54 protein-coding genes and 1 pseudogene (1 of these 55 cut by a window edge) are annotated in these 51146 nt (G+C 71.7%); 25 read left to right on the plus strand and 30 right to left on the minus strand.

Annotation, left to right across the window (positions count from 1 at the left end; all coding sequences use genetic code 11):
- The 4 genes in view from Raf01_RS28965 to Raf01_RS28980 are tightly spaced (at most 15 nt apart) and all read left to right on the plus strand, a layout consistent with a single transcriptional unit that may run on beyond the window.
- On the plus strand, positions 1–1388 hold the 3' portion of the coding sequence (locus Raf01_RS28965; protein ID WP_203921202.1) for a hypothetical protein. The gene continues 1294 nt to the left of window position 1, outside the view; only the last 1388 of its 2682 coding nucleotides appear in the window; its start codon lies beyond the left edge, outside the window; it ends in the stop codon at positions 1386–1388.
- A gap of 15 nt (positions 1389–1403) precedes the next feature.
- The gene (gene eccCa / locus Raf01_RS28970) at positions 1404–5453 is read left to right on the plus strand and encodes a type VII secretion protein EccCa (RefSeq protein WP_239134004.1); all 4050 of its coding nucleotides are present in this window, start codon (positions 1404–1406) and stop codon (positions 5451–5453) included.
- Complete coding sequence (locus Raf01_RS28975) at positions 5450–5866, plus strand: hypothetical protein (protein WP_203921204.1); 417 nt, start codon at positions 5450–5452, stop codon at positions 5864–5866. The genes eccCa and Raf01_RS28975 overlap by 4 nt, the downstream gene beginning before the upstream one ends.
- A 15-nt stretch (positions 5867–5881) precedes the next feature.
- Positions 5882–6559 (plus strand): hypothetical protein, encoded by a 678-nt coding sequence (locus Raf01_RS28980; RefSeq protein WP_203921205.1) that lies wholly within the window; start codon positions 5882–5884, stop codon positions 6557–6559.
- 29 nt (positions 6560–6588) lie between these two features.
- On the opposite strand, the gene Raf01_RS28985 is transcribed toward Raf01_RS28980, so the two are convergent.
- Both Raf01_RS28985 and Raf01_RS28990 read right to left on the minus strand, forming a co-directional pair.
- Positions 6589–7260: a response regulator gene (locus tag Raf01_RS28985; protein WP_203921206.1), complete on the minus strand. Its 672-nt coding sequence runs from the start codon at positions 7258–7260 to the stop codon at positions 6589–6591.
- Entirely contained in the window at positions 7257–8648 is a 1392-nt protein-coding gene (locus Raf01_RS28990) for a sensor histidine kinase (RefSeq protein WP_203921207.1), read from the minus strand. The genes Raf01_RS28985 and Raf01_RS28990 overlap by 4 nt, the downstream gene beginning before the upstream one ends.
- Before the next feature lie 179 nt (positions 8649–8827).
- On the opposite strand from Raf01_RS28990, the gene Raf01_RS28995 reads away from it, so the two are divergent.
- Positions 8828–9787, plus strand: a complete 960-nt coding sequence (locus Raf01_RS28995) for a DUF4349 domain-containing protein (RefSeq protein ID WP_203921208.1) — start codon at positions 8828–8830, stop codon at positions 9785–9787.
- 7 nt (positions 9788–9794) lie between these two features.
- Here Raf01_RS28995 and Raf01_RS29000 read toward each other — a convergent pair whose 3' ends face one another.
- From Raf01_RS29000 to Raf01_RS29020, 5 genes are all read right to left on the minus strand, one after another.
- Positions 9795–11147: an outer membrane protein assembly factor BamB family protein gene (locus tag Raf01_RS29000; RefSeq protein WP_203921209.1), complete on the minus strand. Its 1353-nt coding sequence runs from the start codon at positions 11145–11147 to the stop codon at positions 9795–9797.
- Between the two features lie 236 nt (positions 11148–11383).
- On the minus strand, positions 11384–12133 hold the full coding sequence (locus Raf01_RS29005) for an SDR family NAD(P)-dependent oxidoreductase (protein ID WP_203921210.1): 750 nt from the start codon (positions 12131–12133) through the stop codon (positions 11384–11386).
- 31 nt (positions 12134–12164) lie between these two features.
- Complete coding sequence (locus tag Raf01_RS29010; RefSeq protein WP_203921211.1) at positions 12165–12647, minus strand: SRPBCC family protein; 483 nt, start codon at positions 12645–12647, stop codon at positions 12165–12167.
- Between the two features lie 30 nt (positions 12648–12677).
- Entirely contained in the window at positions 12678–13013 is a 336-nt protein-coding gene (locus tag Raf01_RS29015) for an ArsR/SmtB family transcription factor (protein WP_203921212.1), read from the minus strand.
- A 196-nt stretch (positions 13014–13209) separates the two neighbouring features.
- Positions 13210–14007 carry a class I SAM-dependent methyltransferase gene (locus Raf01_RS29020; RefSeq protein ID WP_203921213.1) on the minus strand — a complete coding sequence of 266 codons (798 nt, stop codon included), beginning with the start codon at positions 14005–14007 and terminating at the stop codon, positions 13210–13212.
- A 55-nt stretch (positions 14008–14062) separates the two neighbouring features.
- Here Raf01_RS29020 and Raf01_RS29025 point away from each other — a divergent pair, with 55 nt between their 5' ends.
- The gene (locus tag Raf01_RS29025) at positions 14063–14401 is read left to right on the plus strand and encodes a DUF952 domain-containing protein (protein WP_203921214.1); all 339 of its coding nucleotides are present in this window, start codon (positions 14063–14065) and stop codon (positions 14399–14401) included.
- Between the two features lie 57 nt (positions 14402–14458).
- Here the strand turns inward: Raf01_RS29025 and Raf01_RS29030 are convergent, their stop codons facing one another.
- The 7 genes from Raf01_RS29030 to Raf01_RS29060 all read right to left on the minus strand — a co-directional run bounded on the left by Raf01_RS29030 (position 14459) and on the right by Raf01_RS29060 (position 22151).
- Entirely contained in the window at positions 14459–14899 is a 441-nt protein-coding gene (locus Raf01_RS29030; protein ID WP_203921215.1) for a nitroreductase family deazaflavin-dependent oxidoreductase, read from the minus strand.
- 43 nt (positions 14900–14942) lie between these two features.
- On the minus strand, positions 14943–17036 hold the full coding sequence (locus tag Raf01_RS29035) for a xanthine dehydrogenase family protein molybdopterin-binding subunit (protein ID WP_203921216.1): 2094 nt from the start codon (positions 17034–17036) through the stop codon (positions 14943–14945).
- Positions 17033–18400, minus strand: a complete 1368-nt coding sequence (locus Raf01_RS29040; RefSeq protein ID WP_239134005.1) for an FAD binding domain-containing protein — start codon at positions 18398–18400, stop codon at positions 17033–17035. Before Raf01_RS29040 ends, Raf01_RS29035 begins: the two co-directional genes overlap by 4 nt.
- Entirely contained in the window at positions 18397–18930 is a 534-nt protein-coding gene (locus Raf01_RS29045; RefSeq protein ID WP_203921217.1) for a 2Fe-2S iron-sulfur cluster-binding protein, read from the minus strand. Before Raf01_RS29045 ends, Raf01_RS29040 begins: the two co-directional genes overlap by 4 nt.
- 118 nt (positions 18931–19048) lie before the next feature.
- On the minus strand, positions 19049–20197 hold the full coding sequence (locus Raf01_RS29050) for a nucleotide disphospho-sugar-binding domain-containing protein (RefSeq protein WP_203921218.1): 1149 nt from the start codon (positions 20195–20197) through the stop codon (positions 19049–19051).
- Between the two features lie 89 nt (positions 20198–20286).
- Positions 20287–21402: a helix-turn-helix domain-containing protein gene (locus Raf01_RS29055; protein ID WP_203921219.1), complete on the minus strand. Its 1116-nt coding sequence runs from the start codon at positions 21400–21402 to the stop codon at positions 20287–20289.
- Positions 21399–22151: a hypothetical protein gene (locus Raf01_RS29060; protein WP_203921220.1), complete on the minus strand. Its 753-nt coding sequence runs from the start codon at positions 22149–22151 to the stop codon at positions 21399–21401. Before Raf01_RS29060 ends, Raf01_RS29055 begins: the two co-directional genes overlap by 4 nt.
- 129 nt (positions 22152–22280) lie before the next feature.
- Between Raf01_RS29060 and Raf01_RS29065 the strand changes: the two genes are divergently transcribed.
- The 6 genes from Raf01_RS29065 (at position 22281) to Raf01_RS29090 (ending at position 30644) form a co-directional block, all read left to right on the plus strand.
- On the plus strand, positions 22281–22670 hold the full coding sequence (locus Raf01_RS29065; RefSeq protein ID WP_239134006.1) for a hypothetical protein: 390 nt from the start codon (positions 22281–22283) through the stop codon (positions 22668–22670).
- 331 nt (positions 22671–23001) lie between these two features.
- Positions 23002–25692: a valine--tRNA ligase gene (valS, locus tag Raf01_RS29070; protein WP_203921221.1), complete on the plus strand. Its 2691-nt coding sequence runs from the start codon at positions 23002–23004 to the stop codon at positions 25690–25692.
- A 220-nt stretch (positions 25693–25912) separates the two neighbouring features.
- Positions 25913–26809 carry an ADP-ribosylglycohydrolase family protein gene (locus Raf01_RS29075; protein WP_203921222.1) on the plus strand — a complete coding sequence of 299 codons (897 nt, stop codon included), beginning with the start codon at positions 25913–25915 and terminating at the stop codon, positions 26807–26809.
- Positions 26810–26988: 179 nt separating this feature from the next.
- Entirely contained in the window at positions 26989–29283 is a 2295-nt protein-coding gene (locus Raf01_RS29080; protein WP_203921223.1) for a xanthine dehydrogenase family protein molybdopterin-binding subunit, read from the plus strand.
- Entirely contained in the window at positions 29280–30158 is an 879-nt protein-coding gene (locus tag Raf01_RS29085; protein ID WP_203921224.1) for an FAD binding domain-containing protein, read from the plus strand. Before Raf01_RS29080 ends, Raf01_RS29085 begins: the two co-directional genes overlap by 4 nt.
- A 3-nt stretch (positions 30159–30161) precedes the next feature.
- The gene (locus Raf01_RS29090) at positions 30162–30644 is read left to right on the plus strand and encodes a (2Fe-2S)-binding protein (protein ID WP_203921225.1); all 483 of its coding nucleotides are present in this window, start codon (positions 30162–30164) and stop codon (positions 30642–30644) included.
- A gap of 26 nt (positions 30645–30670) precedes the next feature.
- Here the strand turns inward: Raf01_RS29090 and Raf01_RS29095 are convergent, their stop codons facing one another.
- The 3 genes from Raf01_RS29095 to macS all read right to left on the minus strand — a co-directional run bounded on the left by Raf01_RS29095 (position 30671) and on the right by macS (position 33728).
- Positions 30671–31801: an SMI1/KNR4 family protein gene (locus Raf01_RS29095; protein WP_203921226.1), complete on the minus strand. Its 1131-nt coding sequence runs from the start codon at positions 31799–31801 to the stop codon at positions 30671–30673.
- A 105-nt stretch (positions 31802–31906) separates the two neighbouring features.
- Positions 31907–32542, minus strand: a complete 636-nt coding sequence (locus tag Raf01_RS29100; protein WP_203921264.1) for a response regulator — start codon at positions 32540–32542, stop codon at positions 31907–31909.
- A gap of 40 nt (positions 32543–32582) precedes the next feature.
- Positions 32583–33728 (minus strand): MacS family sensor histidine kinase, encoded by a 1146-nt coding sequence (gene macS / locus Raf01_RS29105; protein WP_239134007.1) that lies wholly within the window; start codon positions 33726–33728, stop codon positions 32583–32585.
- A 122-nt stretch (positions 33729–33850) separates the two neighbouring features.
- Here macS and Raf01_RS29110 point away from each other — a divergent pair, with 122 nt between their 5' ends.
- On the plus strand, positions 33851–34471 hold the full coding sequence (locus Raf01_RS29110; RefSeq protein WP_239134008.1) for a hemerythrin domain-containing protein: 621 nt from the start codon (positions 33851–33853) through the stop codon (positions 34469–34471).
- A gap of 4 nt (positions 34472–34475) precedes the next feature.
- Here the strand turns inward: Raf01_RS29110 and Raf01_RS29115 are convergent, their stop codons facing one another.
- On the minus strand, positions 34476–34937 hold the full coding sequence (locus tag Raf01_RS29115) for an ATP-binding protein (protein WP_203921228.1): 462 nt from the start codon (positions 34935–34937) through the stop codon (positions 34476–34478).
- A gap of 65 nt (positions 34938–35002) precedes the next feature.
- Between Raf01_RS29115 and Raf01_RS50950 the strand changes: the two genes are divergently transcribed.
- The 3 genes from Raf01_RS50950 to Raf01_RS29130 are packed head-to-tail and all read left to right on the plus strand — an operon-like array spanning position 35003 to position 36179.
- On the plus strand, positions 35003–35326 hold the full coding sequence (locus Raf01_RS50950) for a DNA alkylation repair protein (protein WP_373319601.1): 324 nt from the start codon (positions 35003–35005) through the stop codon (positions 35324–35326).
- Positions 35327–35370: 44 nt separating this feature from the next.
- Positions 35371–35721, plus strand: a complete 351-nt coding sequence (locus tag Raf01_RS29125) for an ArsR/SmtB family transcription factor (protein ID WP_239134009.1) — start codon at positions 35371–35373, stop codon at positions 35719–35721.
- The gene (locus tag Raf01_RS29130; protein WP_203921229.1) at positions 35718–36179 is read left to right on the plus strand and encodes an SRPBCC family protein; all 462 of its coding nucleotides are present in this window, start codon (positions 35718–35720) and stop codon (positions 36177–36179) included. The genes Raf01_RS29125 and Raf01_RS29130 overlap by 4 nt, the downstream gene beginning before the upstream one ends.
- A 120-nt stretch (positions 36180–36299) precedes the next feature.
- Here the strand turns inward: Raf01_RS29130 and Raf01_RS29135 are convergent, their stop codons facing one another.
- Positions 36300–37448, minus strand: a complete 1149-nt coding sequence (locus Raf01_RS29135) for a sensor histidine kinase (RefSeq protein WP_203921230.1) — start codon at positions 37446–37448, stop codon at positions 36300–36302.
- Positions 37449–37827: 379 nt separating this feature from the next.
- On the opposite strand from Raf01_RS29135, the gene Raf01_RS29140 reads away from it, so the two are divergent.
- The 5 genes from Raf01_RS29140 (at position 37828) to Raf01_RS29160 (ending at position 41443) form a co-directional block, all read left to right on the plus strand.
- Positions 37828–38250 carry a ChaB family protein gene (locus Raf01_RS29140; RefSeq protein ID WP_203921268.1) on the plus strand — a complete coding sequence of 141 codons (423 nt, stop codon included), beginning with the start codon at positions 37828–37830 and terminating at the stop codon, positions 38248–38250.
- Between the two features lie 248 nt (positions 38251–38498).
- Positions 38499–39164 (plus strand): hypothetical protein, encoded by a 666-nt coding sequence (locus Raf01_RS29145; protein WP_203921231.1) that lies wholly within the window; start codon positions 38499–38501, stop codon positions 39162–39164.
- A 181-nt stretch (positions 39165–39345) separates the two neighbouring features.
- Complete coding sequence (locus Raf01_RS29150; protein ID WP_239134010.1) at positions 39346–39975, plus strand: RNA polymerase sigma factor; 630 nt, start codon at positions 39346–39348, stop codon at positions 39973–39975.
- Positions 39975–40679: a hypothetical protein gene (locus Raf01_RS29155; protein ID WP_203921233.1), complete on the plus strand. Its 705-nt coding sequence runs from the start codon at positions 39975–39977 to the stop codon at positions 40677–40679. Before Raf01_RS29150 ends, Raf01_RS29155 begins: the two co-directional genes overlap by 1 nt.
- Positions 40680–40744: 65 nt before the next feature.
- The gene (locus Raf01_RS29160) at positions 40745–41443 is read left to right on the plus strand and encodes a hypothetical protein (RefSeq protein ID WP_203921234.1); all 699 of its coding nucleotides are present in this window, start codon (positions 40745–40747) and stop codon (positions 41441–41443) included.
- A 2-nt stretch (positions 41444–41445) separates the two neighbouring features.
- Here the strand turns inward: Raf01_RS29160 and Raf01_RS29165 are convergent, their stop codons facing one another.
- The 6 genes from Raf01_RS29165 to Raf01_RS29190 all read right to left on the minus strand — a co-directional run bounded on the left by Raf01_RS29165 (position 41446) and on the right by Raf01_RS29190 (position 45240).
- Complete coding sequence (locus Raf01_RS29165; RefSeq protein ID WP_203921235.1) at positions 41446–41772, minus strand: winged helix-turn-helix domain-containing protein; 327 nt, start codon at positions 41770–41772, stop codon at positions 41446–41448.
- A 3-nt stretch (positions 41773–41775) separates the two neighbouring features.
- Positions 41776–42243 carry a hypothetical protein gene (locus tag Raf01_RS29170; protein WP_203921236.1) on the minus strand — a complete coding sequence of 156 codons (468 nt, stop codon included), beginning with the start codon at positions 42241–42243 and terminating at the stop codon, positions 41776–41778.
- Complete coding sequence (locus Raf01_RS29175; protein ID WP_203921237.1) at positions 42240–42704, minus strand: hypothetical protein; 465 nt, start codon at positions 42702–42704, stop codon at positions 42240–42242. The genes Raf01_RS29170 and Raf01_RS29175 overlap by 4 nt, the downstream gene beginning before the upstream one ends.
- A gap of 122 nt (positions 42705–42826) precedes the next feature.
- Positions 42827–44044 carry an RNA polymerase sigma factor gene (locus Raf01_RS29180; protein WP_239134013.1) on the minus strand — a complete coding sequence of 406 codons (1218 nt, stop codon included), beginning with the start codon at positions 44042–44044 and terminating at the stop codon, positions 42827–42829.
- A gap of 164 nt (positions 44045–44208) precedes the next feature.
- Positions 44209–44577 carry a YciI family protein gene (locus tag Raf01_RS29185; protein WP_203921239.1) on the minus strand — a complete coding sequence of 123 codons (369 nt, stop codon included), beginning with the start codon at positions 44575–44577 and terminating at the stop codon, positions 44209–44211.
- Between the two features lie 111 nt (positions 44578–44688).
- On the minus strand, positions 44689–45240 hold the full coding sequence (locus Raf01_RS29190) for an AAA family ATPase (protein WP_203921240.1): 552 nt from the start codon (positions 45238–45240) through the stop codon (positions 44689–44691).
- Between the two features lie 77 nt (positions 45241–45317).
- On the opposite strand from Raf01_RS29190, the gene Raf01_RS29195 reads away from it, so the two are divergent.
- Complete coding sequence (locus Raf01_RS29195) at positions 45318–45896, plus strand: TetR/AcrR family transcriptional regulator (protein WP_203921241.1); 579 nt, start codon at positions 45318–45320, stop codon at positions 45894–45896.
- 140 nt (positions 45897–46036) lie between these two features.
- On the opposite strand, the gene Raf01_RS29200 is transcribed toward Raf01_RS29195, so the two are convergent.
- Complete coding sequence (locus Raf01_RS29200) at positions 46037–46711, minus strand: uracil-DNA glycosylase (RefSeq protein WP_203921242.1); 675 nt, start codon at positions 46709–46711, stop codon at positions 46037–46039.
- A gap of 35 nt (positions 46712–46746) precedes the next feature.
- The gene (locus Raf01_RS29205; protein ID WP_203921243.1) at positions 46747–47844 is read right to left on the minus strand and encodes a chitinase; all 1098 of its coding nucleotides are present in this window, start codon (positions 47842–47844) and stop codon (positions 46747–46749) included.
- Between the two features lie 276 nt (positions 47845–48120).
- Here Raf01_RS29205 and Raf01_RS29210 point away from each other — a divergent pair, with 276 nt between their 5' ends.
- Entirely contained in the window at positions 48121–48468 is a 348-nt protein-coding gene (locus Raf01_RS29210; RefSeq protein WP_203921244.1) for a hypothetical protein, read from the plus strand.
- Between the two features lie 9 nt (positions 48469–48477).
- Here Raf01_RS29210 and Raf01_RS29215 read toward each other — a convergent pair whose 3' ends face one another.
- The 3 genes from Raf01_RS29215 to Raf01_RS29225 form a co-directional block, all read right to left on the minus strand.
- Positions 48478–49209, minus strand: a complete 732-nt coding sequence (locus Raf01_RS29215) for a hypothetical protein (protein WP_203921245.1) — start codon at positions 49207–49209, stop codon at positions 48478–48480.
- A 154-nt stretch (positions 49210–49363) separates the two neighbouring features.
- Positions 49364–49624 (minus strand): hypothetical protein, encoded by a 261-nt coding sequence (locus Raf01_RS29220; RefSeq protein ID WP_203921246.1) that lies wholly within the window; start codon positions 49622–49624, stop codon positions 49364–49366.
- Positions 49624–49977 carry an ArsR/SmtB family transcription factor gene (locus Raf01_RS29225; RefSeq protein ID WP_203921247.1) on the minus strand — a complete coding sequence of 118 codons (354 nt, stop codon included), beginning with the start codon at positions 49975–49977 and terminating at the stop codon, positions 49624–49626. Before Raf01_RS29225 ends, Raf01_RS29220 begins: the two co-directional genes overlap by 1 nt.
- A gap of 264 nt (positions 49978–50241) precedes the next feature.
- On the opposite strand from Raf01_RS29225, the gene Raf01_RS29230 reads away from it, so the two are divergent.
- Together Raf01_RS29230 and Raf01_RS29235 are read left to right on the plus strand one after the other, a co-directional pair.
- The gene (locus tag Raf01_RS29230; protein ID WP_203921248.1) at positions 50242–50712 is read left to right on the plus strand and encodes a nuclear transport factor 2 family protein; all 471 of its coding nucleotides are present in this window, start codon (positions 50242–50244) and stop codon (positions 50710–50712) included.
- 144 nt (positions 50713–50856) lie between these two features.
- Positions 50857–51146: pseudogene (locus tag Raf01_RS29235) on the plus strand (NADH dehydrogenase subunit D); the annotation flags it as partial.

The raw sequence follows: 51146 nt of genomic DNA on the forward strand, positions 1-51146 counted from the left end.
ATCGGGCCATGCCGCACGTCCCGGGCCTGGACCGGCAACCGGAGCGGGATTTCGACGCCGACCTGAGCCGGGTCACCGCCGCCCACGCCAGCGCGGCCGACGCCGCGCACGATGCGGCCAGCGCGAAGCTGACCGCGCACGGCCAGGACGCGGCTCGCCAACGCGACCTGATCTGGGAGAAAGCCAAAGCCGACGCCGCCGGCAAACCGGCCGCGGAACAGACGCGGATCTTCAAGGACGCCACCCAGCAGATCAAACAGCTGTCGGACCACACGTCACGGATCACCTCGGCCCTCGGTAGGGACAGCGACAACCGCTTCTCGGCCCTCGACAACCGGTTCTACGACGACCTCGACGCGTTGCGCGGCAACGCGGGCCTGCCGCCGGTCCCGGGTCACCACCCGATCGCGCTGCCGGACGCCGAGCAGAGCATCCGCGACCGGCTGATGGCCGCGGGCCTGAACGAGCACGCGGCCACCGCGGGTGCGCACGAGCTTCAGGACCTCTCCCGAGCCCAGAAGCCGCTCGCCGACTGGACCGCGGACCAGAAGGCGCTGCTGGCCAGCTACCTGCGAGACGGTCCACAGGTCACCCCGGACACCGAGCTGTCCAAGGTGCTGGGCCCCAAGGAGGTGCAGGACTTCCTCGCCAACCACAAGGGCACCGTGGGCGGGTTCGTGACCCAGGATCCGTTCGTGCGGGACGCGGTACGGCCGGTCGACCGGGTCGACGCGTTGGCCCTGGACTACCACTTCCGGCAGGAGTGGGCCCGGCAGGAATCACTGCGGCAGAAGGCATACTGGCTGACCCACCGCGGGCACGCGCAGCCGTTCGGGCCGCCGCTGCACGGGTACGGCGAGGTGGTCTTCCGTACCCACCCCGACGACCTGGACCGCTACGTCATCCCGGTCAGCGGCCACACCGAGAGCGCGCTCAAGGACTCCGGTGCCGACCTCACCGGCGCTCACCTCAAGGTGCACGACGCACCCGCCCCGTACACCGGTGTCGGCCTGACCGGCGGCGGGGTGCCGGAGTACATCGCTACCGGCGCGCGCATCAGCGACGGCACGATGTACTGGTACCAGCCGACCCGAGACGGCGGCGTCACCCGGTTCGCCCTCGGCACGTTCCACGACGGCAAGTGGTACGCCAACCCCGGTGTCGCCGAGGAACACCTGAAGGTCGGCGTAAACGGCCAGCCGGCGTCCGGGCGGTACCCGTGGTCGACCACGACCCGCGACGCCTGGTCACAGCTGCCAGAGGGCCTGCGGGAGTGGGTCAGCGGCGACTTCGCCTGGGACCTGGGCACCTCGCAACCCGCGCCCCCCAACCCGCCACAGCACCACAACGATCCCTTGTCCGACTACACCGAAGTGCCGACCGGCTGACGTATGGCGACAAGTGTGGTCCATCGGCCGGCGCGCGCGATCCGCCCGCCGGCCGATCCGTCGCCTCGCGCGGTCGAGGCGCCGCCGACCCTGCCCGAGGGCAAGGCGGCGTCGAGCCTCATGATGATGCTGCCGGCGGTCGGCGTCACCGGGTCCATGTCGATGATGCTGTTCACCCGCGGCAGCGGGTTCGTGCTCATCGGCGCGCTGGTCCTGGTGCTCGCGCTCGCCGCCGGCGCCATGCTGATGCTGTCCCAGCGCGGGCAGGCGCTGCGCAAGCGGCGCCAGCAGCGCGAGCGATACCTCGACTATCTTCAGGAACTGCGCGAGGAACTGGCCGAGCGGGAGAAGACCGAGCGGGCGCAGGCGCGGCTGCTCAACCCGTCCGCCGAGGCGCTGGTGGAACTGGTCCGCGATCCGGCGCGGCTGTGGGAGCGGCGCCGCCTCGACCGGGATTTCCTGGCGGTACGGGTCGGTGTGGGTACGATGCCGGCGCAGGCGCTCGACCTGCCCGATCAGGGTACGGCGCTGAACCCGACCGACCCGTTCATGCTCGCCGAGGCGCGTGCCGTGCTGCGCCGGTTCCGCCACGCACCGGGCATGCCGCTGGTCGTACCGCTGGACCGTGCCGGCGACGTGAGCATCGTCGGCCCCCGCGACGCGGTGCTGGCCACCGCGCAGGCCATCATCACGCAGGCCGCGGCCTGCCACGCCCCGGAGGATCTGGCGCTGGCCGTGGCGCACTCCGCCGACCGCGAGCCCGACTGGCGCTGGGTCAAGTGGCTGCCTCACGTGCTGGACGCGGATACCCGGGACAGGCCGGCACCGGTACGGCGGATCGCGTCGAGCGTGGACTCGCTGCGCATGCTGCTGCACGGCGAGCTGAGCAACCGGGCCGCGTACGCCACCGAACTGCGCCGCGGAGTCTCCGACCGGCGCGGCATCGCCCTGCTGCACCGGCTGCTCGTCGTGCACGACACGTACGGCGGGGTGGCCAGCGGGTTGAACCTGGCCGACCTGGACGTATCCGCCGCCGACCTCGGCGTCTCCGTGCTCCACCTGGTGGCCGACCGCCTCCAGGAGCCGGACGACGTGGCGGTGCGCATCACGGTCGGCGGCCGGGACATCACGGTCGAGGACCTGCGCGGGGCTGCGACTGTCTACTCGGGACAGATCGATCCGGTCAGCCCCGGCCTGGCCGAGGGGCTGGCCCGGACGCTCTCGCCGCTGCGCCTGTCCCCGGAGTCGATCGAGGAGACGCCGCACGCCGGTGCGGTCGACGTGCCGACGCTGCTCGGCATCGACGAGCCGACCGCGTTGGACACCCGGCGGCTGTGGGCCGATCGCGGCGCACGGGCGTTCCTGCGCACGCCGATCGGGCTGGACGACGCCGGGGCCCCGCTGTATCTCGACCTCAAGGAGTCGGCCGACCTCGGGATGGGGCCGCACGGGCTGTGCGTGGGAGCGACCGGTTCGGGGAAGAGCGAGCTGCTGCGTACCCTCGTGCTCTCACTCGCCGCGACGCACCCGCCGGAGCAGTTGGCGATGGCGCTCATCGACTACAAGGGTGGCGCCACCTTCGCGCCGTTCGAGGATCTGCCGCATGTGGCCGGCGTCATCACCAACCTGGAAGATGACGCCGGGCTCATCGAGCGCGCGTACGCCAGCCTCGACGGCGAGGTGAAGCGGCGGCAGCAGGTGCTGCGTGAGGCCGGCCACGTCGCGAAGATCGCGGACTACGCGGTGCTGCGCGAGCAGCGGCCGGAGCTGGCGCCTCTGCCGTACCTGTTGGTCATCATCGACGAGTTCGGTGAGCTGCTCACCGCCCGGCCAGACTTCATCGAGCTGTTCCTGACGATCGGCCGGATCGGACGCAGCATCGGGGTCCATCTGCTGCTGTCCAGCCAGCGCATCGAGGGCGGCAAGCTCAAGGGCCTGGACGCGTACCTGTCGTACCGGCTGGGCCTGCGCACGTTCTCCGAGGCGGAAAGCCGTACCGTGCTGGAGACGCCGGACGCGTTCCACCTGCCGCCGTTGCCCGGCTTCGGCTACCTCAAGGTGGACACCACCATCTACCAGCGGTTCAAGGCGGCGTACGTGTCCGGACGGCTGCGCGCTCCGGAGGACCGGGCGTCCGCGGCCGAGGCGGACAATCAGCCCCTGGTGGCGCCGTACGAGCAGTACAACGCGCCGGCCACCGCGCCGGAGGACACCTCGGTGATGGCGGAGCGGGTGGTCGGCGAGACGCTGCTCAGCGTCATGGTGGGTCAGCTGGCCGCGGCCGCGTCCCGGGTACACCAGATCTGGCTGCCCCCGATCCCGGTGGCGTTGACCCTCGACCAGGTCGCCGGGCCGGCCGACCTGCGTGCCGGCGGGTACCGCCTGCAGCTCGCGCCGGGCGCCATGCGGGTACCCCTCGGGCTCATCGACGACCCGGCCCGGCAGCGCCAGGGACCGTGGGTGCTCGACCTCACCGAGGCCGGCGGGCACCTGGCAATCATCGGTGGCCCGCAGTCCGGCAAGACGACCCTGCTGCGTACCCTCGTCGCCTCGCTCGCTCTCACCCACACGCCGCACGACGTCGCGGTGTACGGCATCGACCTGGTCGGTTCGGGGCTGACCGCGCTGGCCGGCTTCCCGCACGTTGGCGGGGTGGCCGGACGGACCGACCGGGAACGGATCCGCCGCACCATCGAAGAGGTGCGGATGATGCTCGAACACCGTGAGCACCTGTGCCGGCAGGCCGGTGTCGACTCGGTCGAGCAACTGCGCGCCGCGCACCGCGAAGGGGAGCTGTCCGGCCTGGCCAGCGCCGACGTGGTTCTGGTCATCGACGGGTTCGGCGCGGTACGCAGCGACTTCGAGGACCTCGAGCCGTTGCTGGCGGACATCCTCCAGCGTGGCGGCGGGTTCGGCGTACACGTGGTCGCGTCGATGCTGCGCTGGAACGACGTACGGATCGCGTTGCAGGCGACCTTCGGCAGCCGGGTGGAACTGCGGCTCGGTGACCCGACCGACTCGTCGATCGGGCGACGGCTGGCCGAGACCATCCGCGCCGACCGACCCGGCCGGGCGCTGACCACGGCCCAGCTCTTCGCCCAGGTGGCGCTGCCCCGTACCGACGGGCAGGCTACGCCGGCCGATTCCGGCGAGGCGCTGGTGAAGCTCGCCGCGTCGGTGCGCAACGCCTGGCCCGGAGAGCCCGCCCCGCCGATCCGCGTGCTGCCGCACCAGATTCCGGCGACGTCGCTGTTCAACCAGTTCAACCAGCCGGGCGTGCTGCCGATCGCGGTGGACGAGATCGCACTCCGGCCGGTGCTGCTCGACCTGTTCCGCGTCGACCAGCACCTGATCGTGCTCGGCGACACCGGCTGCGGCAAGTCGAACCTGCTGCGGATGATCGCCCGGGGGCTGTCCGAGCGGCACTCCGCCGAGGAGGTCGTCTTCGCGGTGATGGACCCGCGCGGCATTCTCAAACAGCTGGCGCCGCAGGAGTTCGTCGGCGGCTACGCGAGCAACGTCAAGGCGTGCACGGCGCTCGCCGCAGGTGTGGCCAAGGAACTGGTCCGGAGGATTCCCGAGGAGCCGAGCGCGGCGATCGGCGCGACACCGGCGGGTACGGTCGCGACGGGCTCGGATCCGGTCGACTCCGGCCCAGTGCCGGCAGCGGACGCGGTACCCGCGCCGGGTGGCAACCCGCCGCACGTAGTCGTGCTCATCGACGACTACGACATGATGACGGCCGGCGGGTCGCATCCGCTGGAGCCGCTGCTGCCGTTCGTGCCGTCGGCCCGCGACATCGGCCTGCACATCGTGGTGACCCGCCGGGTGGCCGGAGCCTCGCGCGGCCTCTACGAGCCGTTCCTGCTGGCGCTGCGGGAGAGCGGAGCGTCGGGTCTGGTGCTGACCGGCGACCGCGAGGAGGGCCAGCTGTTCCCCGGCGTGTACGCCCAGCCGCTGCCGCCGGGCCGGGGCCGGTGGGTGCGCCGGGGCGAACCGGTACGCCTGGTGCAGACGGGCCTGGACCCGGCGACGCCGGGCGATCGGAGCGAGGCGGGCCGATGAGCCAGGATCTGGTGGTGCTGACACCGGGGCAGCCGGACGTGTCCGCGTTGCTGGCCGGGATGGCCGCGGCTGGCGAGGAACTGTTGGTGCTGGAGGTCGCAGACGGTCCGGTGATCCAGCTCTGCGACGCACCCGACGGTGAGACGCTCCGGCCGTTGCTGACCATCGAGGTACCGGTGATGGTCGCTGTGCCCGGCGAAGTCCGGCGGCTGCTCGGCGACGAGGTCGCCGACCGGGTACCGACGCCGGTGTGGTGGGTGGAAGTGCGGGCCGCGGGGGAGCCCGATTCCGCCATCCACTTCGGGTGGCGCTTCGCGGACGCGGTCGTCGGCAGGCTCGGCGGCCTCGTCTGGTCGGCGTCCGCGCGGCCGGCCGGCTCGACCGGGGTCGCCCGGGACGGTGCGTCGAGCTGATGGTGGGTTGAGGCGATGAACGACGACAATCCGCCGGTACCGGCAGGTGCGGTGAGCCAGGCCGACCTGACCGGGCGGCTGCGCGCACTCTGGACGTGGGCCGGCCAACCGTCCGAGGCGGCGCTGCGCTCACTGATCCGGATGCGCCGCACGGCGAGCGGATTCGTGGTGGAGGGTGTGCCGTCCGGCACGATGGAACGATTACTGGCCGGGGACGAGTCCGCCTGGGAATCGGTGGAGCCGTTCGTGGCCAGCTGCCTGCGGGTGGGCAGCCAGTCGCGGGAGCGCATCGACCAGGATCTGGCGGCCTGGCGCGAGGCGTGGCAGAGGATCGTGCCGCCCCGGCCGGCCGGCTCCTTCGCCGATCCGGTACCGGCGGGCACGGTACGGCGCCTGCTGTCGCGGGTACGGTCGCTGGCCGGCACCTCGCCGTCGGGTACCCCGGCGGGCGACCCGTACCTCGACCCGAGAACGCGGCGCACCACCGGCCGTCCGCCGTCGATGCCGGCGCTCCGGCCCGCGCTGGTCGCCGCGACCGCGGTGGCCGTGCTGTTCACGGCGGGAGCGTGGGCCATCGTCGACTCCGCCGACCCACGTGTCGGTCCGCACCCGGTTCCGTCGGTCAGCCGGTCCGGCGTGCCGGTGAGCGCGTCCCCGACCTCGTCGCCGAGCCCGCGACCGTCCGCGAAGTAAGGCACCCGGCGGGGTGGGGGAGCAGCCGGTCAGCGGTCGACCCGGCCCGGCGTGACCAGCCCGGTCTCGTAGGCGACCACCACCGCCTGCGCCCGGCTGGCCAGGTTGAGCTTGGTCATCGCGCGGTTGACGTGGGTCTTCACCGTGGCCTCGCTGAGCACGAGCCGGCCAGCGATCTCAAGGTTCGACAACCCCTCGGCGACCAGGCGCATGACCTCGACCTCGCGGGCGGTCAGGCTCCGCAGGTCCGGCGGCGGGCCGGGGGTGTTGTCGCGCCGGTCGGAGTATGCCTCGATCAGGCGCCGGGTGACCGTCGGCGCGAACAGCGTCTCGCCCGACGCGACCGTGTGGATGGCCGCGAGCAGCCGGTGCGGTGGGGTGTCCTTGAGCAGGAAGCCGCAGGCCCCGGCGCGCAACGCGGAGAACACGTACTCGTCCAGGTCGAACGTGGTCAGGATGAGGACCCGGGGACGGTGCGGACGGCTGTCGGCGAGGATCTGCTGGGTCGCCTCGACCCCGTTGAGGCCGGGCATCCGGATGTCCATCAGTACGACGTCGGGTCGGTGCGTCGCGGCCAGCGTGACCGCTTCCAGCCCGTCGGCGGCCTCGGCGACCACCTCCAGCCCGGGCGCGGCGTGAATCAGGGCGGACAGGCCGGCCCGGATCAAGACCTGATCGTCCACCACGAGCACGCTCGTCATCGCCGTACGACCTCCCGATCGTCCTCCCGCTCGGCCACGATCGCGGACGGCGGTGCCGGTTTCGCCGCGGCCGGCAGCGGCAGCATCAGCTCGACCGTCCACCCGCCGCCGACGCGTGGCCCGGCCTCCACCGCCCCTCTGTACAGCTTCGCCCGTTCGCGCATGCCGGCGAGCCCCAACCCCTGCCTGCCCGCCGGGGTGAGCTTGCCCGCCGGTGTGAGCCCGGCCGTCGGTGTGAGCTTGCCCGTCGGTGTGAGCCCGCCCGACGGCGCCCCACCCGCCGGCAGCCCGCGCCCGTCGTCGCGGATCCGGACGGTCAGCGCGCCGGCAGCGTAGTGCAGGTCGACGAACGCGCTCGCCCCGGCCGCGTGTTTGAGAACGTTCGTCAGGCACTCCTGGATCACCCGGTAGGCGCACAGGTCGGCGCCCGGCGGCAGCGCCCGGGGAGTACCGGTCACCCGCACCTCGACCGGTACGCCGGCGGCCTTCATCCGCCCGATCAGCTCGCTGAGCTGCCCGAGGCCGGGTGCCGGACGGTATGCCTCGCTCCTGTCCTCCGCCAGCTGCGTTCCGGTGCGCAGGACGGCCAGCAGCCGGCGCAACTCCTCCAGCGCCTCGCCGGTGGTGTCCAGCACGGTGCCCAGCGCCTCACCGGCGGTCACCGGGTCGGACTCCAGCACGTACCGCGCCAGGCCGGCCTGGATCGACACCACCGAGAGGTGGTGAGCGACGACGTCGTGCAGTTCCCGGGCGATGCGCAACTGTTCGTCGATGACCGCGCGGCGGGCCAGCTCCTCCTGGTCCCGGCGCAACTGCGCGGCGGACACGGCCAGTTGGGTGCCGCGGTCGGCCAGCTCCCGGGCGCAGTCGCCGACCTTCCACACGATGGCGGAGAGCACGATGCTCTGCACGACGACAAACGGCGTCGAACTGTTCGGATCGAGCAGCCCGCCGTACAGCCAGATGCCGGCTCCCGCCGCCGCCCCGGCCATCGCGACCAGGCGCGGCCGGCTGGCGGCGACCGTGTACCCGACGAGCATGGCGCCGAAGCTGTTCACCACCGGCGAGTAGCCGGCCCTGATGTAGAGGAACCAGAGGACGCAGTAGAGCGCCAGTGCGGTGACCGGGACCCGCCGGCGCACGAAGGTCAGCAGGTTGACCGTGGCGGTCAGGACGTAGCCGGTCGCGTCGAACGGCCGCCAGGGTGCGGAGCTGTCGTGACCCCACAACAGGCAGACGACGGTGATCGAGAGGGCGAGCGCCGCGTCGATCGACGCGGAACCCTCCATCCACGGCTGCCACTGCGGCCCGGAGAAGCTCGACGCGACGCGCGCCCGGAGGCCGGCGACGGACGCGCGGTTGGGTTCGAGGCGTGCGGTGTGTCGCACTCGGTGACTCCCTCCGGTCGTCCGGGCGGGCCGAGGCCGAGGCTACCAAACCACCGCAGAGGCATCCGGCCGTCGTGGACGGCTTTCCGGTGTACGCGGTGGCCGTTCGTCAATCCAATCGTGACGTGTCCGTGGCCGGACGCCAGGAACCGCTCCCGGTACCGGGGCGTCGGATCGGCATGAGATCGGTTACCCGCCGGTGGCGCAGAGCCACCGTACTCATCACCGTCGGGCTGGCGCTGGCCGCCGGCTCGGCCGCGTGTTCCGCGGATTCCCACAGTTCGGCACGGTCGCTCTCGGGCGGCACCGCTGCCAAGGCCCCGGCTGCCCCCGACGGCGGCGGCAACGCGAACTCGAAGGTGCAGGTCGGTGGCAACGCGCAGGCGGTCGTCCCGGCCGGCAAGCCCGGTTCGCTGCCGACCCTGAGCCGCGACATCATCTACACCGGCTCGATAACGGTGCGGGTCAACAACGTCGACGCCGCCGCCGGCCAACTGGAAGGGCTGGCAGCCGCGGCCGGTGGGTTCGTCGGCGGGGACACCCGCGACCTGAACGCGGGCCAGTCGACCGCGACGCTGGTGCTGCGGATCCCCGCGGAGAAGTTCGGCGGCATCCTGGACGCGATCGGCAAACAGCTCGGCGGCCACGAGATCGCCCGCAAAGTGTCCACGGAGGACGTCACCGACAAGGCGATCGACCTGGACGCCCGGATCCGCAGCCAGCAGGCGAGTGTGGACCGGGTGCGGGCGCTGCTGGCCAAGGCGGAGTCGCTGACCGACATCACCACCATCGAGAGCCAGCTCACCCAGCGCGAAGCCGACCTGGAGTCGATGCAGGCGCAGAAGCGCAACCTGAACGACCTGACCACACTGTCGACCATCACGGTGTCCCTGCTCGGCCCGGAGGCGGCGGTGGCCAAGCCGAAGCCGAAGCCGGCGAGCGGCTTCTGGCCCGGGCTGAAGCACGGCTGGCACGCGTTCCTCGGCGCGTTGCAGGTACTGCTGCTGATCCTCGGCGCGGTGCTGCCGTTCGCCGTGGTCATCGGGGTGCCCGTACTCGCGGTGCTGTGGCTGCGCCGCCGCCGGCGGGCGACGCGGGCGGCCGTACCGGCTCCGGCGCCGGAGACCCCGGCGGTGTGACCGGCGTTCACCCGTCCGAGGCGGGCCGGCCGACCCAGATGTCGACCGGCCCGTCATAGTCCGAGCAGGCCAGGTACAGCCGTCCGGTGCGGTCTATCTCGCACGTGCCCCGCATGGCGTCGGGCAGGAACGCCACCGGTCGCACCGCCGTGCCGGCCCGATCGAGCGCGCCGACCCAGGTGCCGAGCGGGCCGCGCCGGCCGGTGGTGAGCAGCGCCGGCTGCCCCCGGATGATGGGTTCCAGCGGCGACCAGTCGCCCAGGTCGAGCGTGAGCCGACCGGTCTCGGGGTCGAGCAGGACGACCCGGCCATCCGGGTCCTGCTCGCCCGGGACGTTGGTCGCCTGAACGAGGCCGCCGAGCCCACCACCCATAATCCACCGCAGGGTGGCCCACCGGCGTTCGCCGGTCGCCGGGTCGACCGCGATCATGTTGTCGTCGCTGCTGACGCACAGCACGGCCAGACAGTCGGCGACGTTGAGGACCCGCTCACCGACCTCGGTGCTCCACAGTTTGTCCAAAGTGGACATCTGGTACGCGGAAACGCCGGTCACGTCGTGGGGCAGCAGGTAGGTCACGATCAGCCGGTCGCCGGCAGAGAGGGCGCCGAATCCGGGGGAGTCGTCCAGCGGGCTCTGGTACGAATCGGTGTCCAGCCGTCCGGACACGAGCGTGCGGGCGGTGTCCTCGTCGAGGATCTGTGCCGACCCGTCCGCTGACCGGAGCACCAGCCGCCGGGAGGCGAGAACCTTCGCCCGGGTACCGGCGGGAAGCGGGCGTGACCACACCGTGGCGCCGGACCGGGTGTCGAGGAGGCGCAACTCTCTCGGTCCCCCGGACGGCGCGACAAACACCAGCATGCGCGGGCCGACGCTGGTCGTGTCGTCGAACACCATCGCGTCGGCCAGCCGCCACAGCACGCTCCCGGTCGCCGCGTCCAGGGCCATGACCTGCCGCGGCTGTTGAGGATTCGTGCCCTCGGCGAGGATCACGCCGACCGTGGCGGCGGCCGGGTACGCGTACAGCTGGGCGGGCAACAGGGCCCGCCACTGGTGCCGGCCGCCCGGCAGGCTGTAGGCGTCGATCCTGCTGCGCCTCGCCGGAGGCGTCGACCGCACCACGAACACCTGGTCGCCGGACAGCGAGTAGAAGTCGCCCGGCGACGCCGGTACCGACTCGACCAACCGGAACGCCGGGACGGGCGCGACCGGGCGGGCCGAGACCGCCACCAGCAGCAGGCAGGTCAACATGCCGATCGCGAGCCTGGTACGACGCCCGACGCGCCAGACGGATCCGACCGGCGGGTCGCGCGGCTCCCAATCGGTGTCCAGCTCGATGACCAATCCGGCCTCCCCATCCACCCGCGCCGATCCCACCATAGATCCCCGGTGAGTCGCCGCGGGCGGACCAGATCACGCGGACTGGAAGGCGTCAGGCCACGTCTCGAAGTACCTGGCCGGCCTGCGGCGGATCCAGACGACGACCGGCCGCGTTGTCGTCTCGTCCGGATACAACACCGGTATCCGGACGAAACTCCGCCTTGCCGGATCGCCGCCTGGACCTCGCCTCGGCTCGACCGAGCACGTCGAGACCCGGCCTAGTTGACCTCGGAGCCACAGGTGATGTTCAGCGACGTCGCGGTCATCGCGCGGGCCAGATCCGAGGCGGCGAACGCGGCCACGTTGCCGACATCGTCGAGCGTCGCGGCCCGGCCGAGCATCGTCTTTCCCTCGATGGCGGCGACGATGGCGTCGCGCCCCTCGAAGTCCTCCGGCATCACCTCGACGATCCCGCCGGTCTGGATGGTCAGTACCCGGATGCCGTGCGGTCCGAGTTCACGCGCCAGCGCACGGCGCAGCGCCTCGACGCCACCGAACGCGACCTGGAGCCCGCCGACGCCGGGTACCGGGTCGCCGTACCCGCCGAACGTGAGGATGACCCCGGAGCCCTGCCGGATCATGTGCCGGGCGGCCGCCCGGGCGGTCAGGAACATGGTCCGTACCGCCGTCACGACAGGCTGCTCGAAGTCCGCCAGCGTCATCTCGACCAGCGGCGTGCCCTGCACGTCACGCATGGAGATGAGGTTGAACGAGATGTCCAGGCTCCCCGCGCCGGCCACCACGGCGTCGGCGTGTTCGTCGACCGCCGTCCCGTCGAGCGCGTCGACCTCCGCCGTCTCGGCTTTCCCGCCGCCCGCCCGGATGTCCCGCGCCACCGCCTCCAGCGTGGCCCGGGTGCGGCCGGCCAGATGTACCGTCGCGCCCTCGCGGGCGAAGGCTCGTGCCACGGCACCGCCGATCGCGCCGCCCCCGCCGTAGATGACCGCGTTCCTGCCGTCGAGCAACACGTGCGTCCTCCTGATCGTCTCTGGGCGGCGCTCAGCGCGCCGCGGTGAGCTGTGCGACGAGTTCGTCGAGCCGGGCCATCGAGTCCTCGACGCCGGTCTCCATGCCGGACTCGACATACCCGTCGCGGTCCTCGACGGACTGGAACACCGAGTTCTGCCGCAGCACGGTCGTACCGTCGCGTTCGTCGAATGTGATCGTGTTCAGGAATACGTGCCCGGGCACGTTCTCGTATTCATAGGTCTGCACGATGCCGTCCGGTGACGGTGTCCCGTGGTAGTAACCGCGGAACGCGTGCGGGTTCCCGTCCGTGTCGTACTGGGTGTAGCGCCAGGCGCCGCCGTCGCGGACGTCCAGCCGGTCGACGGTCATGCGTACCCCGCGCGGGCCGAGCCAGCGCACCAGAAGTGCCGGGTCGGTGTGCGCGCGGAACAGCACCTCGCGCCGAGCGGAGAACTGTCTGCTGATGAGAATCTGGGGTACTCCCGGCAGCGCGACGATGTCCGTCCGCCCCATGCCGTGCTCCTTTTCGGTAGGCGCGAGCGGTCAGTCCGCCTGCTCGCCGTCGAGCGCGGCGAGAAGTTCGTCGAGCCGGTCGTAGCTCTCGTCCCAGTACTCCCGGTATCGGGCGAGCCACGCGGTCGCCTCGCGCAGCGGCCGCGCCTGAAGGTGGCTCAACCGTGCGGTCGCGCGGCGGCTGCGGGAGATGAGCCCGGCCTGCTCCAGGACCCTCAGGTGCCGGGAGATGGCCGGCTGGGACATGCTGAACGGCTCGGCGAGCGTCGCGACGGTCGCCTCGCCCTTGGTCAGTCGCGCGAGGATGGCCCGACGGGTCGGGTCGGCGAGCGCACCGAACACCGCGCTGAGCTGGTCTACAGGCATCGATAACCACTCTGTTTAGAAACGAATCGGTTATAGAGTGCCGCGGCCGGCGGCCGCTGTCAAGCCGACCGGCTTCACGCCGGGCCGGTGTCGGGTCGGGCGGGTGTCGGATCGGGCGGTGTCGGGTCGGGCTGCTGTGAAGCCGAGCGGGTGTCGGGTCGAGCCGGTGCCGGTCGAGGCGGTGCCGGTCCGAGCGTCAGGCTCGCCGGGCGATGGCGAGCAGGTGGCTGCTCGCGCCCAGCAGGCTCGGCTCGTCCTCGATCTGCCGCACCATGTCCAGAACGAGCTCCGGGCCGCCGGGCTCGTCGAGGAGGTCGTTCAGCGCCTCCCCGCTAATCCACAGTGGACTCTCGGTGGCGACGACGCGCTCCAGGACCAGCCCCGCATCGGCCACCTCGTCCGGAAGCTCCTCGGGACGGTGGAAGTACGCCGTGGTGAACCACCGCTCGTCGCCGTCGGTGTTGTGGTGCTCCCCGCTCTCCAGTACCCGGTCGATGATGGGCCGGAAGCGCGCCTCGCGGACGAAGCCCCGGACGAACCCGTCGAAGAAGCTGGCGAACCGGCTGATGGTCGCGGCCACCGCCACTCCGCCCGGCCGCAGCACGCGAGCCGCCTCGCGCCAGGCGGACACCCGGTCGTCCCGGTCCGGAAGGTGGTACAGCGGCCCGAGCAGCAGCACGGCGTCGGCGCTGCCGTCCCGCGCCGGCAGCGTCCGGGCGTCGCCCAGCGTCGCGGTCACTCCGGGCAGCGCGCTGGCGTCGGCGACGTGCTCCGGCACCGGATCCACCAGGTGCACCCGGTAGCCGGCCCGGGCCAGCGGCGCGGCATATACACCGGTGGCGCCGCCGACGTCCAGGACCAGGGCCGGGGCCGGTGGCAGCACTCGGGTCAGCACGTCCCAGGTGCGCAGGAATTCAAGCCGGCCGTGCCCTTCGGCGAGCCGGCTGCGTTCGCCGCCGGCACGGTAGTAGTCCAGGATTTCGGTGGGCAGCATGCCGACCATCCTCGGCGCCGCCGGAAGGCGCCGGCAACCCATTAGTGTTGATGGAATGATCTACAAGCTGCTGGCGTCCGGCGAGTGGGCGCGGGCTCAGCCGTGCGGCCGGTACGACGGCTCGGCGGTGGACCTGCAGGACGGGTTCATCCACTTCTCCGGCAGGGACCAGGTGGTGGAGACGGCGGCCCGGCACTTCGCCGGGCAGACCGGGCTCGTCATGCTCAGCGTCGACGAGGCGCGGCTGGGTGAACAGTTGCGCTGGGAGACGTCCCGGGGCGGTGCGCTGTTCCCGCACCTGTACGGTCCGCTGCCGGTCGACGCCGTGGTGGCCGTGGCGCGGGTACCGGAAAATGTGCCGGTCGCGGACGCGGTCGCGGCGTTGCTGGAGTAGTCCCGCGGGGCCGGCCGGGTTCGCCGACCGGCCCGCTCGGCCTTCTGCCGATCGCGCTCAGCCCTCGGCCGGCTCGGCGATGAAGACCGGGATTTGGCGCGTGGTCTTCTTCTGGTAGTCGGCGTAGTCGGGGTAGGCGGCGACCGCGCGCTCCCACCAGGCGTCCCGCTCCGGCCCGGACAGCTCGCGGGTGACCATCCTGGCCCTTGTGGGCCCGTCCTGCACCTCGACGTTCGGGTCGGCGATCAGGTTGTAGTACCAGCGCGGGTGCTCCGGCGACCCACCCTGCGACGCGACCAGCCCGTACCGGCCCTCGTGCTCGACACGCATCAGCGGCGTCTTGCGGATCTTGCCAGTCTTCGCGCCCCGGTTGGTGACCACGATCACCGGCGTTCCCCGCAGGTCGGTACCCCGGGTGCCGCCCGAGCTCTCGTACTCCTCGACCTGGTCGCGGACCCATCGCCGGGGACTCGGCTCGTACTCATCTGCCACGGTCATGATCCTTAGTAAACTCCCCGGACCGGACGCCGTACACGGCCGGCTACCAGGCCACGAGCTTGTCGAGAGTGATGGGCAGGTCGCGGATCCGCACGCCCGTGGCGTGGTAGACCGCGTTGGCGATGGCCGCCGCGGTACCCACGATGCCCAGCTCGCCGACGCCCTTGGTGCCCATCGGGTTGACGTACGGGTCGTCCTCATCCAGGCAGTGCACCTCGACGTCGCCGACGTCGGCGTTGGAGCTGACGTGGTACGTCGCGAGGTCCTGGTTGACCACGTGACCGAAGCGAGGGTCGAGCACCCCCTCCTCGTGCAGCGCCATAGACAGGCCCATCGTCATGCCACCGAGCAGCTGCGAGCGCGCCGTCTTCGGGTTGACGATGCGGCCGGCGGCGAACACGCCGAGCAGCCGGGGTACCCGCACCTCGCCGGTCTCCGCGTTCACCCGTACCTCGGCGAACTGGGCGCCGAAGCTGTGCAGGGCGTATTGGCTGGCGTACCGGTTCTCCGGCATCCGTGCGGTCACTTCCAGCCCCTGGCGCGGGATGGAGCCGCCCCGGCCCAGCCGGTCGCGCAGTTGGCCCGCCGCCTCGCAGATGACCGCTCCCCAGCTGGCGATGCCCGACGAGCCACCGGCCGAGCTCGCGTTCGGGTACGCGGTGTCGCCGATGCGCAGGTCGACGCTGCCCACCGGTACGCCGAGGGCGTCGGCGGCCACCTGGGTCAGCGCGGTCCAGGTGCCGGTGCCCATGTCCGCGGCCGCGATCAGCACCGTGTACCGGCCGTCCGGGTCCGCCCGGATCGTCGCCATCGAGCCCGACTGCTGCAACGCGTGGTACGTGGAGGCGGCCACCCCGGTGCCGACCAGCCAGCCGAGCTCGTTGCGCGCCCTCGGCTTCGGGTCGCGGTGCTCCCAGTCGAAGCGCTGCGCGCCCTCCTGCAGGCAGCCGATCAGGTTGCGACTGCTGAACGGCAGCCCGCTGGCCGGATGGATCTCGGGCTCGTTGCGGATGCGCAGCTCGATCGGGTCGATCCCGCACTCCACCGCCAACTCATCCATGGCGCACTCGATGGCGAACATCCCCGGGCAGTCGCCGGGCGCCCGCATGATGCAGGGTGTCGGGACATCCAGGGACGTGACGAGCTGGCGGGTGCGCAGGTTCGGTGCGGCGTAGATGGTCGCCGTGGGCCGGGTGCAGTGTTCCGCGTACTCCACGAGTTTCGAGGTGGCCGACGTGCTGCTGTGCGAGAACGCCATGATGCGGCCGTCGCGTTCGGCGCCGATCTGCAGCCGCTGGACGGTCGGCGGCCGGTACCCGGCCTGGGAGAACATCTGTTGCCGGGTGAGCGCGAACTTCACCGGCCGGTTGGGCACCATCCGGGCGGCCAGCAGGGTGAGCACCACGTCGGGATTCGCGTGGACCTTCGACCCGAACGCGCCGCCGACGTTGGATGACACCACCCGTACCCGCCCGGGATCCAGCCCGAACAGTGCGGTGACGACGTCCCGGATGCCGGACACGCCCTGCGTGGACACGTAGAGCGTGAGGCCGTCCTCGGACCACAGCGCGGCCGTGGTGTGCGGTTCCAGCGGATTGTGGTACTGCCGGGCGGTGGTGTAGACGCGGTCCAACCGAACCGGGGCGGACGTCAGCACGGCGTCGACGTCGCCCTTGTCCAGCTCCATCGGGAACTGGGCCGAGGCCGCCGACGGTACCCAGAAGTCGTCGCGGTCCCCGTGCAGCTCGACGTCGTGCGGCTCCTCCTGGTATTCGAGCCGGACCAGCGATGCGGCGTGCCGGGCGATCTCCGAGGTCTCCGCGATCACCCCGGCGACGAACTGGTTGCGGAACGCGACCCGGTCGGACTGCAGGATGTTCAGCTCGCCCTGGCCGGCCGGAATGTTGGTGCGCGGCGCGTTGTACTGGTTGAGAACCATGAGCACGCCTGGAGTGGAGCTGGCCGAACGGCAGTCGATGCCGATAATCCGCCCGCGGGCGATGGTGGACTGCACCGGGTACAGGTAGGCCGGATGGTCGAGCGGTTGTTCGAAGGCGTACCGGGCCACGCCGCGTACCTTGTCCGGGCCGTCGATCCGGTCGATTACCTCGCCCATTGCCCGGGCCGTGACGGTCATGCCGGCGGTCCGCTCGGTTCCGGTCCGGATTCCATCTCGGGATCCATGATGGCGGGGTCGATCGCCGGGCCGCCCTGAGGTTGCGCGCCGGGGTTGTTGGGCGGCTGCGCGGCGCCGGGGTCTTGCGGCTGCGCGGCATGTCGCGGCTGGGCGCGGTCCTGTGGTGGCGTGGCCTCTTGCGGCCGCGTGGCCTCTTGTGGCTGCTCGGCCTCTTCTGGCGGCGCGGCATGTCGCGGCTGGGTGCGGTCTTGTGGCGGCGCTGCCCCGGCGGCGGCCGCCGGCGGTGCATTCGGGTCCAGGCCGCGCTCGGCCGCGTTCGGGTCCGGCCCGCTGGGGTCCGGGGCGTCCGGACTCGCCGGCGGCGGCGCCATGCCGCCCAGGTCCGGCCCGGCGAGGTCCAGCAGCGTGCGCACGATGGTGTTGCGGGCGAGCGGCACCTTGAACGCGTTGCCGGGCAACGGATCGGCTTCGGCGAGTTCGGCCTCCGCCGCCTGCCGGAATCGTTCCTCCGAGACCGGGCCGCCGCGCAGCGCGTCCTCCGCGATCCGGGCCCGCCACGGCTTGTGCGCCACGCCGCCCAACGCGATCCGTACGTCGCGGACCATGCCGTCGGCCACGTCCAGGATTGCCGCGACCGAGACCAGGGCGAAGGCGTACGAGGCGCGGTCGCGCACCTTGCGGTACCGGGCCCGGACCCCGTCCGGCAGCGGCGGCAGGTCGATCGCGGTGATGAGTTCGCCGTGCTCCAGAACCGTGTCGTGCTCGGGATCCTGGCCCGGCAGCCGGTGCAGCTCGGCGACCGGGATGCTGCGCTCGCCGTTCGGGCCGAGCGTGTGCACGACCGCTTCCAGCGCGACCATCGCCACCGCCATGTCGGACGGGTGGGTGGCCACGCACGCCGGAGAGATCCCGAGGATGCCCAACTCGCGGTGGTACCCGTCGATCGCGGAACATCCCGAGCCCGGCTGCCGCTTGTTGCACCCGGTCGTCACGTTCTGGAAGTACACGCAGCGCGTGCGCTGCAACAGGTTCCCGCCGGTGGTGGCGAGGTTGCGCAGCTGGCCCGACGCGCCGGAGAGGAGGGCCGCGGACAGCAGCGGGTACCGAGTGCGGATCAGCGGATCGGCGGCCAGGTCGCTGTTCGGTACGGCGGCCCCGATGCGCACCCCGCCGTCGGGCAGCTCCTCGATCCGGTCCGAGGTCAGCCGCCGTACGTCGACGAGTACGTCCGGCCGGGCGACGTCGAGCCGCATCAGGTCGACGAGGTTCGTACCGCCGCCCAGAAACGCTCCCTGCGGCTCACGGGAGAGCAGCGCCACCGCCCCGGCCACGTCGTCGGTGCGCTCATAGCGGAACGGCCTCATCGTCCGGCAACCTCCTTGACGGCCGGCACGATGTTGGCGTACGCGGCGCAGCGGCACAGGTTGCCGCTCATGCGTTCACGGATCTCGTCCTCCACGAGTACCCCGGAACCGCCGCCGTCGGCGCTCACGTTGGAGCTGGCGAAGTCCGGTGTGACCGCGCTCGGCCAGCCGGCACGAGCCTCGTCCAGCATGCCGACGGCCGACACGATCTGCCCCGGGGTGCAGTACCCGCACTGGAACGCGTCGTGCCGGATGAACGACTCCTGCATCGGGTGCAGCGCGCCGTCCTGCGCCAGCCCGGCGGCCGTGACGATCTGCGCGCCCTGGTGCGCCACGGCAAGCGCCAGGCAGCTGTTGACCCGCCGCCCGTCCAGCAGCACGGTGCAGGCGCCGCACTGGCCGTGGTCGCAGCCCTTCTTCGGACTCGTGTTGCCCAGCCGCTCGCGCAGCGCGTCGAGCAGGCTGGTGCGGGTGTCCACAACCAGCCGGTGTTCGGCGCCGTCCACCCGGAGGCTGATCTCGACGTCCATGGCACTCCGCTCCGACGCCACTCGATCGTACGAACAAGTCCAAGCTACTTGAAATGGGCGGAATACGGAGCGAAAGGTACTTAGAGCCAGCCGGTCAGCTGGGTTTGCCGGCAGGCCGTTAAGGGAGGGTGGCCGCCACATCGGCCGGGGCGGGCATGGCCGCGATCTCGTCGCGTACCTCCCCGGCGGCCTTTGCCAGACCCGGATCCGTGAGCAGCCGTCGCAGATGGTCGGCGGTGATCCGGCGGGGTGCCACCGCCAGCCCGGCGCCCCGCGCCGCGACCACCTCCGCGTTGTGCCGGCGGTCGCCGGGCCCGGGGACGACGAGTTGGGGCACGCCGGCGGCCAGTGCGGCGAGGATCGTTCCGGTGCCGCCGTGGTGCACGATCGCGGCGCAGCCCGCCAGCGCCTCGGCGAGCGGGATCCAGCCCACCGCCCGGATGTTCGACCCACCAGCCCGGCTCGGCGCGTCTGGCGCCGCGCCGGTGTCCGGACCGGTCGTGAGAAGCCCGGCGCGGCGGATCAGCCGCTCGCTCGGGCGGACGAGGACGAACTCGGCGTCGACGTCCGGCGCGGCGGCCACCACGGCACCCATCAGGTCGCCTCCGGCGGGTCCGGCGACGGTGCTGCGGCTGACCAGGATGCGGGGGCGGGCGGACGGTTCGCGCAGGTCGTCGGGGAGGCTGCCGTCGCCGCCGTACGGAACCGGTCGCATCGGCGTGCCCGTACGGTGCCCGACCAGGCTGGCCGGCGCGGTGCGGAGGATGGCCGTGGCCGGTGGTACGCCGTCCATCCGCGGCCGGCGCATCGCGTCGCCGACGACCCGCGCCAGCTCCGCGTCGTCGAACAGGCTGGAGCCGTGCAGTACGGCCGGGACTCCGGCCCGGGCGGCGGCGAGCGCGCCGGCGACGGCGAGCGGCTCGTGCACCACCAGGTCGGGAGCCCACTCGTCGACCAGCGCGACGACGGCGTCCGCCAGCCCCTCGTTCACCGCCGCGAACAGCAGCGAGACTCCTCGGGTGCCGGCCGTGCCGGCCAGCTCGGCGCGGGCGATCAGCGGGTGCCGCAGCATGAGCCGCCGGGCGATGGTGCCGATGTCGAACCCGGGAGCGATGTCCCGTACCGGCAGGCCGGCCGGCTGGGTACGGGCGGCGTCGCCACCGCTGGCGATCAGAACGTCGTGCCCGGCGTCGCGCATCGCGCGGGCGAGCGGGACCATCGGGTAGAGGTGACCGACCAGTGGTGCCGAGACGAACAGAACGCGCATCCGTTGCTCCCCGTGTCGATGTTCAGCTGTCGGTGCGTACGTACCGTCACGAGCGTCAGCCCGTCACGAGCGTCAGCCCGTCACGAGCGTCAGTGGGTCACGAGCGTCAGCTTCGGGCGCTTCGGTGGCGTGCGCGCGGCGCCGCCGTTGACCGCCGTGGGGACGAGCCCGAATACGTGCCGGTTCAGCTCGGCGACGGTGATGTGCAGGTCGTTCGCGATGTCGGCCGGGCCGATGCCCTCGGCGCGCAGCACCTGGAACACGCGGGCGAGCAGGGGAGAGGTCTCCCGGGTGATGCCGCCCGGTTCTCCGGTGCGGTAACCCCGCCGGGACAGGTCGACGCAGGCCGTCCGGTATCCCCAGTCGGTGAGCAGGTCCAGCTCGTGCAGCCGGTGGGTCAGCGCCATGGCGGCCACCCGCCAGTGCTGCTTCGCGTCGAGGATGCGGTCGATGGCGGCGTTGGCGAGATGATGCGCCAGGACATCGGCGCGTGGCATGAGCATCGCCGCGGCGAACCGGTTGGCCTCCTGCTCGGCGTCTGTGCCGTGAGGCAGCCGGTGTTCGCTGTGCAGCACCAGGTGCCCCAGTTCGTGGGCGGCGTCGAACCGGCCGCGCTCGCCGGACTTGGCGGTGTTCAGCAGCACGTACGGGGTGGAGCGCCAGACGAACGAGAACGCGTCCACCGCGGCGCAGTCGGCGGCGAGCGAATACACCCGTACCCCGTGCGCCTCCAGCAGCCGTACGAGGTTGCCCAGCGGCGCGACGCCCAGCCCCCAGCGGGCGCGCACCACCTCGGCCGCGGTCTCCGGGTCGAGGGTGGGCAGCGACGGCACGTCCGGCGTGGGAAGGTCGAACCGCTGCTCGATCCACTCGGCGAGCAGCAGGGCGATGCGGCCGGCGCTGCGCGCGGTGTCGCGCTGGCCCGCGGTGAGCTTGCTGGGTGCCCGGAAGCTGATGGCGTCGAGCGGGATCTCGTCGACGTCACCGGCGTTCAGGAACCCGACCGGCACGTCGAGGGCGGCGGCCAGCCGGTGCCGGGTGTCCCCGGTGGGCTCCTGGCGCCCGTTCTCGTACGCGGACAGGCTGCGCACGCTGACTCCGACCTCGGTGGCGAGCTGGACCAGCGTCAGCCCGCGCCGCTTACGCGCCAGAGTGAGCCGGCTCGGGGTCAGTACCGGGCCGCCGGACGGCTGGCGGGCCCTCACGCGCCGCGGCGGAAGACGAGGACGTCCGGCTCCCCGGCCTGGTCGGAAGCGATCGGACCGCCGACCCGCAGCGGGACGATGGGTTCGAGCGGGACGGCCGGCTCGAGCGGGATCGGTGGCAGGACCACACGCTCGACCCAGGTGTCGATGTAGCCCTCGACCATCGAGTCGGGCAGGGACAGCTCCGCGCGGATCTCGGTGTCGGTCACGTTGTACAGCAGGATCCAGGTGGCCGTGCCGTCGTCCTCGGCGTCGAACAGCGCGTCGCCGGTGGGCAGGCCGCCGCTGTCCAGGTCATCGCTGTCCACGCCATCGCCGCCCGGCGGCCGCCGGTCTTCCAGGTCCGAGAGGTCGATGGGCAGGCTCAGCTGAAGGAAGTTGCGGCCGACCGCCTCGATGGTGGCCAGACCCTTCTCGTACCGGGTGGACGGCAGCGCGTGCGGGAAGCCGGTGGCGCCGTCGCCGAGCGTGGTGATGACGGCCACGCGCCGGTCGGGGCTGACCGTGCGCGCCAGGTTGCGCGGGTTGTCGAACGACCAGCCGAACGGGATCAGCCGCTCGCGCAGCAGCCGCACGGTCCGCGAGTATCGCGCCATGCCCTGCATGTTCGGCGGATCCAGGGGCGTGTAGCTGCGCGCCTCGGCATCCGCGCCGCGCAGCGCGAATTCCAGGACTTCCACGCTGAGGCCCAGCTCGGTCAGCCGTTCGGCGGCCCGGTCGCCGTCGAACACCGGGCACTGCTGCCGCATCCCGTGTCCCCTCTCGCCGGTGACCCGCCTCGGCGGGCTGTGCTTCCGGAAATCATCCCTCATCGGAGGCGGAGAATCGCGAAGTGCCCCCCGGCGTGTCGCCGGCTCCGGGGCGGCCAGAATGGGTCGGTGATCGAGGGCTACGTCCGGTTCCAGAGTCCGGATCCCAACGCGCGCGGCACGTTCCCCGGCATCTTCGCGCTGGTCAACGGGTTGGCGAGGCGTGGGACGTTGACCGCGGCGCAGGAGCGGTTCTGGCGCGAGAACAACGAGTGGTTCACCGCTGCCTACCCGGACCCGTCGACCGTGGACCCGTCGGTGTACGACCGTGCCGTCAACCCGGGCGCCGCGGCGTGGTTCAAGACGAGCGCGGGGCCGCTGCTCGATCGTGTCGACGGGTACCTGGAGATTCTCGCGCACCACGGGGTGGCCTGCGTCCGGCTGGAGCGGGCGGAGCCACCGGGTCGGGTGCTCTACGAGGACGAGTACCAGATCGTCGTGGCGCCGGCCGCGCCCTGACCGCTGTCCCCGAATCCGGAAACCGGTCCGGAAACGGGCTCGGTGCGCCCGCTGTCCGGTTCGGAACCGCGGCCGACCCCGACAGCGGTAGGATGGGTACCTCACCGAGGCACACGAGGAGCTGCCGTGAACACGCCCACCCGCCCGCGCATCGCCACGTCGACGCCGTCGACGTCGCGCGTATGCCGGTCGAGCGTGGCCTGTTCGGCGGTACGGGTATCCCGCCCGTCGGGCGTACGCCGAGTACGCGAGACGGCCTGACGCGCCACCGCGCGTCCCGCCGTCATCCCACCGGGAACCCGCACCCATCCGCCTCGAAAGGTGATCAGCTATGACCGCTCAAGAGCGGCCGCTTGACCGCGACGCCTCGTCCCTCGGCGCCGCTGGCGGCCGGACGACTCCAGGCCGTGCCGTGCCCGAGAAACCCTCGCTGGACGGCATCGAAGAACGTCACGCGCATCGCTGGGAGACCGACGGCACCTACCGGTTCGACCGCGGCCGTACCCGCGACGAGGTCTACTCCATCGACACCCCGCCGCTGACCGCCAGCGGCAGCCTGCACGTGGGACACGTGTACAGCTACACGCACACCGACATCGCGGCGCGGTTCTGGCGCATGCGCGGGCGGGAAGTGTTCTACCCGGTCGGCTGGGACGACAACGGCCTGCCCACCGAGCGGCGCGTGCAGAACTACTTCCACGTGCGGTGCGACCCTTCCCTGCCGTACCGGCCCGACGAACTGGCTGCCCTCGGCGTCACCGGCGGCGACCTGCCCGAGGCGGCCAGCCGCAAGCGCCGCGAACAGCCACCGACCCGGCTGTCCCGGCGCAGCTTCATCGAACTGTGCACGCTGCTGACCACGCGCGACGAGAAGGCGTTCGAGACACTGTGGCGCCGGCTGGGGCTGTCCGTCGACTGGTCGAGGACGTACACGACGATCGGCTCCACGGCCCGGCGGGTCGCCCAGCGCGCGTTCCTGCGTGGGCTCGCGGCCGGCGAGGCATACCACGCGCTCGCGCCGACCGCCTGGGACGTGGACTTCCAGACCGCCGTGGCGCAGGCGGAGCAGGAGGACCGCGAGGTGGACGGCGCCTATCACCGGTTGCTGTTCGAGCTGGACTCGCTTTCCGGGCCGGACGGCGACTCGCTCTCCGGGCCGGACGGCGGCCGGGCAGGCGACGGCCGGGCAGGCGACGGCGGGGCACCGGCCATCGAGGTCGACACCACCCGGCCGGAGCTGCTGCCGGCCTGCGTGGCCCTGGTCGCGCACCCGGACGACGACCGGTACCGGGGGCTGTTCGGTCGCACCGCGTCGAGTCCGCTGTTCGGCGCCCGGGTGCCGATCCTCGCGCACCACCTGGCGGATCCCGCGAAGGGCACCGGGATCGCGATGGTGTGCACCTACGGCGACGTGACCGACGTGATCTGGCAGCGTGACCTGCGCCTGCCGATCCGGTCGATCCTCGGGCGCGACGGCCGGTTCATCGAGGCCGACCTCGATCTGCCGGCCGAGGGGGCGGCGGCGTACGCCACTCTGGTGGGCCGGTCCGTGTCCCAGGCGCGGCGGGAGATCGTGTCCCGTCTCGCCGAGACCGGCCGGCTCGCGGGCGAGCCCCGGCCGATCCGGCATCCGGTGAAGTTCTTCGAGAAGGGGGACCGGCCGCTGGAGATCGTGACCAGCCGGCAGTGGTTCATCCGTACCCTCGAACACCGCGACGCGTTGCTGTCCGCCGGCCGGGAACTGAGCTGGCAACCGGAGTTCATGCGCCGCCGGTACGAGGACTGGGTGTACGGGCTCTCGTCCGACTGGCTGATCAGCCGGCAGCGGTACTTCGGCGTGCCGTTCCCGGTGTGGTACCCGCTGGACGAGCACGGCGAGCCGCGCCACGACGCGCCGATCCTGCCGGACGAGTCGACGCTGCCGATCGATCCACTGGCCGACACGCCACCCGGCTACGGCGAGGCGGACCGCGACCGGCCCGGCGGCTTCACCGGCGACACCGACGTCATGGACACCTGGGCGACGTCGTCGCTGACTCCGCGGATCGCTGGGGGCTGGTGCGAGGACGAGGACCTGTGGAGCCGGGTGTACCCGATGGATCTGCGGCCGCAGGCGCACGACATCATCCGCACCTGGCTGTTCACCACGGTGACCCGGGCCCGGCAACTGGACGGGACGCTGCCCTGGCGGACTGCGGCGATCTCGGGCTTCATCACCGATCCGGACCGCAAGAAGATGTCGAAGTCCACTGGCAACGTGGTGACTCCGATGCAGCCGCTGGAGGAGTACGGCAGCGACGCGGTGCGGTACTGGGCGGCGAACGGCCGGCCGGGGGCGGACACCGCGTACGACACGAACCAGATGCGCGTGGGTCGGCGGCTGGCCACGAAGATCCTGAACGTGAGCCGGTTCGTGTTGGGGCTGGGACCGGCCGCGGCCGCGGACCCCGCATCCGAACCCGCGTCGGCCGTCGCGGTGACCGAGGCACTCGACCGGGCGATGCTCGCCGCGCTGGATGTCGTGGTGGCGGACGCGACCGTGGCGCTGGAGGCGCTGGACTACACCCGCGCGCTGGAACGGGTGGAGACGTTCTTCTGGACGTTCTGCGACGACTACGTGGAGCTGGTGAAGGGACGGGCGTACGGGACCGGTCCGGCGGCACGGTCGGCGCGGTCCGCTCTGGAGTACGCGCTCGACGTCCTGCTGCGCCTGTTCGCGCCGGTGCTGCCGTACGTGACCGAAGAGGTGTGGTCGTGGTGGCGCGATGGTTCGATCCACCGCGCACCGTGGCCGCGGCGCTCACCGTCGACCGGGGGCGGAGCCGGCGATCCGGCGGTGTTCGCCGCGGCGTCCGCGCTGATCGGCGCCGTCCGGCGGGCGAAGGCGGGCGCCGGTGTGTCCCCGCGTACCGAGACGCCGTCGGTCACCATCCCGGCGGACACGCCCGGGCTGGCGCATCTGGACGCGGTGCGCGGCGACGTGCTGGCAGCGGCACACGCGGGCGACGTGATGACGGCTTGACCTCCGCGAGCCCCGGCCCCGACCGCTTTTCGGCGGTCGGGGCCGGATCCGTTCGGAGGCACCTAAATTCGTCGGCGGCGACGGATCCGTTCGGGGCACATAAACTCCTCAGCGGCGCCGGAACCGTTCGGCGGTGCCGGAGTCATTTGGCGGTAGGCGAATCGCGTGGCGGTGCGCGAATCGCGTGGCGGTGCGGTTCGCAGGGCGCGATGATCGGCGGGTGACGAACAGATCCGCCGCCGTGGCGTCGTTGCGCGGCCTGGCGCTCGGCGACGCGTTCGGCGAGACCTGGTTCTTCCAGCCGGCCGAGGTGCTCGAGACCGCGCTCGTCCAGCGGTGGGAGCCACGGGGTCCGTGGCCGTGGACCGACGACACCGCGATGGCGCTGGCGCTGCTGAAGGTGCTGCACGGGCATGGGACGGTCGACCAGGGCGCGCTGGCGACGGAGTTCGCCCGCGGGTACGCCGCCGACCCGGACCGTGGCTACGGCACCTCGATGTCCACGGTGCTGCCCGCGCTCGGCGACGGCGCGGACTGGGCGGCGCTGACGGGCCGGCAGTTCGGTGGCCGGGGATCGTGGGGCAACGGCGCCGCGATGCGGGTCGCGCCGCTGGGAGCGTGGTTCGCCGGCGACCTGGACCGGGTGGTGGCCGAGGCGATCCGGTCGGCGGTGGTGACGCATGCCCACCCGGAGGCCGCGGCGGGTGCGGTCGCGGTGGCGGTGGCCGCGGCGCTGAGCGTCGGTGGCACCGCCGCGGGGGAACTGGTCGCGGCGGTGGCCGATCGGGTACCGGACGGTGAGGTCGCGGCGCGCCTGCGCCGGGCGCGGGAGATCCCGCACACCGACGACCCGCGCGACGCCGCGGCGGTGCTCGGCTGCGGGCACCGGGTTTCGGCGGCGGACACGGTGCCCTACGCCGTCTGGTGCGCCGCGCGTCATCTCGACGACCCGGTCGAGGCGCTCTGGGCGACGGTGCTGGCCGGCGGGGACATGGACACCACCTGCGCGATCGTCGGCGGGATCGTGGCGGCGGGTACCGGCCTGGATCGGGTACCGGCGGAGTGGCTCGCCGCCTGCGAGCCACTGCCCGCCTGGGTTGACCGGGTCGCGGCCTGACCGCACCCGGTGACCCGGTTGGGCGGTATCGATCCGGGCAGCCGGCTGTTCCGCGCGGTGCCCGATTCCGCGATTACCCCAGGCGGTAAGGCCGCCGCGCGTGGTTTGTGCCTCCGGAAAGCAGGGAAGGGGGGTTCAGGTGGGAGCGACCGCGCGGTGCGCTCCGGCGGGAGGCGAGGATGGCCCAGCGGGCTGGCGGTGACGACTCGGAGTTCACCCGCCGGGCCGCCGATGGCGGTTCGGCGCCGAGCCGGCGCGAGGACGCCCGGCTGGTCCGGGGAGCGGGCTGCTTCGTCGCCGACCTGCTTCCGGAGGACTGCCTTGAGGTGGTGTTCGTCTCCAGCCCGGTGGCCCACGGCGAGATGGGTGCGGTGGACGTGGACGACGCGCGCCGGATGCCCGGGGTCGCCGCCGTGTGGTCGGCGGCCGACCTGCCCGCGGTACCTCAGACGCCGCCGATGCTCGGGATCACCGCGTCCGCCGGACGGGCGTGGCCGGCGCTGGCCGTTGACCGGGTGCGGTACGTGGGGCAGCCGGTCGCGATCGTGCTGGCCGCCGACCGGTACGTCGCCGAGGACGCGCGGGACGCGGTACGGCTGGACATCTCGCCGCTGCCCGTCCTGCTGGACCCGACCGACGCGGCCGGCAGCGAAGTCGAACTGTTTCTCGGCATGCCCAACGTGGCGGTCGAGAAGGAGTACGGCGATCCGATCGACCCCGCGGTCTGGCGGGACGCGGCCGTGGTGGTCGAGGGCAACTACCGCCAACAGCTGCTTGCGCACACATCGATGGAGGCCAGGGCCATCCTGATCCGGCCGGAGGACGACGACGGGCTGACCGTGTGGTGCTCGCACCAGGCACCGCACCGGCTGCGCGGCGACCTCGCCGCCGCGCTGGGGCTGCCGGAGGAGCGCATCCGCGTGGTGGTGCCGGACGTCGGCGGCGCCTTCGGCGGCAAGAGCGAAACGTACCCGGAATACCTGGCCGTCGCCGTCGCGGCCCGGCGCCTCGGCCGCACCGTGCGCTGGGTTGAGGACCGGGCCGAGGCACTGACCGGACCGCCGCACGGGCGCGGGCAGAACCAACGCACCCGGATGGCGGCCGACGCCGACGGCAGGATCCTCGCGTACGAGCTGACCATCGACGCGGACGTCGGCGGGTACCCGCACCTCGGCGCGTTCGTACCGCTCAACACGTCGGTGATGGCGGCCGGCGCGTACCAGATTCCGCGGGTACACGTGCAGACCCGGTGCGTGGTGACCAACACGGCGCCGACCAGCCCGTACCGCGGTGCCGGCCGGCCGGAGGCGGCCACGGCCATCGAGCGCACGGTCGACACGCTGGCCCGCCGTCTCGGGATGGATCCGGCGAAGCTGCGGCAGCGCAACTTCATCCGGCCCGACGCGCTCCCGTACCGCACACCCACCGGGTTCCAGTACGACAGCGGCGACTATCCGGCCGCGCTCGCCCTGGCGATGCGTACCGTCGACTACGACGGATGGCGTGCCCAGCAGGCACAGCGGCGCCGCACCGGCACCGGGGCGCCGCTGGGCATTGGCATCTGCAGCTACCTCGAACGGTCCGGGAACGCCTGGGAGTTCGGCTCGGTGGAGGCGTGCCCGGACGGCACGTACCTGGCGCTGTCCGGATGCTGCTCGACCGGGCAGGGTCACGAGACGTCGTTCCCTCAGGTGGTCGCCTCCGTCCTCGGCGTCGAGCCGGAGCTGATTCGGCTGGTGGAAGCCGACACCGCGATCGTGCCTCGGGGCATCGGTTCGTACTCCAGCCGGTCGATGCAGACCGGTGGCGCCGCCCTGCATCGGGCTGCCGGCGCCCTCATGGAACAGGCACGCGGCCGGGCGGCGGAGAGTTGGGCGGTGCCGATCGAGGAGGTCACGTACCGGGCCGGGACGGTGAGCGCGGGCCAGCGCAGGGTGTCGCTCGCCGACCTCGCGGCCGCGACCGGGCCGCTGCGCGCCGACGAGGTCTTCGAGCCCCCGCAGGCGGCGCCCTACGGCACGTACATCGCGGTGGTGGAGGTGGAGCCGGAACTGGGTACGGTCTCGGTGCTCCGGCTGGTGGCCGTCGACGACTACGGTGTCGTGATCAACCACGTGATCGTGCGCGGGCAGTCGTACGGGTCGATCGCGCAGGGGCTGGGCCAGGCGCTGTACGAACAGGTCCGGTACGACCCGGACGGCGTACCGGAGACCCGGAGCCTGCTCGATTACCTGATCCCGACGCTGTCGGAGGTCCCGCCGGTGACCCTCCGGGAGATGTGCACGCCGAACCCGAATACGGCGCTGGGCGCCAAGGGTGCCGGCGAGGCCGGTTGCATCGGCGCGCCCGCGGCGGTCATTAACGCCGTCGTCGACGCGCTGGACCTCGACGATCCGAGCGCGATCCAGATGCCGTTGACTCCCTTCGCCTGCTGGCAGGCGCGGCAGCCGGCGCTGGCGGGAGCGGGCCGGTGAAGCCCACGGCGTTCGAGTATTTCGCGCCCCGTACCGTGGAAGAGGTGGTCGCGGCCCTGGCCGGCGGCGACACCCGGGTGCTCGCCGGCGGGCAGAGCCTGGTGTTGGAGATGAACTACCGCACCGTGCGACCGGCCCGGCTGGTCGACATCAACCGGGTCGCCGAGTTCACCGGACTCGACGCGGGCGACGGGGTGCTGCGCGTGCGGCCGCTGGTGCGCCATCGCGCCTTCGAACGGGACATCTCCGCCGGGCCCCTCGGGCGCCTGCTGTCCAGCGTGGTGCACAACATCGCCCATCCGCCGATCCGCGCACGGGGCACCATGCTCGGCAGCCTCGCGTACGCGCACCCGGCCGCCGAGTGGCCGGCGGTCGCGACCGCGCTGGACGCCCAGCTCGACCTCACCGGGCCGGACGGAACCCGTACCGTGGCCGCGGAAGCCTTCTTCGCCGGGCCGTTCGACACCGTCCGCCGCCCGGAGGAGTTGCTGAGCGAGGCCCGGCTGCCGCTGCTTCCGGACCGTGCCGGCGTCGGCTTTGTCGAGCACCGGCGTACGCACGCGAGCTTCGCGCAACTCGCCGCCATCGCAGCGCTCACCGTTCGCGACGGAGTCATCGACTGGGTACGGCTGGGGTTGGTCAACGCGGCCGAGCGACCGGTGCGTGCGCACGCAGCCGAGCGGGCACTGCTCGGGCAGCCGGCCGACGCCGGAACCCTGACCGGTGCGGCGCGGGTCGCCGGCGAACAGGACGCGGACCCCCGGGAACAACCGCACGCCAGCGCCGGCTATCAGCGCCACGCGGTCGGGGTACTGGTTCGCCGCGCTCTGGAGGCGGCGGTGCGCGATGCCGGCGCAGTCGGGGACGGGAGGTGAGCCGTGCGTGTCACGCTGACCGTCAACGGCGAACGTCGCGAGCTGGAGGTGGAGGCCCGGCGAACGCTGGCCGACGCGCTGCGCGAGAACTGCCGGCTGACGGGTACGCACCTGGCCTGTGAGCATGGTGTCTGCGGTGCCTGCACGGTACTGGTGGATGGCGAGGCGGTGCGTTCCTGCCTGATGTTCGCCGTGCAGTGCGACGGTCGCGAGGTGCGTACCGTCGAGGGGCTGGCCGGCGCCGACGGTACACCGCACCCGTTGCAGGAGGCGTTCTCCGCCGAGCACGCGCTGCAGTGCGGGTTCTGCACCCCCGGGTTCCTGATGCTGGCGGCTGGCGCGCTGCAGGAGGATCCGTCGATCGCCGATGACCCGGACCGGCTGCGGGAACTGCTCACCTCGAACCTGTGCCGGTGCACCGGGTACGAGTCCATCCGCCGGGCGGTCACGCGCGCCGCCGGCGAGCTGGCGGGTGGCGCTTCCTGAGTCGGCGTCGGCTCTGATCGCCGCGCTCAAGGTGGCGGGCGCGGCCGGACTGTTGCTCGGCTGGTGGGTGTGCCGTACCTCGGGCCGGCGGCGAGGCTGGTTCTGGTCCGCGTGCCGGTAGAAGCGACGGGCGGGCGCTGCGACCTCCACACCAGGGGCGTCGTCCGCCGCGCCGACCGGATCGCGCGCTCCTCCGCGGCGACCAGTTCGTCGATCGCGCCGTCCGGTATGGCCAGTTCCCCGAGGTCGGTCATGAACTGGGCCCGCCAGTCTGGGCTGAGCCGTCGACTGAGCAGATGCCCACCAGCCACCGGCGACATTGCCGCGAGGACGCCGACGATGGCTTCGGCCGCGGCATGCCTGTGCATCCACGCCATCCGCTCCGGTTCGGTGAGCAGTTGTCGGGGTTGCCCTGCCGCGGTACGGCTCGCGACCGCCGCGCCGGCCTCCGCCGCCACCGCCCGCACCCGCAGGCCCAGGGGCGAATCGTCATCCACCCGCCAGACCTCGCCCACGGCGCGCGCCTGCGGAATCCCCGGCACCGGCGCCTCAGCGGCCAGGTCGAACACCGACCCCGGCGCCGGGTGCTGCTCCCGAACGATTTCCCAGGACAGCCTCCCGTCGAACGACACCGGCATGCACGTACCGATCGGCCGGCGGCGCTCCAGCGCATCCGCCACCTCGGCCAGCAGCGCACCCACCGAGGTCCAGGTGCCGAAGTGCGTCCCATCGCCCTTGAGATGCGTTCCGACCGCGCCGGGCGCCCCGCCGGGCCGGCAGTCGACCACCAACGCGTCGACGGCGTTCGTGTCCGCGAAAGGTATCCAGCCCGGATGCCAGTAGCTGCCCAACAGCCGCCGGTCGGTGTCGGTCTGAGCCAGCGCATCGGTCTTGATCCGCCAGTCCGGAACGATGTCCGCGACCGGCATGAGCCGGTAGTCGCCGGGAAGCCGGAAAGACGCGTCGTCGTGGGTGCACCCGTCGTGCCGCAGCAGCGACGCGATCAAGTCATCGGAGAACGTCACGCCGATCGTTCGCTGTGACTCGGCGATCGCGGCCGGTGCGGCCGGCGGCCGTAGCGTCGCGGCGGTGCGCGGTGCGTGCGCGGCAAGCCACCGTTCGATCCGGATCCATGACTGTTCCACCTGCGTCGGCATCAGCGCCCCCCGTACCGCTCATGGACCGGCTGAGTCTACGGCTCGTATCCCGGAGGCACGAGCCGCTCGCATGACACCCACCAGCTCCAGCGGCGCGCCGACGCGTCAGTCGTCGCCGTCCAGGCCCTGTTCGATCGCGTACCGGACCAACTCCACCCGGTTGTGCAGCTGCAACTTCCGAAGCGTGTTCTGTACGTGGTTCTGCACCGTGCGGTGGGAGAGCACCAGACGTTCGGCGATCTGCCGGTACGCCAGGCCTTTCGCGACCAGCCGCAGCACCTCGGTCTCCCGGTCGGTCAGTGCCGGAGCCACCGCGTCGTCGGGTGCGCGCGGCGCCTCCGCGAGCCGGCGGTACTCGCCGAGCACCAGGCCAGCGAGCCCCGGAGTGAAGACCGCGTCTCCGGCAGCGGTGCGGCCGACCGCCGCGAGGAAATCCTCCCGGCCCGCCGACTTCACCAGGTATCCCGTGGCGCCCGCCTTCACCGCGTCGAGGACATCCTGCTGATCACCGCTGGCCGAGAGCACCAGTACCCGGGGGCAGGAGGTGAGCAGCCCCCGGATCACGTCCACGCCGGGCAGGTCCGGCAGGTGCAGGTCCAGCACGATGACGTCCGGTCGGGTGGCCGCTGCGCGCCGTACCGCCTCGGCGCCGTCGCCGGCCGTGGCGACCACCTCGTACCCGGCCTCGGTCAGGTCGCGGGCTACCCCGTCCCGCCACATCGGGTGGTCGTCGACGACCATGACCCGGACCGGCGGTTGTGCCTGTGTCACGATGCGCAGCCTACCTACCCCGCGGAAGCCGGGAGTGCGACCGCCGGTCGCGTGGGCGTGGTACCCGCATCTCTACCTCGACCCCGCGGGCCGGCGCCGTGACGATCGTGACCTCGCCGCCCAGGTCGCGAATGCGGCCGGAGATGGATTGGGCGATCCCCAGCCGGCCGGTGGCCGCGGCCTCGGCGATGCGTTCGGGTGCCATCCCCCGGCCGTCGTCGCGGACAGTCACCGTCACGCAGTCGCGCTCGTCCTCGACCAGCACCCATGCCGTGGCGTCCGTACCCGCGTGCGCACGCACGTTGTGCAGCGCGCTGTCCACCGCCGCGGCTATCTCGGTGGCCACCCGCGCGGGCAGCACCACCGCGGCCGCCGGAGTGACCAGGTGCACCCGGGTGCCGTCCATCGGCCGCAACAGGTGCCGCAGATCGACCAGACCGCCGGTCGTCGTCGGCGCCGTGTCCAGCCCGACGAGCGAGCGCAGGGCGGCTTCCTGCTCACCGGCCAGCCGGCTCAGCTCCATGCCCTCGTCGCCCAGCTCGGCGCCCCGCCGTTGTACCAGCCCGAGCACCTGGAGTACGCCGTCGTGGATGCCGCGGGCCAGCCGTTCCCGCTCCCGGGTCGCCGCGTCCAGTTCGACGGCCTGTTGCATGCGCCTCTCGGCGCCATGCGCCAGTGCCGAGAGGTACCCCACGCCCAGGCCGGCGAGCAGCAGCATCACGGTGCCGCTGAGCGCGTCCTGAACCGCGACTCCGCGCAGTGCCACGTCTATGGCGCCGAGCGCCAGGGCGGCGGCGATGGCCCACCGGCGGCCGCCCTTGACCGCGCACGCGATCACCGGTGCGGCGACCCACGCGGCGGTGAGCGTGGGCGCGCCGGCATGCCGGGCCGCGGTCGGCACCACCACACCCGTGGCGAGCAGGCAGAGCGCGGTGACCGCGAAGTCGGCCGCGACGAGTCGCCAGGTGCGCAGGGCCGGCGAACGGTACGCCCAGATGGTCAGCGCGGTCCACGCACCCATCACCGCGAGGACCGCGGCGGCGAGGACGACGCCGCGATAGGTGTGGTACCCGTAGATCGCGAGCGCGACGGAGTACACGAACGCGGCGACGCGAAACATGCCGATGGCGCGCCACAGCGCGTTGTCAACGCTCACGCCATCAGATCCTGACACCGATGGTGGCTGGCAGGCCAGCGAGTACAGTGGGGCCAGCGTCGCGGTGTACCCGGCACGAAGGCCGCCGAGGGCATGGAGGCGCGTGGCATCACGGGACAAACGTGACCGCACCCATCGAGCCCGACAGCCGCCTCGCGGCGATGGGCATCCAGCTGATCGAGATACACCTCTGGCTTCGTGAGGAGTTGGCGAGGCTCCGCGCAAACGTGGACGCCTACCTCACCGGCGACCCGCCGGCTCCCGACGCCCCACCTGCCGGCGACCCGCCCGGTGACGGCCCGCCCGACGACGACCCGCCCGACGACGGCGAGCCCGGCCCGCCCCGGCCCGGGCTGCCCGCGCTGGCGGCGCACTGCGTGGCGTTCTGTTCGGTTCTCCGCCGCCACCACACCGGTGAGGACTCCGGAGCGTTCGCGGTGCTCGCCGACCGGTTTCCGCACCTGCGCCCAGTGCTGGGCGAATTGGAACGCGACCACCGGATCGTGGCCGACATTCTGCGGCGGATAGAAGACCTGATCGGATCGTCCGGTGCCGACCGGACCGGTGGTGCCGGCCCGGCGGACGCTCGGCGGGTACGGGCTGAACTGGACGGCCTGACCGCCCTGCTGGAGTCGCACTTCACGTACGAGGAGAAGCGCCTCGTCGCGGCTCTCAACTCGGTGGACGGCCGGGTCGGCAGCGCCGAGGATCTGTTCGGCGTCCCGGTGCCGCCGCCGGAATGACGGCTCACTCCTCCGGCGCGGGCCGGACGTCGAACCCGCCGGTACCGTCGAACCGCACCACGTAGAGCCGGTCGAACCCGTCCGCGTGCCGGGGGCGTCGTAGGCGCTTGAGTGTGGCGTACAGCCCCACGTCGGGTACCCGCTCCCGACCCTCCCGGGTCGCGTTGCGCTCCAGCGTCCCGGGTAGGTCGGTCGGGAACCAGTACCCGACCGTCTCCGCACCGTGCGCGCGGGCGAGTTCGATCAGCGGCTCCCACTCCTGCGGCGACGGATTGGTGTTGTCCACCACGACGCTGCGTCGCCCGCTCAGTGCCTCGTCGATCAGACGCAGTTGGCGACGCTGACGGTGGCGTGCACGGGGAAACGCGTCCTTGCTGACCACCACGTGGTCTGCCGCCAGCGTGCGCCGGCAGAACGTGGACTTTCCCGACGCCTGCAATCCGATCAGCACCACCAGTTCGATCATCGATCTCACTGTCACCGGGCTTCGCCGCCGCCGCAAGCGAAACCGCCGTCGGCTATCGGGCGAGTCTGCCGGTCATCGAGGAATGGCTCGACGCGCCCGAAGCCAACCGGCGCCGGGCGGCGAGCGAGGGGCTGCGCGTCTGGACGGCCCGCCCGTACTTCAAGGAGCATCCGGGGACCGCGGTCGCCCTGCTCGCGGCGCTCCGCGCCGATCCCAGCGAGTACGTTCGCAAGTCCGCCGGCAATGCGCTTCGCGACGTCAGCCGGCTCCATGCGGAACTGGTGGGCCGGGAACTCGACACCTGGGACCTGACGGACCGCTCGGTGGCCTTCACCCACAAGCTCGCGTCGAGGTTCGTCGGCCCGGCCGGCTCGACCGGAAAAAGTTAAGCAGCGACTTGACTGATGCTCCCGTCGGAGCAATAGTTAGGTACGTGGTTAACCAAGGGCAACCGCTCGACCGGGTGTTTCAGGCGCTGGCCGACCCGACCCGCCGGAGCATGGTCGAGCGCCTGGTCCGGGGGCCAGCGCCGGTCAGGGAGTTGGCCCAGCCGTTCGCCATGTCGCTGCCCGCCGTCATGCAGCACCTTCAGGTGCTCGAAGCGTGCGGCCTGGTCAGGACGGAGAAGGTGGGCAGGGTACGCACCTGCCACATCGAGCCGGCCGGACTGCGGATGGCCGAGGACTGGCTCGGCGATCAGCGCACCGGCTGGGAACGGCGCCTGGATCGACTGGGCGACCACCTGACCGACCATTCCGAACCGGAGGAAGGGAGACCGGCATGACCGACCGCTCCGTCATTCACAGCTCGTTCACCATCGAGCGCCGATATGACGCTCCGCCGGCCCGGGTGTTCGCAGCCTGGGCCGACCCGCACGCGAAGGCCCGGTGGTTCGCCGGTACGGCGGCGGAACACGAACTCGACTTCCGGGTAGGCGGTCGCGAGGTCAACCGGGGCCGTCACGAGAGCGGCACACCGCTGGTCTTCGAGTCGGTGTACCACGACATCGTCGCGGATGAGCGGATCGTGTACGCGTCCGCGCTGCGCAGCGGGGACGATCTGGCGACGGTGTCGCTCACGACGGTGGAGTTCGTCGCGGAGGGGGAGGGCACCCGGCTGGTGCTCACCGAGCAGGACGCCTTTCTCGACGGGTACGAGGAGCCGGCCTGGCGGGAGCAGGGCACCGGCGAGTGGCTCACGGCACTGGAAGCGGAACTGCGGCGTACCCCCGGGCTGGCTTAGGCCCGTGCTGCGACCGAACTACCCCCTGTCCACCGCCCGCCTGATCCTGCGCCCGTTCGCTATCGCGCGACGAGTGGGCCACGCGACCCACGGGCCCCGGCGCCGCTCGCTGACTCCCGGTCAGCTCGGGATCTGTACCTCCACTCGCCAGCCCGCCCCGGCCGGGCCCTCCGGTCCGCCGGGCTTGGTGGCGGGCCCGGCGGTGAAGGTGCCGCCGGCCAGTTCGGCGCGTTCCCGGAGGCCGGTGAGGCCGTACCCGCCACCGGTGTCGGTCAGGGAGCGAGGGGTTCCGGGTGGTGGCGGGTCGTTGGTGATGGTGAGGGTTATGGTGCGCGGCCGGTACGCGAGGGTGAAGGCGACAGCGGCCCCGGGCGCGTGCTTGCGGACGTTCGTGACCGCCTCTTGCGCCGTGCGGTAGAGGGCGAGGTGGGTGTCGGGGGTGAGGTCGTAGGGCTGCCCGTCGATCTGGGTGGTGGCGGGGGCGTCGAAATCGGTGTGGTATGCGGCGGCGAGATTGGCGAGGAGATCCGGGAGGGGAAGGGTGTCGCCGCGCAGAGCGCTGATGGCGCGGCGGGTCTCGGCGAGGCCCTCGCGGGCGAGTTGGTTGGCGGTGTGAATCGACTGTTGGGCTTGCTGGGTGCGGCCTGTTTCGAGGAGGGCGTCAGCGGTTTCGAGTTGAACGGTGAGGGCGGCGAGGGAGTGGGCGAGTACGTCGTGGATTTCCCGGGCGATGCGGGCGCGTTCGTCGAGGGCGGCGGATCTGGCTTCGTTCTCCCGGGCGAGTCGGGTCTCTTCGGCGAGCGCGTTGTTCTGTCGGCGGATGAGGCCGACGAGTAGCGCGGCGATGCAGACAGCGGGGCTGACCAGGATGAGTGTCGTACCGTGATGGGCCGCTGCCTGGGTGCCGGCGAGCGCCGCGGCGACCGCCACGGTGAACGGCACCGACCACCGGAGCGGATTGCGGGCGCTCGTGCTGAAACAGGCGACGGCCGGAAACGTGATGGCCACTCCGGGGGCGGTGACCGCGGCGAGGCCGATGCCCGCCCCGCTCAGCAGTAGCGGACCGGCGACGATCGCCACCCGGGGGCGGGCGTCGAAGCTGATGCTCAGCCAGCCGACCGACACCAGAACCAGGAAGAGGATGGTGGCCCAGCCGATCCGGTTGTCGCTCAGCTGGCTCGCGATGATCGAGAAGTCCAGCGCGACGAGCGGGACCAGGCTGCGTACCTGGAGGCGCCAGGTCCACGGCCGGCTCTCGGACTGCGTCATGTTGACCAGTGTCACGGATGATCCAGCTCCAGCCGACGGCAGCCCGCGGAGCCGGCGAGGTCGCGGTGCCCGCGGGGCCGGGAGAGCGCGGGAGGCGGGTACGGCCTGACGTCCATGGTCCGACGGTAGAGACAATCGCCCGGACCGGCCGCAGCCCGGAGGTGGAATCCGGGTGGAAATCACCGGCTCCACCCGCCGGCCGTGGCTCGTGCTCGAGCGAGGTTCGGCCAACTCGGCGGCGTCCGCCGAGGCACCCGGTGCCCGTTATCTGAGCCTGATACGCGTTCGCCCCGGAATCGGAACGTTCAAGCGTGGCGCCGGCGGGAAACCTGCCTGCATGACCAAGGAAGACAAGGAAAAGCACAAGCAGGCCCAGGAGATGCGGGACGACGTACCGTCGACGGTCGCGCGCTCGGACGACAAAGCCGTGCGTACCTACAAGAAGACGCTGCAGTCCGCCGAGGAATCGTACGGCGACGGCGAGCGGGCTCACCGCACGGCGTACGCGTCGCTGAAGCACACGCACGAGAAGGTGGGCGACCACTGGGAGCCCAAGGAACACAAGGGTCCCTCGGACCCGCAGGCGGCCCAGGGCGCACCACGCTCGCTGGACCAGCCGAGGGGCACGGCGCAGGGCGTCGACGCCAACGCTTCCCAGGCGCACCTCAAGGACGTGGCGCGCAGGCTCGGCATCGAAGATCCGCAGCGTCTCGACCGGGACGATCTCGTGAAAGCGATCGAGAAAGCCAACGAACGCGTGACGAGACGCTCACGGGAAAAGGACCGCCGGGATTGCCGATAGTAGCCGGATTACTCGAGGCAGTGTTGACATCACTCTTTGTCGATGGTCGGCATTCCCTTGCGGTACAAGAAAAGCACGGGTGACCACCCGCTTCGCCGCGCGGATTTCCGCATGCGAGAAAGTGATTCCGGATCCGGTGAATCGACCGGCGTGGCATCGGCGTGTCGCACCGCGGGCCGTGGCAGGGTGGCGGGACGACTGTGACACCCACCCGGCACGATTGGGACGCTCATGAATGGGACGTCGTTGTGAGTACGCACGAGATCTTCGCGGCATTTGTTGTCAACCGGCCCGCCGGAGGCGAACCGGACCAGACTCCGCTGGAGTGGGTGGGCGACCGCGCCGGACGCGCCGGCCTCGCCCCCCAGGTGGCCGCCCCGGACCCGGCAGACCAGGGCGCCGAGAGTCTTCCCTACCGCGATGCCCTGCCGTATATGGAGGGCGACTGGCTCGGCATGCCGGTGGAACTCCGGTTCGTCGAGGGTGAGGATTACCGCGCGCTCGTCGTGGTCGTCGGGCACGCCGCCTTCATGCGCCGGGTCGTCCGCTCCTCGGACGCCTTCCTGGAGGGCGTCGTGTCCGCGTTCCGGGAGGCTTGCGACGCGATCACGCCGACGTACGCCTACCTCGTGACGGCGCCCGAGGATGACATCCCGGGGCGTCTGAAGCAGGTGTCGGTGGACCTCCGCGATCGGGATCCGGGTGCGCTGACCGGCCTCGGGCTGCCCCTCGCCTACCTGGACGGCGCACTGGCGGCCGATCCGCCCTCGGAAATGCCGGCGTCCGGAAACCCGGCCTCTGTGGAGCAAGCGGCGCGGGCGTCTGCCGAGCAAGAGCCGGAGCGGGCGCTGAGGGTGCCCGCGCGGAGCGGAGTCGTGCTGGTGGCCGGCGATTCGCTGACCGGCTGGCTGTAGTCGTCGCGAACGTCCCGGTGGTCGCGGCTGACACGAGACTGGTCGGCCGCCGCCGGGGCCGGTGCGCGCGTGGCGGGAACCCGTCCGGGCTTCGCGGTGTAGAAGGGGTGTGGGCCCTCGGGGCATCCTTCACGCATCGCGACGAGGAGACGACACGGACGACGCCGAAGTGATCGCCCGCGTGACAGCAGGCGAGCGGGACCTCTTCCGGGTCCTGGTCGTGCGCTACGGCGCGCTCGCGCAGCGCACCGCGCTGTTGTGCGGCGCGGGTGCGGATGCCGACGACGTCGTACAGGAGTCGTTCGTGGCCGCGTACCGGGCGCTGCCACGATTCCGGGTGCGGGAGTCGTTCCGGCCCTGGCTGCTGCGGATCGTCATCAACCAGGCACACAATGCCGTACGCGGAAGGCAGCGCGCCCGGGCGCTGGCCGACCGCGTCGCGGGCTGGCACACCGCGGTGCTCGACGACGAACCGGTCAGCAACGCGTTGACTGTCGAGCGTCGCGCCGCGTTGGTGCGGGCGCTCGGGGACCTGCGCGAGGCGGACCGGGAAATCCTCGCGCTGCGGTACCTGCTCGACCTGTCCGAGGCGGAGACGGCGACCGCGCTGCGGCTGCCGAAGGGCACGGTGAAGTCGCGGACGGCGCGGGCGCTGGAGCGCCTGCGGTGCGTCCTCGCCGACGACGGGTCTGCGTCGCGGCGCGCCGAGCCAGACGGGTCTGGGTCGCGGCGCGCCGAGGCAGACGGGTCTGGGTCGCGGCGCGCCGAGCCAGACGGGTCGACCGCGCCGGGGCGAGGTGGGGGCGCGTGATGACCGAGCTGCCCGACGAGCTGCGCGCCCTGGGACGCGGCATGACCGTGCGGCCGCGCGACGACCTCGCCGACCGGGTGCTCGCCGACATCGCCGCGCCGGCCACCCGTACCGCCCGGTGGCGCCGCTGGGTGGCGGCGGTCGCCGTGGTGCTCGCCGCGGTCGGGGTGTCGGCCGCGGTGTCCGCCCCGGTACGCGCCGCGATCGTGCACGTGTTCCGGTTCGGCGGCGTGGAGGTCCGGGAGGCACCCGGGCCGGCTCCGGCATCGAGCCCGGCACTGCCCGGGGAACACCCGACGGATCTCGCGGACGCCGGGCGTGAGGTCGGTTTCCGGGTACGGGTGCCGGGCGCGCTCGGTACCCCGGACGCGGTGACGGTCGCCGACGGCCGGGTCGTGTCGCTGCGCTACCAGCGGCCGGATGGGCCGGTACGCGTGGACGAGTTCGCCGGGAACCTCGGCGTGCTGTGGGAAAAGTACGCGTCCGCCGACATCGCCCGGAGAGTCAGCGTCGGCGGGCACGACGGCCTGTGGTTCGACGGCCAGGTCACGCTCGTCTACGTCGGACCGGACGGCAGGCAGTTCCCCGGCTCGGTGAGAGAGACCGGCGCGACGCTGATCTGGCTCGACGGCGGGCTGACGTTCCGGCTCGACGGCCTCCGGACGTTGGACGCCGCACTCGCGGTCGCGGCGACGATGAGCTGACCGGAACCTCGCTGGCCCGGCCGGTGTATTCGCGGCGTACTCACGAGGAGCACGAGGAGGTCGCGATGCGGTGGCGGGTGTTGGCAGTGACGGTGACGGCGGCTCTGGTGGTACTGGTGGCCGCCGGTCCGGCGGCGGCGAAGGGGGCGGACCAGGCGACGCTCAGCGGGCCCGGCCTCACGCGTCCGGTGGTGGTCGGTGCCGGCACGGACAGTGCCGGCGGCGAGCCGGGCAGCGGTGGACAACTGGCCACGTTGAGCGAAGACAGCGGTCTGTTCGCGGCCATGTTCGGCCCGGACGGCGGGCAGCGGCTGGAAAGCGGCCAGCCGGCTGGTGCTCTCGGCCCCAGGTACCAGCTGACCTACCGGGTACCGGACGGCAACCCGACCGCGTCGACGGTGACCCAGGACCTGTACCCGTCGGCGGCCGGTGGCCCGGTCACGTACACGCGGGCGGGCCAGGTGGTGTTCGGCACCACCACATCCGGGGGCTGGTACCGGGCGCCGGCCGAGTTCGCGGCGCTGCTCGTGACGCTGGGCGTACCCGGTGTGGAGCCTTTGGTCGCCACCACCACGGCGACACCGGCGGCCACCGACCCTGGTGGTGTCGCGGGAAACGCGGTCTCGATCGGTGCCGGCGGCGGCTCGACCCGCACCGGTTACTGGATCGCGATCGGGGCCGCGGTGCTCGCCGCGTGCGCGGCGGTGGCGGTCCTCGTCTACCGGCTGCGAGCCAGGGCCGGGCGGTCGGCTAGGGGCGCGTGACTTTACGGGACAGTCTGGTCGCGGGGCTGCTGGGCGCCGTCCGAGCGGGCTTTCTCGGCGATGGTCTGGAGGGCCGAGATGTGCCCGGCCAGGTTGTCCCGGCCGGCGTCGGTGAGGTTGAGCCAGGTGCGCGGCCGCTTGCCGACGTAGCCCTTGCGGACTTCGACATAGTCCTTCTTGGACAGTGTCGTGACCTGTTTGGACAGTGCGGAGTCGGAGAGCTTCACCGAGTCTCGGACGAACCCGAACTCGGCCCATTCCGCGGCGGCGAGCAGGGAGACGATGGCCAGTCTCGTCGGGTCCAGCAGGAGATGGTCAAGCTCGGCCACTGATCAGTCCCTGTCCTGCCGGCGCAGTAGCCACAGCTGGAACCTGGGGCTCAGGAACATGATATAGAGCCCGGCCAGCGCGCCAAAGTAGATGCCGCCGTGCGGCAGGTGCAGCAGCGAGACGGCCAGGGCCACGATCCCGAGGCCGAGCACGGGCGCGACGCGCAGCAAACGCCATGCGAAGGTGAGCGGAAGGCTGCGGTCGGACACTCTGACCGGCCGGCCGAGCAGGGTGCTGCCCGCCCGGGTGTGCAGGCCGACGACCCCCACGAGCACGATGGCGACCACGGGCCAGGTCAGCCAGGGGCTCGCCGTCGGGAACAGGTCGACGGCCGTGCAGTAGAAGAACACGATCAGGCCGCTGCCGATCCAGATCCACTGGGACCCCAGGGCCGACCTGATCACCTGCTCCTTGCCCTCGCGAACCGCGCGTAGCGCTGTCGCCGCCTCTTCCGGCGTTGGCTCATTCACCGTTGCCGCTCCTTCGTCTGTTCCGTGCGCTTGTTCACGGTGCGCAGGATCAGCCACTGATCGAACCACGCGCCCGTCGTGGTCAGCACCAGCAGCGCCAATGCCATGATCAGGTGCGCATAGGTGTGCAGCGGGGCCGCGCCGTCCGCCATTCGGGTCAGGACCAGTTGGAGCAGCAGGCGAACACCGAACAGCAGCACGACCAGCAGCCGGGCCTGCGGCGAGCGCCACACCGAGCGGATGTACTGGCGGCGGCGCGAAAGCAGCACGAACCAGAGCGTGATGTGCACCGCGAGGAGGACCAGTGGCAGCGCCGCGACGAGCGGGTAGTTCGAGCGGAACTGCTGGCTGATGTCGAAACTGGCCACGAGTAGACCGGCCAAGACGAAATACCACGCTGGCAGGCCCCTGACCTGCTGTTGGGCCGCGTTGTGCGGTGGCCCTTGCTCCGTGGTCACCATCACTCGACCCCCAGGGGAAAGTACTTGCCTGAGGAGAAACATAACCGACCCTTTCTTATCAGGCAAGTACTTGCCTGAGAGGTCAGCTGTGATGGGTCGGACAGCGCTGAACGCGCAGAGCCTCAGCCGGGGCCGGTCAGCTCCCGCCGGCGACCGTCCAGGAACTCGCGTTCCGCCGCGTTGCCCGCGAGCGTGGCCGCCCTCGCGTACGCGTCGGCCGCCTCGGCGTCGCGACCCAACCGGCGCAGCAGGTCCGCCCGGATCGCGTAGAACATGTGGTACGCGTGCAGGTCGAGGCCGTCGACGATAGTGAGCGCGTCGGCCGGGCCGTCGGTCTCGGCCACCGCGACCGCTCGGTTCAGCGCCACGACCGGGCTGGGGGCCACGGCCAGAAGCTGGTCGTACAGCAGGCGGATCTGCGGCCAGTCGGTGTCGCCCGGGTCGGTCGCGTCGCTGTGTACCGCGTTGATGGCGGCCTGGATCTGGTACGGGCCCGGACGGTTGCGCCGCAGGCAGGCGCGGACGATCGCCTGCCCCTCCTCGATCAGGCTCCGGTCCCAGCGGGTACGGTCCTGGTCCGCCAGCAGCACGAGCCGACCGTCCGGGGTGGTACGGCTGGGCCGGCGCGACTCGATGAGCAGCATGAGCGCGAGCAGCCCCAGGACTTCCGGCTCGTCGGGCATGAGTTCGGCGAGGAGACGTCCGAGCCGGACGGCCTCGGCGCACAGTTCCTCGCGGATGAGCCGCTCCCCGGAGCTGGCCGCGTAGCCCTCGTTGAAGATGAGGTACACGACGGCAAGCACGGCGCGTACCCGTTCCGGGAGGTCTGCCTCCCTCGGTATCCGGTACGGGATCCGGGCGTCACGGATCTTCGCCTTCGCCCGTACGAGCCGTTGGGCCATCGTCGCCTCGGGTACCAGGAAGGCGTGCGCGACCTCGGCCGTGGTGAGCCCGCCGAGCAGCCGCAGGGTGAGCGCGACCCGCGCGCCGACGCCGAGCGCGGGATGGCAGCAGGTGAAGATGAGGCGCAGCTGGTCGTCGCGCACGGGTCCCTCCTCGACCGGTTCGTCGCGCGCGTGCAGCAGGGCGGCTTCGGCGTGCCGGTCCTCGCGAACCGCCTCGTGGCGGTGGCGGTCGACGGCACGGTTGCGGGCGGTGGTGATGATCCAGCCTGCGGGGCTGGGTGGCAGCCCGGCGGTCGGCCAGCGGCGTACCGCCTCGGCGAACGCGTCCTGGACCGCTTCCTCGGCGGCGTCGATGTCGCCGAAGGCACGGACCAGTACGGCCACGGCCCGGCCATACTCCTCGCGGAATACCCGCTCGATCTCCGGCGCGGGCAGCGGGTCTCGGGCGCCGGCCTCGCCGGGCAGCGGGCTTGGGGTGCCGGCCTCGTCGGGCAGCGGGCTTGAAGTGCCGGCCGTTTCGGGCAGTGGGCCACGGCCCCGCGCGGGCGGCGGGCCGCCGTCGCCGGTCTGCGCGGCGGGTTTCGAGGGCACGCGCCGGATCAGGCCCGTTCCTCCGATGCCGGGACCTCGCCGTGAAACGGTCGCACCTCGATGGCGAGCGGTCGCAGCGCACGCGCCAGACCGGCGGCCCATTCCAGCGCGGCGTCGAGGTCGGGCGCCTTGATGATGTCGAACCCGCCGACGAACTCCTTGCCCTCCAGGTACGGGCCGTCGGTGACGATCACCTGGTCGTCGGCCGCCCGTACCACGGTCGCGCTGTCCGGCGGGAGCAGCGGACCGCTGAACACCCACACGCCGGCGGCCTGTGCCTCCTTCGTCCACGCCTCGACGTCCCGCATCGCTCTGTCCAGGACCTCCGGCGGCGGCGTTCCCTCCGGCTGGTAGATGCTGAGCAGGTACTGCTTCATCTGGACCTCCTCCCGACCCGACGGTACCGCCGGCACGGCGCCGGCTCATCTCGTACACGAACCGGAGCCGGCCGGATCGACATTGTCAGGGGCGAGATTCCAGGGTGCTTCTCAATCCGCCGCCGGGTCCCGCATCGCGGCGAGCACCAGGTCGGCCAGTTCGCTCGGCGTTTTCTCGCCGCCGGCCAGGATCAGTGTGTCCTCATCGAGCGTGTCGCGTGCTGCCACGCAGCGTTCGACGTTGGCGTGGCGGAAGGCTCGCGCTTCCGCATCCTGGTCGGGGTTGTCGGGTGTCAGGATCTGCGCGTCGATGCGGCGGCGCAGCTCGTCGGCGGGTACGTCGAGGAACACGTGCAGGACGGGTATCCCGGCCTTGCCGATGAGCCCGAAGATCTCCTCGCGGTACCCGGGGTTCACCAGGGTCATCGGCACGATGAGGTCGCGGCCGTACTCGCTGTGCATGCCGATGGCGAACTCGGCGACCAGCTTCCGCCACAGCGGAATGTCCTGGAAGTCGCCGCTGTCCGGAGAGGGGACCCACTTCGTCAGGATGTAGCCGACGTATTCGGGGTCAAAGGGCATCGCGCCAGGCAGCCGACGGTGCAACTCCTCGGACAGGGTGGTCTTGCCGCCCGCGAAAGCGCCGTTGATCCAGACAATCATGCGACCGATCTAATCAAGGCGCAGCAAGCTCACGTTCGGTGACTCCCGCTGTACCAACTAGTACGTACACTCGTTGGGTGGACACCGTGGATCGGCTGATCGAGAGTACGCGCGAGTTGCTGTGGGAGCGCGGCTACGTGGGTACCAGTCCGAAAGCCATCCAGCAGCGCGCTGGCGCCGGACAGGGCAGCATGTACCACCACTTCACCGGCAAGCCGGAACTCGCGCTGGCGGCGATCGACCGTTCGGCACGGGAACTGTGCTCCGCGGCGGACGCGGAGTTGGCCGCTCCCGGGTCGGCGGTCGAACGGGTCACCGCCTACCTGCGCCGTGAGCGCGACGTGCTCAGGGGCTGCCCGATCGGCAGGCTCACCCAGGACCCCGAGATCATGGCGGATCCGATGCTCCGGGAGCCGGTCACGCAGACCTTCGACTGGATGCGCCGGCGCCTCGCCCGGGTGCTGACGGAGGGACGCGACCGCGGCGAATTCGACGCCTCGCTGAACGCGGACGCGACGGCTTCCACGATCGTCGCGGTGCTCCAGGGCGGCTACGTGCTGGCCCGGGCCGCCGGTTCGGCGGAGCCGTTCGACGAGGCGGTCACCGGCGTCCTCGGCCTGCTCGCCGGGCACGTGGTGCCGGACGAGAACAGCTGAGCCGGCGTTGAGCCGACGCTGAGCCGGCCCGGGGTGGAAACGACCCCGGGCCGGGCTTGCGGCGCGGGCCGGGCTTGCCGCGCGGGCGGAGCTTGAGGCGCGGCTAGGCTAACGGCGAGGGCTGAGGCTGGCGCCGCGGCTCAGCTCCAGCGGATCGGCGGCAGGCCGGCGTCGGCCAGCGCCTTGTCGACCTGACTGAACGGCCGGCTGCCCAGGAATCCCTTCGGATTCATCGGACTGGGGTGGCCGGCCTCCAGGATCACGTGCTGCGGCGCGGTGACCAGTGCCGCCTTCTTCCGCGCGTACGAACCCCAGAGGACGAACACGACGCGGCTGCGCTTCGCGTCCAGCGCCCGGATCGCGGCGTCGGTGAAGTGCTCCCAACCGCGACCGGCGTGTGAGGCCGGCGCGCCGCCGCGCACGGTGAGCACCGCGTTGAGCAGCAGTACGCCCTGAGCCGCCCAGTCGCTCAGGTCGCCGCCGGTGCGTGGCTCGCCGCCCAGGTCTTCGCGCAACTCCTTGAAGACGCTGCGCAGCGACGGCGGCACCGGCACACCGGCCCGGACGCTGAAGCTCAGCCCGTGTGCCTGGCCCTTCTTGTGGTATGGATCCTGACCCAGGATGAGCACGCGGGCATCGTCCGGCGAGCACAGCCGGAATGCCTGGAACAGGTCCGGCAGTGGTGGATACACCTCCTGGGTGCGGTATTCCTCGTCGACGAACGCGCCCAGCGCCCCCACCACGTCGGGGTCGAGGTGGGGGCGGATGACCTCGCGCCAGGCGGCCGGCAGCAGCTCCATCAGATCCAACGACATGACCGGATGGTACGGGGCGCCACCGACAATCCGGTTCAGCGCTGGTCGTGGCGCCCGTGCGTGAACGGCCGCATGATTCCGGTGTACTGCCAGGTCGACTGGGCGACACCGGAGCACGTGTCGCTGCCCGGTGTGCCCGGGCACTCACCGTTGTCCCGACCGAGCGCCCAGAACGACAGTTCGGCGATGTTCTTCGCGCCCGCCCACGCGGTGACGGTCTTCGCGTCGGCGAGGGTGAAGACCTCCTGCGGCCCGGTCTCGCCGCCCGACCCGTAGTCGTCGATGCCGATCATCTCGGTGATGCCGACCATGCTCCACAGCTGACCGGCCGACCGCGTCGGGTACAGCGTGTGCAGGGTGGCCACGAGACTGGTGGCCGCGGTCTTCGTGTCGGCGGCCATCTCGTGCGCCTGGTCGTCGTAGTAGTCGAAGGTCATGATGTTCACGATGTCGATCCGGGCGTCGTTGGCCACGGCGTTGCGCAGCACGTCGATCCCGGTCTGTTCGAGGCCGGCCGGACCGGTGGGGATCGTGTAGACGAACTGGACGGTGCGCCCGGTGCGCCGGGCCCACTGCTCGACCTGATGAATGGCCTTGTTGCGCCGGTCGATGCCGGCCGTGTTGGTCAGCGAGTTGTCCTCGACGTCCAGGTCGAGCCGGGTGACGTGGTACGTCGTGATGACCTTCTCGAAGGCGGCCGCGATCCGGTCGACGCTGGGGCAGCTGTCGGCGATCTCGGTGGCCGCGTTGTCGGCGCTGAACCCGCCGAACGACGGGACGACGTCGCCACCCCGGGCCCGGATCGCGGCGATGTCGTCGCCGAACGTCGAGTGCGCGACGGGCGTGCTGGGGTCGCCGTTCCACAGCACGTCGCAGGAGCCGGTTTGCGCGGTCTGAAGGAACGCCATGGTGAGGTACCTGGCCCCGGACGCCTTGGCCAGTGCCGCCGGGCTGTCGCCGGTGTAGCTCTGGAAGTACGGGGCGAAGACGTGGTCGGGCAGCGTGGTGGCGGCGCTTTCGCCGGCGTACGCCGCGGTGCCGAGCGTCGCGGTGCCGAGCGCCGCGCTCGCGGCCAGCAGGGTCGCGGTGGCGGCACCGGCCAGACGGGTGCGGGAGATTCGCGTACGGAACATGGGTCCACCCTCCGGGGAACGGCAGGCGTAGTTAGGAACCCTTCCTGACAGATGGAACGTAGGGGCGCCTGTCGAACGGTGTCAAGGGTTGGACCGGGCCGCCGGGTGGCCGCCGTGCTCCGGCGCGGCGACCGCTCACGGGCCGGGCGGCGAGCACCCCGGGTGGCCGTCGTGCTCGCGGCGGCGACCGCCCGGCGGCCGGGCGGCGAGCACCCCATGCGCTCCCGTGGAGCGAAGAGACCGCATCGCCATCAGGGCGGGCGTAGCGTCGGTGCTGTGCAGGACATGGGACCGCCGATCGCCTATCTGGGGCTGCGCCGGGGTACGCCGGTCTTCGACCGCGACGGCAACCGTCTCGGCGTCATGGAGCACGTCCTGGCCGACGAGCGGTCCGACATCTTCCACGGTCTGATCGTCGGCGCCGAGTCGCCGTTGCCGCGCTACGCGTTCGTGGACGCCGACCAGATCGCCGAGTTGCACGAGGGCGGCGTGCTCCTGGCCGCCGGCGGCGAGGAGCTGCACGACGTGAACGAGCCGACCGGCACTGGCGAGGCCAGCATCGAGGACGGCAAGATGCGGGCCCGGATCGAAGAGGCGAGGGAATGGGTCGGCCGGCATCACTGATGGCGGCGGTCAGCTCAGGTTTCCCACGCCTCTGGCGATCACGAGTACCGAGGTGATCAGGGCGGCGGTCGACTCCACTCCCATCAGGAGCTTGGCGCGGTGCGACAGCGGCATGGTGTCGGTGGGGCTGAACGCCGAGGAGTTGCTCAGCGACACGTACAGGTAATCGATGAACGTCGGCATCCAGCCGCTGGCCTGGCTGGACCCCCGGTCGACCTCGACCACCGTGCCCTTGTCCTCGTCCTGCGGGAAGCGGAAGTCCGCGCGGGGCAGGCGGCGGCGGTCGACGAGGTTGCGGACGACCGGCCCGCCCCGGTCGATCTCCCAGAACGCCAGGCCGAAGACGATGACGTCGGTCGCCCAGACCTGCAGGGCGGCGACCAATAGGGGCAGACCTTCCTGTTTGCTGACCAACTCCCGCAGCACCAGCCCGAGCGACGCGAGATTCGCGGCGGCGATCACCACCACGATGACGATGGACAGGCCGCGGGTGACCCGGTTTTGGCGGCTCATCCGCACCGGGTTGACCACCAGCAGGGAGATCAGCAGCAGCATCTCCAGCCCGGGGATCACGAACCGCGGGCCGATCAGCACGTCCTGCGGGAGCAGTGCGTAGAGGGCGATGGCGACGAGCGTGGCGAGCGCCGCCGGCAGGCGCACCTCGCCCCGCGGCCGGTGCTCTGGCGCATCGCCGGAGGCCGCCGGCGACTCCTTGCCCGGTGCGGCCTTTGTCGCCGTCATTGCCGGTACCTGCCGGGTTGTCTACGCCGCATCGCCGCTCCTCCTGGTTGCCGCCGTCAGGTACCCAGTCGCTCGCGCGACTAAGCCCGGTGCTGCGCAACCGGAGGCGGCACCCGGGAGCGAGGCCACGAGGCCGTACCCGGGAGCCGGGCCGCTACTCGGCGTCTTTCAGCACGCCCTCGATCATGGCCAGCCGCCGGGTCACCTCGCCGAACCGGTCGTCGACGCTCGCCAGCCGGTGCTCCGTGATCTCCTGCGCCCGCACCGCGCGGTCGGCGAGCGCGCGGTACTCGGTCTCGCGGGTGACCGTGGTCCGGGCCCGCAGGTGCGCCCCGACCTGCCAGATCGCCACGATCACGATCCCGGCGACAACGACGAGGGGGATCACACCCGAGTTCATGAGGTCCTGAGCCATTAGCTATCTCCGTTCTGCTGTGCGCCGCGATCCGGGCCGTCGGCGGCGTCGTTCGTGAGGGTCTTCGCGGCGGCTGCCACCGACTGCGGCGTCAGCTGCAACGCGAACGCGTTGACCTGGTAGTACTTCATCGCCTTGCCGTCCTCGGAGAGTTCCAGCTCTGCCGAGACCAGGCCGGCCCTCTCCAGCTTCTTGAGGTGCACCTGGAGCAGTGCCCTGCTGATGCCGAGGTCCCGGGCGAGTGCGCTGACGTAGTGCCGGCCGGTGGACAGAGCCGCGAGCACGCGCATGCGATGCGGGCTGGCGAGAGTCGCGAGAACCCGCACCAGCTCGTCACCGGTCAACTCGGCCATCTTTGTGCTCCTCCTTGGCAGATGCCAACTATTATTTGCAGGTGCCCGCAGGCATGTCAAGTCCGACTGAGCACCTGCCAATAATCATTTGCGGGTAGCGGAGCGAGAGTGCGTGCCCGGGCCGGCTGTCCCGTTCCCGGGGCGCCGGGGTCGCCATCGCGTGCGCCCGCGGCCCGCCCACCGGCGGTCGTCGTGTCCACTGTGGACTCGTGATGCCGGCGCGACTTCCCTCGCCATCCCCGACGCGTCACTACCATCGGAATCATGGAAGACAGACCACCGTTGCCACCGTTCACCGCCGAGACCGCCGCGCAGAAGGTGCGGATGGCCGAGAACGCGTGGAACACCCGTGACCCACAGAAGGTTGCCCTCGCCTACACGCCGGACAGCGCCTGGCGCAACCGGGACCTGTTCATCAACGGCCGCGACGAGATCGTCGAGTTCCTCACCATGAAGTGGAGCCGTGAACTCGACTACCGCCTCATCAAGGAGGTGTGGGCCTTCCGGGACAACCGGATCGCGGTGCGCTTCGCGTACGAGTGTCGCGACGCGAGCGGCCAGTGGTTCCGGTCGTACGGCAACGAAAACTGGGAGTTCGACGAGCACGGGCTCATGCGCCGCCGGCTGGCCAGCATCAACGACCTGCGCATCGCGGAGTCCGACCGGCTGTACCACTGGGACTCCTGCGGCCCGCGTCCAGACGACCATCCGGGGCTGACCGAACTCGGGTTGTAACCCGGGCCGCCCGCCGGCCGGCCTCAGCGCGCTCCCCGGTAACCCGCCGGCCCGCCGGCCGGGCTCAGCGGCCGCCCCCGGCCACCCGCCGGGGCGACGGGCGGTCGCGAAGGCGCCGGTCGGAGGGCATGTACCATCTGGTACATGACGCAGGCGAGTGGGTCTCCGATTCGGGCCACCGTGACGGAGCAGCGCGACGGCCGGGTGTTCACCGTCACCGGCGGCGACTGGGACAGCGTGGTGTCGAGCATCGACCCGGGTTCGCAGGAGCGGATCACGGTGAACCTCGGCCCGGTGCATCCGTCGTCGCACGGAGTGTGCCGGATGGTCATCGAACTCGACGGGGAGACCGTCACCGACATGCGGGTCGTGGTCGGTTATCTGCACACGGGTATCGAGAAGAACATCGAGTTCCGGAACTGGGTTCAGGGTCC

The sequence above is a fragment of the Rugosimonospora africana genome (assembly GCF_016862975.1).
Classification (GTDB): domain Bacteria; phylum Actinomycetota; class Actinomycetes; order Mycobacteriales; family Micromonosporaceae; genus Rugosimonospora; species Rugosimonospora africana.

Bases quoted from the DNA above. Each gene is read 5' to 3' on its own strand.
- Raf01_RS28975 (WP_203921204.1), top strand. From the start codon at position 5,450: ATGAGCCAGGATCTGGTGGTGCTGACACCGGGGCAGCCGGACGTGTCC.
- Raf01_RS28980 (WP_203921205.1), top strand. From the start codon at position 5,882: ATGAACGACGACAATCCGCCGGTACCGGCAGGTGCGGTGAGCCAGGCC.
- Raf01_RS28985 (WP_203921206.1), bottom strand. From the start codon at position 7,260: ATGACGAGCGTGCTCGTGGTGGACGATCAGGTCTTGATCCGGGCCGGC.
- Raf01_RS28995 (WP_203921208.1), top strand. From the start codon at position 8,828: ATGAGATCGGTTACCCGCCGGTGGCGCAGAGCCACCGTACTCATCACC.
- Raf01_RS29010 (WP_203921211.1), bottom strand. From the start codon at position 12,647: ATGGGGCGGACGGACATCGTCGCGCTGCCGGGAGTACCCCAGATTCTC.
- Raf01_RS29015 (WP_203921212.1), bottom strand. From the start codon at position 13,013: ATGCCTGTAGACCAGCTCAGCGCGGTGTTCGGTGCGCTCGCCGACCCG.
- Raf01_RS29020 (WP_203921213.1), bottom strand. From the start codon at position 14,007: ATGCTGCCCACCGAAATCCTGGACTACTACCGTGCCGGCGGCGAACGC.
- Raf01_RS29025 (WP_203921214.1), top strand. From the start codon at position 14,063: ATGATCTACAAGCTGCTGGCGTCCGGCGAGTGGGCGCGGGCTCAGCCG.
- Raf01_RS29030 (WP_203921215.1), bottom strand. From the start codon at position 14,899: ATGACCGTGGCAGATGAGTACGAGCCGAGTCCCCGGCGATGGGTCCGC.
- Raf01_RS29035 (WP_203921216.1), bottom strand. From the start codon at position 17,036: ATGACCGTCACGGCCCGGGCAATGGGCGAGGTAATCGACCGGATCGAC.
- Raf01_RS29040 (WP_239134005.1), bottom strand. From the start codon at position 18,400: ATGAGGCCGTTCCGCTATGAGCGCACCGACGACGTGGCCGGGGCGGTG.
- Raf01_RS29045 (WP_203921217.1), bottom strand. From the start codon at position 18,930: ATGGACGTCGAGATCAGCCTCCGGGTGGACGGCGCCGAACACCGGCTG.
- Raf01_RS29050 (WP_203921218.1), bottom strand. From the start codon at position 20,197: ATGCGCGTTCTGTTCGTCTCGGCACCACTGGTCGGTCACCTCTACCCG.
- Raf01_RS29060 (WP_203921220.1), bottom strand. From the start codon at position 22,151: ATGCGGCAGCAGTGCCCGGTGTTCGACGGCGACCGGGCCGCCGAACGG.
- valS (WP_203921221.1), top strand. From the start codon at position 23,002: ATGACCGCTCAAGAGCGGCCGCTTGACCGCGACGCCTCGTCCCTCGGC.
- Raf01_RS29080 (WP_203921223.1), top strand. From the start codon at position 26,989: ATGGCCCAGCGGGCTGGCGGTGACGACTCGGAGTTCACCCGCCGGGCC.
- Raf01_RS29095 (WP_203921226.1), bottom strand. From the start codon at position 31,801: ATGCCGACGCAGGTGGAACAGTCATGGATCCGGATCGAACGGTGGCTT.
- Raf01_RS29100 (WP_203921264.1), bottom strand. From the start codon at position 32,542: ATGGTCGTCGACGACCACCCGATGTGGCGGGACGGGGTAGCCCGCGAC.
- Raf01_RS29115 (WP_203921228.1), bottom strand. From the start codon at position 34,937: ATGATCGAACTGGTGGTGCTGATCGGATTGCAGGCGTCGGGAAAGTCC.
- Raf01_RS29130 (WP_203921229.1), top strand. From the start codon at position 35,718: ATGACCGACCGCTCCGTCATTCACAGCTCGTTCACCATCGAGCGCCGA.
- Raf01_RS29135 (WP_203921230.1), bottom strand. From the start codon at position 37,448: ATGACGCAGTCCGAGAGCCGGCCGTGGACCTGGCGCCTCCAGGTACGC.
- Raf01_RS29140 (WP_203921268.1), top strand. From the start codon at position 37,828: ATGCGGGACGACGTACCGTCGACGGTCGCGCGCTCGGACGACAAAGCC.
- Raf01_RS29155 (WP_203921233.1), top strand. From the start codon at position 39,975: ATGACCGAGCTGCCCGACGAGCTGCGCGCCCTGGGACGCGGCATGACC.
- Raf01_RS29160 (WP_203921234.1), top strand. From the start codon at position 40,745: ATGCGGTGGCGGGTGTTGGCAGTGACGGTGACGGCGGCTCTGGTGGTA.
- Raf01_RS29175 (WP_203921237.1), bottom strand. From the start codon at position 42,704: ATGGTGACCACGGAGCAAGGGCCACCGCACAACGCGGCCCAACAGCAG.
- Raf01_RS29185 (WP_203921239.1), bottom strand. From the start codon at position 44,577: ATGAAGCAGTACCTGCTCAGCATCTACCAGCCGGAGGGAACGCCGCCG.
- Raf01_RS29190 (WP_203921240.1), bottom strand. From the start codon at position 45,240: ATGATTGTCTGGATCAACGGCGCTTTCGCGGGCGGCAAGACCACCCTG.
- Raf01_RS29200 (WP_203921242.1), bottom strand. From the start codon at position 46,711: ATGTCGTTGGATCTGATGGAGCTGCTGCCGGCCGCCTGGCGCGAGGTC.
- Raf01_RS29205 (WP_203921243.1), bottom strand. From the start codon at position 47,844: ATGTTCCGTACGCGAATCTCCCGCACCCGTCTGGCCGGTGCCGCCACC.
- Raf01_RS29215 (WP_203921245.1), bottom strand. From the start codon at position 49,209: ATGACGGCGACAAAGGCCGCACCGGGCAAGGAGTCGCCGGCGGCCTCC.
- Raf01_RS29220 (WP_203921246.1), bottom strand. From the start codon at position 49,624: ATGGCTCAGGACCTCATGAACTCGGGTGTGATCCCCCTCGTCGTTGTC.
- Raf01_RS29225 (WP_203921247.1), bottom strand. From the start codon at position 49,977: ATGGCCGAGTTGACCGGTGACGAGCTGGTGCGGGTTCTCGCGACTCTC.
- Raf01_RS29230 (WP_203921248.1), top strand. From the start codon at position 50,242: ATGGAAGACAGACCACCGTTGCCACCGTTCACCGCCGAGACCGCCGCG.